Source organism: Chthonomonas sp., from assembly GCA_016788425.1.
Classification (GTDB): Bacteria; Armatimonadota; Fimbriimonadia; order Fimbriimonadales; family Fimbriimonadaceae; genus JAEURQ01.
The window spans coordinates 455991-513661 of record JAEURQ010000004.1 but is presented as its reverse complement, the minus strand read 5'-3'; the positions used below and the strand labels follow the sequence as shown (position 1 = coordinate 513661).

Sequence of the window (57671 nt, the reverse complement as noted above, 5' to 3'; positions counted from 1 at the left end):
CCTTCGCGCAGCGTCGGCTCGACCGCGTTCAGCGCGGCTTCGGTGGCGGTGCCGGCCGATGCTTCACGCCGGAACATGCTGAGGAACTTGAGCTGAGTTTCGTCTTCCTGCTGAGCGATGGTCCGAACGGCCTGCACCATGTCGGCGATGGCCAATCGGCCGCTCGGCAAGGCCCGCACCAGGAGCTCGTTGCGGAAAATCTCGCCCCAGGCGGGCGTGTCGAGGTTCGGGAACCAGCTCACAGGCTTGTTGTTCCAGTTGACCAGGAGCCCATTTTTCGGATTGAGCACCTGCACCAGTTTCGGCAACGGCGTGAGGCCCTGCCAGTCGAATATGGAGTGGCCGGGCGTTGGGAAGCGCGGGTCCACCAGGGGTGATCGGCGCGGCATCAGCCCGCAGAACGCATAGCCGATATCCTGCCGATCGGCGAGAAACAGGTTGAAACCGAGCGGGATCTTTTCGGCATGGCGCAGGGCCGCGCGCACGCCCGAGAGTCGCTGCATCGCGAGCATCTCGTCGAACCCGCGCAACTCCTGCCCGGCGTAGCTGGCGCGAAGGCTGTAGGCCGCGGGGCCGGTTGGGCTTTGTACCACCACCGGGCCGAACTTTGTGGTGAGCCGCTCCACGGTGCGGTCGGCCTCGCCTTTCACTCGGATCGTGCGCGTTTCGCGACCAAAGTCTAGCCACGCGCTGTCGGATTCGTACTTGCCATCGCGGGTGAGGTTGACAAAGATGTCCGTGGTGTCGGCCACGCCCGTCGTGAGTCCCCAGGCAAAACTCGGGGTGTTGCCGACCACCACCTGCGGCACGCCGGGCACGGTGATGCCTTGCACCCGCAGAGTCGGGCAGTCGATGCGCGCTTCGTAGACCACGCTCGGCATGGTGTGGCCCATTTGCGGGCCGCTGAGGAGCAAGTTCTCACCGGTGACCGAGCGGTTTTTGTGGGCGACAATCGCGTAGGAGCCCGTTTTATAGACCACCGCCAGGGTTTCGGCGAGCTTGGTCTGCTGCTCCAGGTTGGCGAGACGGACGCCCGGAATGAGTTCAGGCACGGTCGCCTTGGGAAGCAGCGCAAGATGACCTTCGCTGACCGCGCGACTCACTGGCTGTAGGTAGGCGGGAGCTTTGCCGAGCGGATCGTCGGCGGGGTCCACCGTCGGAATCGACTCGGGCGCGTTTTGCCAGAGCATGTCGTCGAGAATGTCCATGATGAGGCCGGCCGCCCGGTTCCCCGCTTTGAGATATTGGTAGGCGAGGTAGTTGCGAATCTCGCCGGCACCACCGCCACCGAATCGGCGGGCCATGCCCACCGCGATGCTCGCCGAATCCAGCGCCGTCCACGGTTTCGGTTTGAACCCAAACTCGGCATATCCGGCGGGCAAGGAGTCGGTCCGCTCCATCACCGCAATCGCCTGGTTGATGCCCTCGGCGTAGGAATTGAACGCGAGTCGGCCTTCGGGCGAGAGCTTTTGAATCTGCGTCTGCAGTTCCTTGTCGGTGTACGAGGTGCGTAGGGTTTCGGTGTCGCTCGCGACCGCGCTCGCCCCGCGGATCTCGGCGAGTTCGCCGCGGAAGGTGCGCCGCGAAAGCTCCATCTGCCAAAGGCGATCCTCGGCGGTGGCCCGGCCCAACGCGCGGAACGCCTCGCGCTCGCTCGGGGCCGAAATCATGGGAACGCCGTATTCGCTTCGGGTTACAAATGGGCCCGCCAAGAGGCTCGCCGCCAGCAACATTGCCGTCATGCCTCAACTATACTAAAGGAATGTCACCCTTGCTTGAATTCGCCATTCACACGGCGGTGATGGGCGGCAAATCGACCTTGCAGTTTTTCCGCAACGCCGAGATTCAGCTCAAGGCCGATCAGTCGCCGGTGACCATTGCCGACTTACAAGCCGAGGCTCTTATCCGCGACGAGATTCGCAAGTGGTATCCGGAGCACGGCATCTACGGCGAAGAAGAAGGTGCCAGCGGCGACCGCTCGCAGCAATGGCTGATTGACCCTATTGACGGCACGAAGTCGTACATGAGCGGCGTGCCGCTGTTCAGCACGTTGCTGAGTTTTGAGCAAGACGGCGATCCCGTGGTGGGCGTCGCGTACTTCCCTGCTTCCGACGAGTTGCTCTACGCGGAGCGCGGCGAGGGTGCTTACTACCAGCATCGTCCGGCTCAGGTGATGCAAGAGATTGATCCTCAGCGGTGCATGCTGTGCTGTGGCGCGCCGACGCGCTTGCGGGACCAGGGCAAGCTCGACCCGCTGCTGGATTTGGCCGACACCTACCAAGGCTTGCGCACCTGGAGCGACGCTTACGGCCACGCGATGGTGGCGAGCGGGCGCGCCCCGCTGATGGTGGACCCGCTGGTCCAGCCGTACGACATTTCCGCGATGCGATTGATTGTCGCCGAGGCGGGCGGGATGTGCACCAACTACGCGGGCGGGAAGGCCGGCCCCGAGGCGATTAGCTTTGCGCCGGGGCTGGCGGATTGGGTGGAGCGGACCTTTCGATGAGGGCGCTCGGCGTTGATTTTGGGTTCGCGCGGATTGGGCTGGCGGTCGGCGAAAGCAAGTTGGCTTTGGCCGTACGGCCCGCTCTCAAGGCGAGCGGAAAACTCGCCACCGACGCCAAAGCGATTGGCGATGTCGCCCGCCGCGAGCAAGCCACGGTGGTGGTTGTGGGGGTACCTTTGGGAGGCAAGGATGATCGGCAGGCACGCATCTGTCGCCAACTAGCCGGACACATTCGCGACCTCGCTTTTGAGGTCATCGAGGTCAACGAAGCGTTGAGCACAGTGGAAGCGCAGTCGCGATTGGCGAACACCGAGTGGACCGCGGCCCAGCGACGCAAAGCAATTGATGGCCAGTCCGCCCTGATCATTCTCGAACGGTTTTTTGATGAGCAAAGTTAAGAAAATCTTTGGCGGCATTTTGGTGCTCGGGCTGGCGTCGGTGGTTGGCGGCGGTGCCTGGGTCAGCAAAGAAATCGGCCCAACCGCACCGGGCGACAAGAAGCTGATTCGCTTTGACAGCGGCAAGTCGTTTAACGCGGCGATGGCCGAAATGCAGCGGCTCGGCGTGATCAAGAACCCGATGGCGATGAACCTGTACGCCAAAGTGAAGGGCAAGTACGAAGCGTTTCGCAGCGGCACTTTTGAGGTGCAGCCGGGCATGACCGCCGATCACTTGTTCAAGGCGTTGAACTCGCCGCTCAAGCAAATGGTGCGCATTCCCGAAGGCTGGTGGGCCGCCCGCGTGGCCGATCGCCTGGAAGCGAAAGGCGTTTGCAAAAAGGGCGAATATGTGGACCTCGTCAAGCAGCCCGAGAAGTTTCAAAAGTACGTCAGCTTTCCGCTCCCGAAGAACACGTTGGAGGGCTATCTCTACCCCGATACCTACGATTTGCCGCCGATGATCGGCGCGTTTGAGACGATCAAGATTCAACTCAAAACGTTCGATCAGCGCATCGCGAAGGAGCTTCCGAAAGGCGCGAACATCGCTCGGCTGGTGAACATCGCCAGCATGGTGGAATGCGAGACGGCGAAGGATGAGGAGCGACCGCGCGTGGCGGGTGTCATCGAAAATCGCCTCCGCAAGGGCATGCGCCTGCAGATTGACGCGACCGTGCTCTACGCGCTGCAGGTGTGGAAGAACCTTGGTCCGGGCGTGGTGAACACGGTCAAGTCGCCGTACAACACGTACTTGATTGACGGTCTGCCGCCCGGCCCGATCTGCTCGCCGAGCGCACGCAGCGTAATGGCCGCGCTCAAGCCCGAGTCGCATAACTACTTCTTTTATGTGGCGCTACCCACCCAGTTCCACCTGTTTTCGACGGATTACGGGAGCCATCTGAGTAATATCAATAAAGCGCGGGCGGCCATGCGAGCGGCTCGCGAACAGGGGTAGGGCAACTGAGAACTTTTCGCACGGGCAAATTTCAGCAGGCGGGCATCCGTGGGCCGCTGCGCAAGCTGTGCCCGAGCGAGGCGATTCATCACATCACCGACCTCTTGCCGAGTGAAATCGCCGCGAGCGGCTACAAACTGGTCTTGCTCGACGTGGACAACACCCTGGTGCCGTGGCGCGGCGAGGAGTTTTCGCCCGAAGTCTCGGCGTGGGTGGCCGACGCCAAGGCGGCCGGGTTGCAACTTTGCATCATCAGCAACACCAAGCGGCCCGAACGACTGGCGCGCCTTAGCGAGATTCTTGGCATCGAGGCGATGCGCGGCAAGTTTAAGCCAAGCCGCGAGATGTTCCTGGCGGCCATGAAGAAATTCAACTCGGAGCCCGCGCAAACGCTGATGATCGGCGACCAACTCTTTACCGACATTCTCGGCGGCAATCGCAGCGGCATCGCGACGATTTGGGTTCGACAGATGGGCGAAAGCGAGTTCGCCGGCACGCGCCACATTTCTCGACGAGCCGAGCGATTGGTCACCGGGCGGCTGTATCAAGCCCTGAAAGAGGAAGACGATGACCTGCCGATTGTGCCGCGCGAAGGGATTTTCCAGCGGCGAATCGTCCGGCAAGTGATGAAGTTCCTCATCGTCGGCGGAAGCTCGTTCGCCATCGACATGACGATAAGGTTTCTGCTGTTGCGGGTGGCGCATTGGAACGGCGAGCTGCTGGCCGAGCCCGTCGGTCGCTGGATGCTGGAGCACTTCCCCGCCGCGCTGAGCCACATCAAGGAGCCGGCCAAGGCGGCGGTGTACCCCGCGGCGGCACTGGCGGGGTGTATCGCCATTCTCAACAGCTTTTATTGGAATCGACGCTGGACGTTTGGTATCCACGGCAAGGACGAAATGCGGCAACAGGTCCGGCGTTTCTTTATTCTTTCGATCTCGGTGCTCATCATCAACGCGCTGATTTCGGGCTCGCTCAACAACGTGTTGCCGGGCCATCCGAACCGCAGCCTCTTCGTCGCGACGTTCGTCGCCACCGCCGTCGGGGCGGTGTGCAACTTCCTGGGCCAGCGGCTCTGGGCGTTTCGGAGAGCGAAGTGATCACCGGCGGAACGTACTGGCAGCAAGCCATGCCGGGCGATTTTGCCGTCGTCGGCGACCCCATTGGCCACTCGTGGTCGCCGCGCATTCACCAGGCGGCGTATCAGGCGTTGGGCTTGAACCTACGGTACGAAGCAATTCACGTGCCGCGCGAGGAGTTCAACGAGGCGATGGCGAGTCTGCAGGAACTCGGTTATCGCGGGGTGAATGTCACCCTGCCGCTTAAACTCGAAGCCTACGCCTGGGCGGAGAGCGCCGACGCCGAGTGCCGGAAGTTCGAATCGGCCAACACCATCGAACTCGCCACCCGGCGAGCCACCAACACCGACGGGCAAGGATTTTTGGATTCGCTCGGCTCGCTTAAGGTGCCGGCGCAAGGCCGCGTATTGCTGCTTGGAGCAGGCGGTACCGCGCAATCGCTAGCGCGAGTGCTTACCGAGGCGGGTTACGAACTCGCGATTTACAACCGCACCGCGAGCAAGGCGGAATCTCTGGCCGACAAGGTCGGGGCCGAGTTTTTGGCGCAGCCGAGCGTAGCAGGTTTCGACCTCATTCTCAACACCACGAGCGCGGGGCTCAGCAACGATTCCATGGATATTCCGTGGGGTCAACCCAAGCCGGGCGCGCTGGTTTACGACGTGATCTATGGCGACTTACCGAGCCCGCTGTTGCGCGAGGCGGCGTTGGCCGGATTCCGAACCGTGGATGGTCGCTATATGCTTGTGGCGCAAGCCGCCCGATCATTTGAATGGTGGTTGCAGCAACCCGCTCCGCGCGAGGCGATGATGCAGGCCGTGACATCATGAATGAGCAGTTAGAATTGGCCGCCGCCGCCATTGTGCGCGGGGAGTTGGTGGTGATGCCGACCGAAACCGTGTATGGCTTGGCCGCCGACGCCACCAGCGATGAAGCGGTGCAACGGATTTTTGCGGCGAAAGGTCGCCCCAGCGACAATCCGCTGATCGTTCATATTGCTCGCGCTGAAGATTTGCCGCTCGTCGCTCGCGACATTCCTGACGTGGCATGGGAACTCGCGCGCCGCTTTTGGCCAGGGCCGCTGACGCTGGTGTTGCCAAAAGCCATTTCCGTGAGCACCTTCACGACCGCCGGATTGGAGACGGTGGCCGTTCGGGTCCCGAACCATCCGCTCGCCCGCGAACTCTGTCTGCGCTCCGGACGGCCGCTCGCCGCGCCCAGCGCCAACGTGTTTACTCACCTTTCGCCGACCCGCATTGAGCACCTTTCGCCGGAGATTCGGGCCGCCAGCACGGTGATTCTTGATGGCGGCGCGAGCCGGGTCGGCATCGAATCCACCATTCTCAGCCTGATCGGCGATCAACCGCGCGTCCTGCGCGAGGGCCAGGTGAGCCGAGCGGCGCTTGAAGATGCGCTGGGCATTCCGGTGGCCGTGGGTCCCGTGGACGGGCCGCGCATCGCGCCGGGGCAATACTTGCGGCACTATTCGCCGGATACGCCGGTGGTGCTGGTGGACAAACTCACGCCGCAGCAGCCCGGGCTCTGCTTCGGCACTTGCCAAAACGCGAACCAGCTGATCATGAGCTACGATCCGGCCGAATACGCGTTCGAGCTTTACGACGCGCTGTTTCAACTCGACCAACGCAAGCTCGAAAGCATCGGCATTGAGATGCCGCCGGATTCGCCGGAATGGGCCGCCATCCGCGAGCGGTTGCACAAGGCCGCGGGTCGGTAACATAGGCGGCAAGATGCTTGCCACCACCGTCGCTGCCAGTTTCGCCCTCGCCGCCCCCACCACCGTCGCTGCCAGTTTCGCCCTCGCCGCCCCCGCCATCGTCCCGCGCCCGCTGAGCATTACGCCCAACGGCGAGGCGTTCACCTTCGATTCCAGCGTCGTGCTCGTCGCGGATAAGCGGGCTCGCAGCACGGCCCTCGTGCTGAAAAACGCGCTCGAACCGGCGATGGGTTGGGAGATTCCGGTCGGAAGCCGCGGCGGCAAAGTTGTGCGATTCAAATTCGCCGGAAAGGATTGGCGACTCGGCGAAGAAGGCTATCGCCTCACCACCAAATCCAAGGAGATTGTGGTGGAGGCTTCCACCGAGCGCGGTCTGTTCTACGGCGTGCAGAGCCTGAGGCAGCTCTTGCCCGCGGCGAACTTGCGCCGATCGCCGCAGACCGCGGAGTGGAGCATTCCGGGCGGCGTCATTGAGGACATGCCTCGCTTCCGATGGCGCGGCTCACACCTGGATTCGTGCCGCCACTTCATGCCGAAGAGCTTCGTGCTGAAGTACATCGACCAGCTCGCGTTTCATAAAATGAACACCTTCCATTGGCATCTCACGGATGACCAGGGTTGGCGAATCGAGATCAAGAAGTACCCGAAGCTCACGACCGTGGGCGGCTGGCGCAAGGATTCCACCGTGGTTTACAGCCCGCGCCAAATGACGGGCAAACCGCATGGCGGCTTCTACACGCAAGACGACATCCGCGAGGTGGTGGCCTACGCCAAGGCGCGCCATATCACGGTTGTCCCCGAGATCGAAATGCCGGGCCACGCCCAGGCGGCCATCGCGGCGTACCCCGAACTTGGAAACACGGGCCAGCCGATTGATGTGTGGACGAATTGGGGCGTGAGCACCAGCGTGTTCAACGTCAAGGACGGCACGATTTCGTTCCTGAAGGACGTTCTGACCGAGGTGATGGACCTGTTCCCCAGCCAGTTCATCCACGTGGGCGGCGACGAATGCCCCAAGGATGAGTGGAAGACGAGCGCCGACGTCCAAGCCCGCATGAAGCAGCTCGGCCTGAAGGACGAGCACGAGATGCAGTCGTGGTTCATTCGGCAGTTCGACAGCTTCCTGGCTAGCAAGGGGCGGCGGCTCATCGGCTGGTCCGAGATTCTGGAAGGCGGCCTTGCGCCGGGCGCGGCCCTGATGGTTTGGCTCGGCGACGACGGCGCGTTGCAAGCCGTGCGCTCGGGTCACGACGTGGTGATGGCGCAAGGCACGACCTACTACGACGCGTATCAAAGTGGGGACCGCACCACCGAGCCGCACGCGATTGGCGGCAACACCGACCTCAAGCGGGCTTACGAATACGAGCCGATTCGGCCCGGCATGACGCCCGAGCAAGAAAAGCACGTTCTCGGCGTGCAATGTCAGCTGTGGACCGAGTACATTCCCGACCCGCAAAAGCTGGAGTACATGGCGTTTCCTCGCCTGAGCGCGATGAGCGAAATCGGCTGGACGACGCGCGAACAACGCGACTATGCCGACTTTGAGATTCGCATGAAGGCGCATCGCGCCCGATTGGAGGCCATGGACATCAACTTCCGAGGTCGCGGCAACACGTATCCCTACCCGCTCGCCAGCCCCGGCAAGTAAACTAGGCAGCATGCGTTGGGCGTCTGTGGCGGTACTGGCCATCCTTGTGATGGCGGGTTGCAAAGAGGAGTCGAATGGTTATGGCGGACGACCTCGACCGAAGATTTATCAAAAGGTGGTGAGCCTCAGCCCTTCGATGAGCGAGCTCTCCTCGAAGATGGACCTGCAACTGGCGGGCCGCACGGCCGCCTGTAACTGGCCCGACACCCTGAAAGCGCTTCCGGTGGTGTGCGAAGTCAAGCCGAACTACGAGCTTTTAGCGAGCATGAAGCCCGACCTCGTGATTGTGGACGGCAGCCTGTTCTCCGACGCCGAAATCAGCAAAGTGAAGGAAGCCTCCAAGGCGGAAGTTGTGGAAATGAACGTCCACACGGTCAAGGAACTCACGGACTTTCTTGATAGTCTCGCCGGGAAAGTCGGCGGCGAACTGAGCGCCCACCGCTACATTGATCAGATTGAAACCGCGGTTCGCACCGCCAAGCTCGACGCGGGTGCCCAGCCGAAGAACGCGATTATCCTGATGGGCAACGGCGTGGGCAACTACATGATTGCCGGGCGAAGCTCGTTCACCGCCGACCTCATTCGTTCCGCCGGAGCGAACGTGCTCGGGCCGGACGACGATAAGTTTGCGCCGGCTAACCTGGAGCAAATCATCACCTGGAATCCCGACGTGATCTTTGTGCCGGGCTCGGCCGCGGCGATCATGAAGGACCCGCGCTTGGCCAGCCTGAAGGCGGTGAAAAATGGAGCGGTTGCCGGGGCGAATGCCGACCTGCTACTCCGCGCCGGTTCCCGCGTGGACGGCATGATCTCGCGCGCCACCCAATTTATTCAACAAGGCAAGTAACGCTTGCCGCTTTATCAAATCAATCCTATGAGTACTGCAGAAATCGGTGTGTTTGGCGGCTCAGGCTTTTACAGCCTGCTTGAAAATGTGGAGGAAGTGAAGGTTGATACGCCTTACGGTCCCCCCAGCGATGCGATTTTTATGGCCGAAGTGAGTGGTCGTAAGGTCGCGTTTTTGCCGCGCCACGGACGCAAGCACACGATTCCGCCGCACATGATTAACTACCGCGCGAACGTGTGGGCGATGCGCCAACTGGGCGTCAAGGCGATCATCAGTCCTTGCGCCGCGGGTTCGCTGCAAACGCACGTCGCGCCGGGCCACTTTGTGGTCTGCGACCAGTTTGTGGACCGCACCAACAGTCGCCGCGACACGTTTTTCGATGGGCCGATCGTGACCCACGTTTCGCCCGCCGAAACGTACGATCCGGTGCTGCGGCAGGTCGCGATTGATTGCGTGCGCAAGCATGGCATCACCTGTCACGATCGTGGCACGGTGGTCGTGATCCAGGGCCCGCGCTTCAGCACGAAGGCCGAAAGCAAGTGGTTTACCGATGCCGGTTGGGAAGTCATCAACATGACCCAATATCCCGAGGCGCACCTCTGCCGTGAGCTCGGCATGGCGGTGGTCAACATCGCGCTGATCACCGACTACGATGCCGGTTTGGTCGCCGACGAAGGTCCCGTGAACGCGCACTCGGTGCTCGAAGTTTTCCAAAAGAACGCCGAAAACATCCGCAAAGTCGTACTTGATATGGTGGCGGAATTCCCGCGCGACCTGGATTCGCTCGGCGCGATGGAAAGCCTCGAATTCAGTCGCGGCGACGGTCACGCCACCAGCAAGTACGATATCCGCCTCTTCCAACAATGATCACCTCGGCCGCTCTCGCTCTCTTCTTCGCCGCCCAGCAGGGCCAACTTCAGACCATGGTGGGCGGGGAGATGGTGAACGTGAGCTTGCCGACCGCGGGTTATGTGTTTCCGGGCCGGACACACGAAGACCATCGCGAAAACGCGCTCGGTCGCGTGACGGGTCCGGCATGGACCTGGAGTGACTTCTCGGGCAAACTGGCGACGACGCCGGCCGGCAAGACCACCCGCATTTTGGTGATTCTGCAAATGCGGGCCGAGATGGTGACGATGGGCACCAATGGCCGCAAGTTCCCGAACCAGGCGACCCTTGAGCGCGAGGACGTGGCCGACCTGCGCGACGGCTTGGCCCTTGCCGGTCAGATCATCCGGGTGCAGTCGGGCGGGGCGGTGACGCCGGTGTTTGACATTCACCTGGACAGCTCGGTTGCGCCGCTCGATGCCAGCGCAGAGCTTTATCCGTGGCGCATGAACCGCATGCGCTTTGACCCCGAAGATGCGCCCGCCGTGGAAGGCTACGACATGGCTTGGGTGGTGTGGCCGCGCTCGCAAGGGCCCGACCGGTTGCAGAATATTGACCTTGGCCCGCGCACCGCGACGCTTGGCTACTGGACCGGCGACCTGCCGATGTCGCCGCGCGTCTTGGCGGCTGATTTTGCCCGCGCCTGGAGCGCGTGCAACACCAAAATTGAAGCTGCCGAGCGCATGCGCAGCGGTCTTGAGGTTCCCAGCGGCGAGCACCGACACGACACCGCCGCGAAGGTGGAGAGCTTTGTTTGGAACGGCCAAGCGGAAGGTTCGTTTGGCGATAAGCTGGGCGAGATTTCGGAGGCCTCCGGCCGGCGGAACGGACGCCTTTGCTTGATGAGTCGCAGCGTCGGCGCTCCGGTCGGGCCGATGGCCATGACGCTACGGGCGAAAGCCACGGGCAACGCCGAATACTTCGTCGCCTACAGCGGGCCGGGCAACATGTTCGAGATCGTCGGCTGGATGGGGCCCGAAGCTCGCATGCCGAAGAGCGACTTGGGAATTGGCATTTTGACTTCAGCGGAAGGCACTGTGGCCATGACTCTGCCGCCGAGCAAGTTTCCGGTGAGCGAGATCATCTTGATTCCGGGCAGCGAGGGCGTGATGGGCTCGCTTCGCGAACCCGCGACGCTGACCGTCAGCGATGGCGTAGTCACGGTCCTGAACACTTACACCGGGTTCCCGGTGAGCGCCAGCGACGTGCTTACCGCACTGAATTCGACCGACCTTTCGCTGCAGTGGGAGGCTCTGGAACGGGCCAAAGGCGAACCCGAAACCGCCGACGTGCGGGCCAAAGTGCTGGAGCTGTTCCGCAGTTCAAACCGCACGTTGGCGCGGGCGGCCATGGAATGTTTGGCCACGTGGGGTTCTGTGGAATCCGTAGCCGCGCTCCGAGCCGGGCTGGACAAGGGACCCTTTGAGCACACCCAAGGCAACGCCGCGACCGGCTTGCGCTTGCTGATCGAGGCCAAGAAGCTCGATCCGCTGGTTGACCTCACCATGATTGACGACGCGGCCGCGCTGATCGCGAATCGCGATTGGCGCACGCGCAAGGCAGCGGCTCAGTTGCTCGCGCTCGTTCCCAAGGAGAACGCGAACATCGCGATGTTGCTGATGCTCGGCGACCCCGAACCCGAGGTTCGGCTAACCGCCATCGCGGGGGCGAATCTCAACATTGAGCTGGTGAATCAGCGGCTGCTCTACTACGCCGTGAACGACCCCTACGAAGCGGTGCGCACGGCGGCCTATACGCGGCTGCTCAGCTCGCCAAAGAACGAGATTCGTAAGGAAGCCGAAACATTTATGGCCGACGATAGCCCGTTTGTGGTGCAAGGCGTCCTGATGGGCACGGGGCCGGTTACCCCGGCTCTCATGCGGCAAGCGATTGTCAACCCACTGCCGGATACGCAAGCCGCGGCCCTGGAAGGCTGCTTCAAACGAAAGATCAAGGTGGAGCCAGATTGGGTGAAGCACCTGGCCAGCACCAACCACTTGCCCACCCAAATGGCGATGGCGAAACTCGTCTCAGGCGGGTTGCTGAACCTGCCGCAATCCGCGCTCCAACACCTCATGAGCAGCCCCAGCCAGGGCGTGAAAGATACGCTCGCCGGGAGTCACCGTTGAAGCTGGTGTTTGGCAGCGACCACGCCGGATTTCGCTATCGGCAAATGCTCGCCGAACACGCAAGGAACCTAGGTCATTCGGTCACCGAAGTAGGTGCGGAGGGTCTGGAGAGTTACGATTACCCCGACGCGAGCGACGCGTTGGCCCCTTATCTTTTGGAGAGCAAGGCCGACCTTGGCGTGCTCATCTGCGGGTCGGGCATCGGCGTGAGCATCCGGGCCAACCGGTACCCGCACATTCGCGCCGCACTGTGCACCACCGTTGAATTGGGCCAGTTGGCGCGTCAACACAACCACGCGAACGTGCTTTGCCTGGGCGAACGCATCATTTCCGAAGAGCTCGCGCGCGGCATTTTTGATGCATTTCTGGCGACCAAACCCGATAATGAACAACGTCATGAAAAGAGGGTGAAGAAACTTGACGCCCCTTTAGGTTGTTGAACGAAGAATGAGCAAATCCACCACCCCAAAATGGCTCCCCTACGCGGCCGTGGCCCTGTGCATCGGCGGGTTTTTGGGTGGCACCGCGTGGCGCGGTCGAGTGGACGACGTACCGAAAGTTCCGGCGAGCGGCATCTTAGCCCCGCCCGAGCAGCTCTTGGCTAGCAACGACCGCAAGCCGCCGGCCACCAAAATCGCGGCGGATGACTATTTCCTGAGCCTTGTCGCGAAGATCGACGAGCTTTACGTCGAGGAGGTGAAGAACCATCAGGACCTCGCGATTGGCGGAGCCAAAGGCATGGTCGCCAGCCTCGGCGATCCGCTCGCCATCTTCATGACCAAGAGCCAATTCGAGGCGTATCAAAGCGCGCGGCATGGCCGATTTAGCGGCGTGGGGCTGGAGCTCGAATTTAAGTGGCAAGCCAAGCGCCCGACCGACAGCCAGCGCGAGGCCGACGTCTACAGCGATATTCCGGAACTCGTGGTGACGAGCGTGGTGCCCGGCAGCGCGGCGGAGAAAGCGGGTCTCGCCATCGGCGACAAAATTGATTCGCTCGATGGCCGCTGGCTGCTGAGCACGGCACGCATCAAGTACTTCCGCGAAACCTCCGCCACTTTGCGCAAGACTCGGCCCTGGACTTCCGACGCCGAAAAGAAGCTCAAGCTTTTGGACGAGCAGATTAAGAAGGGCACCACCCTCACCAAGGTGCGCGACATTCTGATGGCGAACGGCGAAAAGCCGCTGGACCTCACGATTCAGCGCGCCGGAGCCACCAAAACCGTGAAGCTCATGGCGAAGGGTGTGACCGCCCCGCCGGTGTCGCTGCAAGACGGCAAGCCCGCGCAACTCCGATTCTTCCTCGGGGCGGCCGACGAGCTTGCCCGACTAAGCACGAAGGAGCCCCTGGAGCTTGATCTGCGGAACAGCACGATGGGCGACTTCGACGCCATGAAAGACTGCTTAAGTTTGTTCGGTGGCCAAACGACTTGGGGCAATATTGTGGACGAACGCCAACGCACGCCGCGCCCTCTCACAACGAACGGCGAAGATAAATTTGGGCCGGTCAAGCTATTGGTCGACAACACGACGGTCGGCATGGCCGTCATCTTTGCTCAGGCTCTGGTGGCGGCGGGCAAGGCCGAACTCGTGGGCACGTTACCCGCGAAGTCGCCCACCGTCTTGACCACCCAAACCTTGCCCGATGGCAGCGGATTCACGCTCCCCATCGGCACGTTCCAACCCGCCAAGGTGTCCAAATGAAGCGCTGGATTTCACTTCTCGCCGGGCTCATCCTAGCCCCCGCCACGTTCTTTATGGTCGGATTCTCCGCGCCAGAACTGCGCGACCAAAGGCTGCCCGATGGCGAAACCCTCGCCCGGGTCTTGCCGAAGGAAAAGAAGGAGGTCGCGCCGGTGGAGACCTTCCTGCAGGTGCACGACTTTATCCATCAGAACTACTACAAAAAGGTGGACGATGCCGACCTGACCTACGCCGGAATGTCCGGGGTGATGGCCTCGCTGGGCGATCCGCATACGATGTTCTTTGAACCCGAAGTCAGCGAAGCCTTTGCCGAAGAAACCCGCGGCGCGCAAAACTATGGCGGCGTCGGCGCACGGCTCATGCGGCACGATCTCGGCGTCAAAATCACCAGTGCCTTCCCCACCGGCCCGGCCTATCAGGCGGGCATTCGCGATCGCGATATCATCACCCACGTCAACGGCAAGTCCATCGCGGGCCAAGAGACGGACGCGATCATCAAACAAATTAAGGGACCCGAAGGAACGAACGTCAAATTGCGCGTTCTTCGCGGCAACGGCTCGACGCCCGAGTTCACCATCCGCCGCGCGCAGGTGTTGCAGCCCAGCGTGGATGGCACGATGATCGAGGGCAGCAACGTCGTCTACATCAGCGTGTTTGGCTTTAGCCAGGTGACCGCGCGGCAGTTCGAAGAGCAGCTCAACCGCTTTGGCGTAGAGAACGCCGAGGGCCTGATTATCGACCTGCGCGGCAACCCCGGCGGCCTGCTCGAAGCCGCCCGCGACATGCTTTCGATGTTCGCCGAAAACAAGATCGTGGTGAGCATGCGCGACCGCACCGGCAACCAGCAAGTCACCAAGACTTATCACAACTTCAAGCGAGACATTCGTTGCCCGGTGGTCATTCTCATCAACGAGGATTCGGCCAGCGCGAGCGAAATCTTTGCCGGCGCGATGAAGGATTACGGCCTCGCCACTCTGGTCGGCGCGCACTCCTACGGCAAGGCCAGCGTGCAGAATCTGATTCCGTTTAACGATGGGGCCAGCGCCAAAATCACCGTGGCGAAGTACTTCCTGCCGAACGGAGCCGACATTTCGCGCAAGCAAGATGACGATGGCCAGTGGCTTTCGGGCGGGCTCAAGCCGGATGTCGAAGTGAAAATGAGCTTCCACCCGGATACGCAGGTGGGCGATCCCAACACCGACGCTCAGCTGAAAAAGGCGCTCGAAGTCATCAAGGAGAAGCGAGCTTTCTAGCCATGCGTTGGATGGCGATTGACGGCGGAGGCACCTCCGCCAAAATTCGCATCGAAGACGCCAGCGGCCTGGTTTTTGAATCGCAAGGGGGGCCGTGCAACTGGTTCACCACGCCTCGCGAGCAGTGGATTCAGACGATTCGCGAGGCTGTTCGCGGCGAAACCGCCGACGCGGTTTACGGTTGTTTCGCGGGCGCATTGCCCGCCGATGAAGCAGTTTGCGCGGCCGCGCTAGCCCAAGCGATTGGTTTGGCACCCGAACGATGTCGAGCCGAAAGCGATTGCGCGGCGGCGTTGGCCGCGTTTCCCGAGGGCACTTTGGTCGGTGTCATCGCGGGCACGGGTAGCTCCATTTTCAGTCGCGTGGATGGGCGGCTCGTGCGCTCGGGTGGGGGCGGTCCTTTCCTCGGCGATGCGGGTAGCGCGGTGGACATCATGCGCCGCTGGATCAACGCCAACGTTGTGGTCGCCGGGCCGACCGGCAACTCCGCAACCCACGAAAAGCTTGCCGAACTCGCGGGTGGCGTGGATCGCGACGCCGTCCTTCGCTGGCTGTATCAAACTCCCAATCCCGCCGCCGCGCTCGCCCCGCTGTTCCCCACTCTCGCGGCCAACAACTCGCAAGACCCCGCGATTCAGAGCAGTTTGGGCGACCTCGCCACGCAAGTGGCGGCGCATCTTTCGCACTATCATCCCGGCCAAACTAACCCGACCGTTGGCCTCGCCGGAGGCGTGTGGGAGGCGCATCCCGACCTCCGCATCGCATTCAGTCACCACCTGATTTCGGCTACAATAGTGGAGCCGTCAATGACGCCGGTCGAAGGTGCGATGCGCCTGGCAAAAGCTACGTTTTCATGAGCACAGAAGGAAGAAACCCCCGTTCATTTGGCCTGGACAAGATGTCCGCCGAAGAGATCATGCGATTGATGAATGAGGAGGAGCAGGTCGTTCAGCGCGTGTTGCAATCCTGCGAACGCGAACTCGCCATCACCGCGGCCAAGGCCGCCGAAGCCTTTCAACGAGGTGGGCGCATCATCTATGTCGGGGCTGGCACCAGCGGACGCATCGCCGTGATGGACGCCGCCGAAATGCCGCCGACCTTTGGCATTGACGCCGGACGATTTATCGGGATTCAGGCCGGAGGCGACACCGCCGTGGGCCAAGCCGTGGAGGAGAGCGAAGATAGCGAACACGCCGCCGTGGAAGCGCTCAACGCCATCGATCTCAACAAAAACGACGTCGTGGTCGGCATCGCCGCATCGGGCAAAACGCCATTCGTGGTCGCCGCCATTCGGCATGCGCACCAAAAGGGCGTGTGGACTTGCGGCATCGCCAACAACCGCAACACGCCGGTGCTCACCGCCGCCGATTTGGGCATCCTTATGGATACCGGCCCCGAGGTCTTGACTGGTAGCACCCGCCTGAAGGCCGGCACCGCACAAAAGCTCGCCCTCAACCGCATCAGCACCGGCGCAATGGTGCTGAGCGGCAAGGTCATCGAGAACCTAATGGTGGATGTCAAGGCGAAGAACGCGAAGCTCAAAGAGCGTTGCGTGCGGATCGTGCGCGAGCTTTCGACCGCGACCGAAGATGAGGCGCACGCCGCCTTGGAGGCTCATGACTGGAACATTCGTAAGGTGCTGGAAGAACTCCGCGCCGCCGCTCCTAGCGCTTAGCTTTTTGCTTTGCGGCTGTGGCCGCCAGCCGGCGGAGCCAACCCCGCCCGCTCTGGTCCCCGCGAAATCCACGCAGTTCTTAGGCAACGGCACGATGGGGTTCCGCGTCGGCGACTTCGGTCTCGGGAACGGGTTGCCCGCGTTCTCGTTGGATAGCTACCAAAAAACCGGCGAAGAGAAGATTGTGCCGGTGCCGCACCCCCTCAACGGGAAGTTGGAGTGGGAACTCAACGGCAAGCGCATGGCCGCCAGGTTGTTGCGGCAGACGCAAACCTGGGAGGTCGGCAAGGTGATCACTAAGGGCACGGCCCAGGCGGGCGGCAAACAGTGGGAGTTCACCGCCGAGACGGCGGTGAATTCGTACCTGCAACTGACCTGGTCGCTACAGGTTTCCGGCGACGCGGTGCCCATTTACGACGGCAAGCCGCTAACCGAAGAGATCAGAATTCCCGTTGCCGGGCGAATCCGCGTTCCGCGGGCAACCTTGACCATCGAATCCACCGACAAGGACGATGAACGGTTTGTGCAGATCGCTTCCCAACGGCTGCAAACCGAGCTTCCCGAACAGCCACGGCAGTTTGCGCCGATGGGGCTGAGCAGCGAGATTTACTTTGGGCACACGTTCTGGGATGCGGATGTGTGGATGATGCCGGTGTTGGTGTGGCTTGCGCCGGATTCGGCCAACGCCCTCGCCCAATTTCGCCTGCAGCGCCTCCCGCAGGCCAAATCCAACTTTAGCGAGTGGCTCGCGGACGGCACGCCAATCGGCAAGGGCAAGCTCGATCTCAGCGGGGCGCGGGTGCACGTGCTCGGCGCGATGTTCCCCTGGGAAAGCAGCGTGAGTGGCCGCGAGACCGTGCCCGGGCCGAGTCGTTTTCAGCACCACATTTCAGGCTCCGTCATGCTTGGTCTGGAACGCGCCAAGGACTTTTTGCCGCAACTCAATATCACCGACGCGGGGCGGTCGGTGGCGAGTTTCTACCAATCGCGGGCGCAAGAGGTGCGGCCCGGCGAGCAAGGCATCTTCGGCACGATGAGCCCCGACGAGCACCACACCGGCGACAACGATCTTTACACCAACATCCTCGCCGAGCAGGTCGTGCGCAGTTACGCCGACCCCACGTGGACCGCCGCCCGCCCGCGCGATGCAACCACCTTTTTGACCTACAACGGCGACCGGCTGCGCACCTACAAGCAGGCCGCCGCCTTGTTGAGCATCTACCCGCTGCAAGACCCGGCCGCCGAAAAAGAGGCCAGCCAAATGCTGACCAGATTCGCGGGCAAGGTCATTGATAACGGCCCAGCGATGAGCCACGCCATTGACGCGACCGTGCGAGCGCGGTTCGGCGATGTCGAACAAGCCTATCGGGAGTGGCGCGATAGCTGGGTGCCCTACACGACGGACGGCGACCTCTTCCGCGAGAAAAAAGCCGCGCAGCAAGATCGCTCGATCTTCTACACGGGGATGGCGGGCTCGCTGCAAACCGTGATCTACGGGTTCGGCGGCGCTCGCATCGACGACAAGCCCAGCGGGCTCAAACTACCCAGCGGACGCTATCTGAGCTTCAAACCCCGGCTCCCGCAAGCCTGGAACAGCATCCGGCTGAGCGGGATTGTCATCGGCACCAAGACCTACGACATCGCGATTTCAAAGAGCGGGGCTCACATCAATAGTCGCGGAAACTAAAGACGGCGTCGCCGACAAACACCGAGTCGTCTTCATCCGCGCCGAGCTCGCGCAGGCGCTCGATCACGCCCATGCGCTCTAAGCGTCGGTGCAAAAATCGCACACTATCGGTGTTGTTGAGGTTGGTCATTTTCACCATGCGCAGCACACGGCGACCGATGACTTCCCAGCCGCCTTCGGGCGCGGGCACGACGTCCCAGCCCTCGTCCACTTCTTCGCGCGCGGTGGCGGGCATGAGCGTCGGCATGCTTTCGACGCTCTCCTGCGCTTCAAGGGTGCTCACCACCTCGTAGAGCATCGGGTCGAGGCCGAGCTTCGCCGCGCCCGAACCGGCGAAAACGGGGATGCCGTCGCGCTGCAAGCGATCGCGGAGTTCCTGCAGGCGATCGTTCTCCGGCGAGCCCGGGGCAATCATGTCAATTTTGTTGAGCAACACGACGCGCGGCCGCGACCACACCTCCTCGCTGTATTCCTTGAGCTCATTTTCGATGAGCTCAAAGTTGCGCACCGGATCGCTTTCGTCGATCGGGGCCATGTCCACCACGTGGATAAGCACCTTGGTGCGCTCGATGTGCCGCAAAAATTGGTGCCCCAGGCCGTGGCCGAGCCGCGCGCCCTCGATGAGGCCGGGCATGTCGGCCATGACAAACGACTTGTCGCCGAGGGAGACCACGCCCAGATTCGGCGTAATCGTCGTAAACGGGTAGTCGCCGATTTTCGGGCGGGCCGCGCTGAGCGCGCCGAGCAGGGTGCTCTTCCCCGCGTTTGGCAGGCCAATCAGGCCGACGTCGGCGAGCAGCTTGAGCTCGAGCTTTGCCGTCACGGTTTCGCCGGGTGCGCCCTTTTCGGCGAAGTTGGGTACTTGGCGCACGCTACTGACATAGTGCAGGTTGCCGCGACCGCCGCGACCGCCCTTGCAGACCACAAACTTCATGCCGTGCAAGTTAAGGTCAGCGAGCTGCTCATCCATCACGGTGTCCCATATGACGGTGCCGACCGGCACCTTGACGATGACGTCCTTGGAGCTGCGTCCGCGCTTGTTGCCGACGGCGTGCGCGCCGGGCTCGGCGCTAAACTTGCGGCGCATCGAGAAATCGTAGAGGGTTCGCATGCCGCGCTCGGCCATGAGAATCACGTTGCCGCCGCGTCCACCATCCGCGCCATTGGGACCGCCACGCGGGACATGCTTTTCGCGGTGGAAGGCCACAGCCCCCGAACCACCGTCCCCGGACACAAACTCAACGATGGCCTCATCAAAAAACATAACCCTATTATGAAGCTTTGCGCCGAACCTTAAACTAGTGAAAGCACCGGGGCCCGGTGCTCGTCCAAAATAAGGCTATGAAGCACCTCACTTTCGCTCTCGCGAGCCTCTCTTTGGCGGGTTCCGCGCTCGCCCAAACCACCGCCATGCGGGTGGCCAGCTACAACCTGGAATGGTTCGGCGAAGGCGCAACGGCGGAGCGGATCGCGAACATCAATTCGGTGCTCAGCAACCTCAAGCCGAACGTGATCGGCCTGATGGAAGTGCAAAGCAAGGCCGCCGTGGCGCAGCTGTTTCCTGCGGGTGGCGACTGGCAAGTGGGCATTCAAGATGACCCGACCGAACCGCAAGAGCTGGCAATCGCGGTGCGCAAACCGTTCAAGTTGGTGGAGTGGGAGTTGGTGTTTACTCGCCCGCTTTTCAACCCGATGTTCCCCAACCGCCGCGACGTGATTCGGGCGATTGTGGAAGCGCCGAACGGACGGCAAGTGCCCGTTTACGTGCTGCACCTCAAGTCGCGATCGGGCGGCCGCATGCAAACCGACCTGCAGCGCGAAGCTGCTGCCGGCATGTTGGCGAGCTTTCTCTACGGATTAAGCGGGACCGAAAAAGACTACATCGTGATGGGCGACTTCAACGATTCGCCCGACGATCGCTCGGTGAATATTCTCGAATCGGGCGATCTGATGTGTCCGGCGGGTGCGGGTACGCCGCAGAAAGTCTGCATCAACCTGGCCCAAGATCTCTACGCCAAGGACTACGTGACGCACGGGCTGGAGCGAGTGTTTAAGGGCGAGGACATGACGCCGATCGTGACCGGGGCTTCGGCGAGCAACGACAACGTGCGCGGCAAGGATTACAAGTTCCCCGACGACGTGCCCGTAACGCAGATTCTGTTCGACCAGATTTTGGTGTCGCCGAAGCTCGCCAAAGAAGTGCCGGGCAAGATGCAGATTTACGCGAAGGCAGATTCGATTCGCGGCAAGGGGCCGCGTGTGAAGGTGACCGACCAACCCGACGGCACTCGCTTGGTGGAGTGGCTCGAAAAAGGCACCCAAGCGAGCGACCACCAGCCGGTGTACGCCGACTTCGCGCTCGGCGTACCCCGTCCGCCAACCAAGTAGAAACGGGCACAAAACCCGCAAGAAAGAAAGTCGCGCCAAGGGCGTGGCCGATTGCTATAATCCCACTAATAGGCAGGAAACAATGGCTAGGTCATTCCTTCGCGCGCTCGCCCTGGTGTGGGGCACTTCCCTTTGGTCGCTCGCGGCCGCCGAGCAGATCATCACACGGCACGCCAACGGCCAGATCAAAGAACGATTTACGGTGATTGACAACAAGCGGGAAGGCTTGTACGAGTCGTTTCACGAGAAGGGCCAAAAGAACCGCGTGGCCCAGTACGCAAAAGACCTGATGGTCGGTAAGTGCCAGGACTTCTGGCCGAATGGCAAGCTCAAGCTCGATGTCACGTTCCAAAATGGCCAACTCACCGGGACCTACCTGGAGTATCACGAGAGCGGCAACATCTATCAGCAGGGCCCGACCTTTGGGTGTAACTTTGGCGCCAACATGGCGACCTCGCCCAAGCGCACCGGTCGCTGGACGATGTACTTTGCGAGCGGCAAAAAGAAGAGCGAGGGCGACTTCGGCAACGACCTAATGACCGGACCATGGCGCGACTACTTTGAATCGGGCCAGGTTCAGCTGGAGGCCAACGCCAAAGACGGCCAGGCCGTGGGCCTGTGGACGATGTACCACTCGAACGGTAAGATCCGACGCCAAGGTCAATCCGCGGGCAACTACCTGCACAACAACTACCTGGGTGCGCCCGTGGCCACCGGCGTTTGGACGGAGTACCACGACAACGGCAAGAAGTTTTCCGAAGGCACGTGGGTCAAGAACAATCGCGATGGGCTGCACACGGAGTGGCGCGCCGATGGCACGAAGCACTACGAAGTGATGTTCGACAACGCCAAAACCATTGGCTCGTGGACCCGCTTTGATGAAGCCGGGCTGGTGGAGTTTCAGGGCCAGGCGAGCGGCAATCGCTTGCACGAAAACACCCTCTACAGCCCCATGAAGTCGGGCGTTTGGGTGACGTTTATCAAGGGCAAGGTCACCAAGGCCGGGCTCTACGAAAAAGATGTCCTGGTGCGCGAGCTGAGCTACGGCACCGACCCCGCCACGGGCGTCACCAAAATCGCTTACACCAAACCCGACGGCACGCGCGAGGTGGTGGAAGTGGACAAGAACGGCATCCGCACACCAGCCGTGGCGAATGTCACACCGCCCGGGCCGAGCGATCAGGCGGACCTCATCGCGATGTCGGAGGACCCCGCCACCGGCACGGTCCGCACCACGCGCCGCAACCGCGACGGAACGACCTCGGAATATGCGGGACGCTCCTCCACGGACGCCGATGGCTCGACCCGCGTCGTGGAAACCGACAAGGACGGCAACCGCGTCACCACGGTTTACGGGACCGACGGCACGATGACCGTGACCCACTCGCGGCCAGGCGAAAACGAGGTGAAAACGACGACCACCAAGGATGGCGTGGTAACCACCGTCGAGCGTAAGGCCACCGGCGAAACCAAGACATCGCGCGTCACCAGCAGCGGCATGATGGTGCACCAGATTCGCGATCGCGAGGGCAACTTGCTGCGCACCGTGCGCGAGATGCCCGACGGGTGGATGGAGAAGATTGACGCCAACGGCAATACCGAGCGTCGTCTGCGAGAAAAGGACGGCCAAACCACGACGATCACCATGGATCGGTCGGGCAACACGACCACGACTGTTCGGGATAAGAACGGCGCGGTAACGGAACAATCCAGCCACGTGGTGGCCGCTGCCGAGCCCGGACGCACCTACTTTGAGCAGGTTCTCAAGGGCACCGATTGGGACGATTTGCCGGCGAGCCTGAAAAACCGCTACGCCTCGTCGGAGCGCATGGCCGAGGAAAACCGCATGCGCCAAGCCGAGCGCGAGGCCGCCGCCGCTCGCGACGAACAAGCGAAGTTGCGAGCCCAGCTCGCCAACGCGGCGATCACTGCTGAGGGCCAAAAGAAACTCGATGCAATTGAGGCCGAGAGAGTGGCCGCCGAAGCCAAGGCAAAAGCCCGCAAGGCGCGGTTTGCGCGGCAAGAAGAAATCGCCAACACCTACGCGACCGCCAAAGATCTTCAGCGGCAGTACGATGCGGCCATCGCGCGCGGCGATAAGCAAGAAGCCAAGCGCATCATGGCGCTGCAGGATGCCTTCTCCGAGAAGGCGATTGAGATTCTTGAGCCGACCCCCGAGGAGGCCGCCGAAATGCAGCGCACCGCCGACCTGCAAAGCCGCGTCGCGCGCGACGTCACGAGCCGTGCTTACGCGGCGGCCAACGCCAAAATCGCCGCGGATTCCTCGCTGCAGGACGTCAAGGAGGATGTCACCGGCGTGACCAAGTACGTGTCCATCGGCTCGCAAATGCAGCAAGAAACCAAGCGGACAACTCGCTCGGCGGCGCGCGAACGGGTGCTGGCTGAAGCCAAACTCGCCGCCATTGACGCGCAGATGGCCGACCCCAAAACCACCAACGAAGAGAAGGAGATTCTCCGCGGCCTGCGCGAATCCGCGCAGGTGCAAGTTGACGGCGCGGCGGAAATGCTCGCCGCCAACAGTCGCCTCACCGCCGCCGGTTATGTGGTGGATGGCGCGCTGGTGCTCACCGGCGGCAAGATTGTCCAGGGTGGAGCGCGAGTCGCCAGCACCGCGGTGGGCGCGGTGCGAACGACCTTGACCGGTCGCGCGGCAGCCGCCGCCGGGCGCACCACGGTGACATTGGCCGCCGACGCCGGTGGCGCGGTGAGTCGCACATCCGTGATGACCGCCGCCGAGCGAGCCGCACTGCAAGAGGGCCGCGCCGCAAGTGACATTTCGCGCTTGGTCGGCACCGATCTGGCGGGCGCCGGCGGGTCCACCGCGCCACGCATCTCTACTAACATCACGCGGGCGGAGTTGGCGCGTCTTCACACCCCGGGCCGCAATCTCACGCAAGCCGAAATCTTGGTAAAAGCCGAGATCTACCGCGTGCAGATATCCACGCGCGCGACATTGCGCCAAGCAATCACGGACGGCGCCCCGGACTCGGTCGTAAGGCCATTGCAAACGCAACTTAACGCCTTAACCAAACTTCTGAAAGAGGCGCAAGAGGCGGGTCAGCGGGCTTATCGAGGCGGATAAAAAATTGCGTGCAGGCAAGCGCATGGCTTGTTACAATCAAGCCATGCGTTGGTTTGGTTGTTTGGTAGTGGCGGCTCTCGCCCCGGTTGCGTCGGCGTCGTTTGACATGATGATTTGGTGGAACGTGAACACCAACCGAATGCAGCGATACGACCCCATCAACCGCTTGTCGCTCGGAAGTTTTGGCCCTTCAACCAGTCTCGATAACGTGACGCACAGTGGCAACCTCGCCTACACTTCTGCATTCGGGAGTAAGTGGTTTGCGTACGATTACAGCACCGGTCAGCAAGTGGCCTCAACGGTTGATGGAAGAAACATCAACACCAACCTCGTGGTCGATAGCACGGGGCGGCTCACGTACGGAGTGAGCAGTTCGGTGCTCTACTTGGACAGCATCAACGACCCCACCGCGACGACGCTCGCGACCATCTCCGGAGCAACGGTCAAAAACATCGTGGATGTGGGCAACGGGTACTTGATGGTGCAATCCCGCACGTCCACGGGCACCATTTCCCTGGCGACCGTCAACAAGACAACCGGGGTGGTCAGCACTCTCGGCACAACCTACACCACCGGCGACGTTTCGTTCGGTCAGATGGTGCTGCACCGTGATACCGACGGCTCCAACTATGTGACCATGGCGCGCCGAATCACAAGCGGCGGCGTCTTCCTGGAGACCTTTTTTGTGGGGAGTGCGGGCACGATTACGCACCAGAGCACGTTTGTGCTGCCTGATTGGTTTTCGGCCACTACCGATTCCCGCGTCAACCTCGTCTCCGCGCACAACGGGTTCTGGGCAGTCGGGCGCGACTTCTCCACACCAGCCACTACCCGACTCATCAAGTTTGATTCCGACTCGTTACCCAGTATGGAGGACAGTTTCCTCGCGCCGGAAATCGTCACCTTCGGCGCCGGAGATTGGACCATGACGTGCGTCGTCGCGCCCGAACCCGGTTCGCTGGGCGTCCTGGCGCTGGGCGGGTTCGCCTTGCTACGACGCCGCCGCCGTTAGTTGAAATGCCGGGTTCGCTGGAGACATTTTTTAAACATGACAGACGACGACAAGCAATACGAGTTTTACGAGGACGGCGAAGGGCGTGTGTACCGCGGGCTGTTCCGCGAAGAGTACGGGAGAGCGCTCACGATTGGGGCCGTCTGGAGGGGTGGGACGTGGGAAAAAATCCCCACGATGCCCGTTCAGTACGATATGACCCTTTGCGCCGATCCTGCGGCGGCCAATTAACTTTGGTCGCCTAACATTTGCACGCCGCCGTTAGTTGAAGTTCCCCTGCATCCAGCCGAGTTCGGCGGGATCGAAAGCCGTTCGTCAGAAGCAACACAAAAAAATGGCGCCCTTGCGGAGCGCCATTTTTCTTTCGCGTTAGAAGAGCCTTACTTCTCTTCCTTGAACTCGGCGTCGATCACGTCGTCGCCTTGTGCGCCAACTCCGGCGCCCACCTTCTCGCCTTCCGGAGCGTCGGCCGTGCCCTCAGCCGGAGCCTCGGTCTTGGCGTAAACGTCCTGACTCACGCGGTGGAACTCGGTTTCCAGCGCGGTCATGGTCGACTGCACGCGGTCGGTTTCATCGCTGGCCACGGCCTCGCGGAGTTCGCGAACCTTGTCTTCGATGAGCGTCTTGTCGCCATCGCTGATCTTGTCCGAGTTTTCGCGGACAAACTTTTCGCAGCGATAGGCCAGGCCGTCGGCGTCGTTCTTCAGTTGCAGAGCTTCCTGCGCCTTGCGGTCGGCGTCGGCGTTCAGCTCGGCTTCCTTCATCATGCGGTCAATCTCGTCGCGGTTGAGGTTGCCCGAACCCGTGATCGTGATCTTGTTCTGATTTCCGGTCGCCTTGTCCTGCGCGCTGACCTGCAAAATCCCGTTCGCGTCGATGTCGAAGGTCACCTCGACCTGCGGCACGCGCGCCGGTGAGGGCGGAATACCGGCCAGGTGGAACTTGCCGAGGCTCTTGTTGTCCTTGGCCAGCGGGCGCTCGCCTTGCAGCACGTGAATCTCCACTTCCGGCTGGTTGTCCACCGCCGTGGTGTAGATGCGGCTCTTCTTGGTCGGCACCGTGGTGTTACGCTCAATGACCTTGTCGAAAATGCCGCCTTGCGTTTCCACGCCGAGGCTCAGCGGAGTCACGTCGAGCAGCAGGATGTCCTTGACTTCCCCGCCGAGGACGCCAGCCTGAATCGCGGCGCCGATGGCCACCACTTCGTCCGGGTTTACCGAGCGATTCGGCTCCTTGCCGGTCAGGTCACGCACCAGTTCTTGCACCATCGGAATGCGGCTAGAACCACCCACCAGAATGACTTCCTGAATGTCGCTGGAACTCATCTTGCTGTCTTCGAGGGCCGATTGAATCGGCTTCTTGACGCGAGCCAGCAGGTCCTTGCAAAGCTCTTCGAACTTGGCGCGAGTCAGGTTCATCAGCAAGTGTTCGGGCTGACCATCCACCATGGTGATGAACGCCAGATTGATCTCGGTGCTGACCGACGAGCTCAGCTCGATCTTCGCCTTTTCGGCGGCTTCGCGGAGTCGTTGCAGAGCCTGGCGATCGCTCTTGAGGTCAACGCCCTTTTCCTTCTTAAACTCGGCGACCATCCACTCGACGATCTTTTGGTCGAAGTCGTCGCCGCCCAGGTGGCTGTCACCGGCGGTGGCCTTCACTTCGAAAACGCCTTCGCCGACGTCGAGAATCGAAACGTCGAATGTCCCGCCGCCGAGGTCGAACACCAGGATGGTTTCGTTGGCCTTCTTATCGAGGCCGTACGCCAGCGAAGCGGCCGTCGGCTCGTTAATAATGCGCTCGACCTTAAGGCCGGCGATTTCGCCCGCGTCCTTGGTGGCCTTGCGCTGCGAGTCGTTGAAGTAGGCCGGAACCGTGATGACCGCCTGTGTGACCGCTTGACCGAGGTACGCCTCGGCGTCGGCCTTCAGCTTTTGCAGAATCATCGCGCTGATTTCTTCGGGCGTGAATTCCTTGTCGACGATGGGCACAAAGGCCACGACGCCGCCCTTTTTATCTTCCTTCACCTTGTAGCTCGCGTTCGCGGCCTCGTTCGAGACCTCGCTAAACTTGTGGCCCATAAAGCGCTTGATGCTGCTGATGGTGTTTTCGGGGTTCACGACGGCCTGTCGCTTGGCGGCCACGCCGACGATGCGCTCGCCATCCTTTTTGAAGCCGACCACGCTGGGCATGGTGCGGGTTCCTTCGGCGGTGGAGATGACGGTGGGCTCACCGTTTTCCATCACCGCGACGACCGAGTTGGTCGTTCCCAAGTCAATTCCTACGATCTTTGCCATGTTGTTATTGTTAGATGTCTTGAGTCTTGTAGACTCACGTACTAAGCTTAACGTCAATTGTACCCGGGCGGTTCCAGTTCGGGTGAAAATCTTGTCGGGAGGTTGCCGGTGTTGGGGGAGCAGACAAGATCGTTGACGCCGTTCCCGGGAACTGAATCGGTACACTGATGACCGTGAAGAAAATCATGGTCATTGGCTCCGGACCGATCGTCATCGGACAAGCCGCGGAGTTTGACTATGCCGGCACTCAGGCGTGCAAAAGCCTGCGCGAGGAGGGCTACTCGGTGGTCCTCATCAACTCGAATCCGGCGACGATTATGACCGACGCCGAGACCGCCGACGCGGTCTACATCGAGCCGCTCACGGTCGAGTTTTGCGAACGAGTGATCGCCCGCGAACGGCCCGATGGACTGCTGCCCACTTTGGGCGGGCAAACCGGATTGAACCTCGCCACGCAGCTCGCGCAGATCGGCATCCTCGAAAAATATGGCGTCACGCTGCTTGGCACGCCGCTCAGCGCCATTCAAAAAGCCGAAGACCGCGAGGAGTTCCGCGCGCTCATGCGGGAAATCCGCGAGCCGGTACCCGAGAGCTGGATCATCCAGACCGACGACGACCTGCAAGCAATCCTGGGCAAAGTTCCCTACCCTTGCATCGTGCGGCCCGCCTACACGCTCGGCGGAACCGGCGGCGGCATCGCCAACACGCCCGAAGAACTGTGGCTGATTGGTCGCCAAGGACTGCAACTTTCCATGCGCAGCCAGATCATGGTGGAGCGCAGTTTGCTCGGCTGGAAAGAGGTGGAGTACGAGGTGATGCGGGACAAAAACGGCAACTGCATCACGATTTGCAACATGGAGAATTTCGACCCGATGGGCGTGCACACCGGCGATTCCATCGTGGTTGCGCCGAGCCAAACCCTGAGCGACCGCGAGTATCACATGCTGCGCACGGCCTCGCTCAAGATCATTCGTTCGCTCGGCATTCAGGGCGGTTGCAACGTGCAGCTTGCCGTGAACCCCGATAGCTTTGACTACTACGTCATCGAGGTCAATCCGCGGGTGTCGCGCTCCTCGGCGCTGGCGAGCAAGGCGACGGGTTATCCCATTGCTCGGGTGAGCGCAAAAATCGCGATCGGCAAAACCTTGGACGAGATTCCGAACCCCGTGACCGGCACCACCATGGCGTGCTTCGAACCGGCGCTCGACTACATCGTGGTGAAACTTCCCCGCTGGCCGTTTGACAAGTTTACGACCGGCGACCGCACCCTGTTTACGCAAATGAAGGCGACCGGCGAGGTGATGGCGATTGATCGCTCGTTTGAAGCCGGCTTGCTCAAGGCGATTCGCGGACTGGAGGTGCGCCAGAAAGACCTTCGCCACCAGAAGTTTGCCGAAATGGACGACGCCGGTCTGCGCGAGGCGATTCGCGTGCCGACCGACGAGCGGCTTTGGGCCATCGCCGAGGGGCTACGACGCGGATGGAGCGCGCCGGATGTGCGCGCGCTGTGCAAAGTGGACCTGTGGTTCCTCACCAAGATGCAAGGAATTTTGGCGATTGAGCGCGGGCTCACCGAACAAGCCAACGAGGAAACCGTGCTCGCCGCTCTGGAGATTGGCTACTCGCCGCTGCAGATTGTCGCGCTGTGCGAGGACGCTGACCTGGTGGATCGCGTGATCGCGAGTTCGCCGCGCCAGGCGGTGTTTAAGATGGTGGATACCTGCGCGGGCGAGTTCGAATCGCAGACCCCCTACTTCTACGCGGCGCGCGATCTTACCGACGACTCGGCCTTATTGAAAAATTAACAGACAAGCGTATACACAATGCGCTAAGATAGAAGAGATTGGAGACGAATATGAACCCCAACGAAACCCGAACCGACATGGCGGCTGGCCTCAGCCAATGGCTTGATACTCTCTGCGGCTTTTACATTAAGGACCTGCAGGCGACCCCGGACGAGCTGATTTATGCTTCGCCCGGCGGCAAGGCTCGCTCGCCGCACCACTTTACGGTCGAGGCGATGTGCACCTGCCAATGGACCACCGAGATTCTTGGTGGCAAGAACGAATCCTCGCTGATGGGTGAGGAAGCATGGGGCCGTCTTTGCGACGCCACCACGACCAAGGCTGAACTCATTGCGAACTTGGAAAGCACCTGCGCCGCATTTAAGGAAGCCCTGCTCGCGGCTCCGGCCGAGCGATTCGGGGTGATGATCATGGCTCCGTTTGGCATGGAAATGCCGGTCGCGGCCCTCGCCAATATCTTCGTCAACCACCTGTGGTACCACGACGGTCAGCTGTGCCAGATTCAGGCAATGAACGGCGACACCGATGTGCACTGGATGGCCTAAGCGCCCGACTGCTCAGCCGGGACCGACTCTGGTTCCGGCTGGGTTTCCGGCTGGGCAAAGGTGAGTTCGGGATCAGCGAGCTGCTGCTTCCATTCCGTGACTTCCTGCGGCGACATGTTGTAGAACAGAGGCCGCATGGTGAAGTTGCCGTGCATTTTGTCGTCGCGGATGAACATCCAGTCCGAGATGTCATCGCGATGAACCGAGTACGTCTCGCCGAGTTTGTACTTCTTAAGGAACGCCATGTCGTTGCCGAGCTTGCCCGTGAACACGCCATCTTTGTACGTTAAGTCAGTCAGCCAGGCGTGCTCAGAGCGGTCGGATTCCGCGTCCTCAAACATTTTCTTGACCGAAAAGTCGGTGCCGAACTCGCTCGTCAGAGCAGCAATAAAGTCGTCCACGGTCACACGGGCGTGAGCGATCGCAGCGTCCATCTCGCGCTGCATCGTCTCGCCAGAGACGGTTCCGCCGAAGGTCTCTGGCACGCGATTGCGCTGGCTGAAATAGAGGAGCGCCCCGATAATCCCGAACGCGGGAATAGCCACCTTGAGAATCGACATCGCATCCATGCGATGACGTTACTCCAATTTGCCTTCGAGATTATTCGAAACCTGGTTTTGGCGTGTAGCTGAGGTTGTAAAGCTCCATCATGTCGGCCGCCGACTTGCCACAGAGGTTGCTCAGCTTGCCGACCGCATCGGGCGTCCCGGCCAGGTCGCTCATGAGCTTCCACTTGTGCGCCAAAATGCCGACCAAATCGGCGGTGGTGTTGCGGGCGTGGCCCGCCGGATACATCACGAGACCGCTGTCGAATTGCTCGCCCTTTTGATCCGTGATGATCATGCTCGTCGGGATGCCGTCCGGATACTTCGCGTCGTATTCCGCGCCGCCGTGCTCAAACTCAATCTTGGCCATCGTCTCGCGGGTTGCGGCATCGAAAATGGCGTCGGCGTGATAGTCGTGCGGCATCAGCATCAGCGACTTCCAAAGGCCGTCGTTGTCCAAACCGCCTATCAGGTCGGCGGCGAGCACGGCGCGTTGAATCAGGCGACTCACGATAAACACCATGCTGTGGTCCGCGCTTTGGCGGGTCTTCGGGTCGCGCTTGGCGGGGTCGCCGATGATGCCGAAGGCCGGCTCGTATGCCTTGATCGTGATCTTGCTGATCGCGCCTTGCTTGGCCAAGTGCGGATTCGCCTCGACCGCCGAGATCACCGCCTGCAGAGCGCCTGCGGATTGGTGCTCGTACAGGCCGAGCTTAAAGTGCATGCCCATCACCGCAAAATCGTCGCCGCTGTGGCTGAGCACCAGGTCAAACGGAGCGTCGCCGGTGGTCTTTTCGAACTGGCGGAACATGCTCTCCGGGTTGCGGAAAATGTCCTTCGGGCCGATGAATCCGCGCATCGCGCGCTTCATGCTCATGACGGCGGCCTCGGTGCTTAGCGCCGCGCTCGCGCCTTTGGAATCGCTGAGCTGCTTGCCGGCGCGGATCGCGCGCCACGGAATGTAGTGGGCCACGCTCATGCCAATCGCCGACTCAATCTGCTCGGCGGTGGCTCCGGCCAGCGCGCCATAAACGGCGGCCGAGGCGATAGCACCGTGCACCACGTGGTCAATCTTATAGGTTTTGAGGCTAAACACCTCGGCAAGCCGACCTCGAATTTCGTCGAGGCAAACCATCATGCGCAGGGCGGTCGCGCCGTCGTGACCAAATTCCTGACAAGCCGCAACCACCACCGGATAGAAATCGTTGTGGCCGAACTCGCCCGCCGTGTGGCCGAGCGCGGGGTTGTAGCCAAAGTTTGTGCCGTTGCTATCCCACTCGCGAACCGCGGACGAGTTGGCGACGATCGCGCGCTCGCTGCGGACCCGGGCTTTGGAACCAAACACGCAAGCGCCGTTCGCGTCGGTGTATTCGAGCGACTCCTCGCGCAAAATTGTCGGCGCATTGGTTTGCAGAGCAAGCGCGCTGATGCCGCAGAGCACGCTATCAGTGTGGAATTGCTCGGTGCGAGTGAGCACCGCCGCGCTGGGGCCGGAGCCGAGCTTCCCGGCCAGAAAATCGAGGGCGAACTGAGCGATGCCGAGAGCTTGGTTGGAATCGCGGGTCAGAGTGACGGCGGACATGCCCTCAATTATGAACGACCGGCGAGGAACTTCCTCATCGCCCCAAGGGTGGCTTCGCCAACATGGTGCTCCATGCCTTCGGCGTCCACCTCGGCGGCGGGCGGCGGCACCCCGAGGGCCCGCAAAAACTCGACGACGACATCGTGCCGGGCTTTGCATTTGAGGGCGAGGCTTTCTCCGGTCGGCGTAAGGTGCACGCCTTTGCGCGGGGGCAACGTCACGAGGCCCTCGCGTTCGAGCCGCACCAACACCTTGGCCGCCGTGGCGTTGCTCACCGACATCCGCGCTGCGATGTCGGTAATGCGCGCCAACCCGAACTCCGCCCGGAGCTCAAACACAAGCTCGGCGTAATCCTCGGCGGTCTCTTGGCTGTGATCGTTGCGCGTGCGAACGAAGCGGTTTTCGGCCACAGCCAGAGTATAACGCCTTACGGTCGGGCCATCGGTCGGCCGCCCATAAACATGCCCGCGGGGAACATGTTCTTGGCTTCTTCCTTGGCCTTGTTGGCCAGCTTGCGGAACTCGACCGGCAGGTCGCCCGCCGAAACCGGCTTGGCCTTCGGATCCATCACCGTGTCTTGGAGCGTGTACTGCGCGAAAACGCCGGGACGGACTTCAAACGTGAGGCGATACACCGTTTGGCGACCCACGAAGACGCGCGACATGTCGGGCATAAACGCGGAGACCTCGGGTTGATCCTTCATCTGCTCCATCATGCCCTCGCTCATGCCGAACATTTCTGCATCGAGCGCGCCGTAGCGAAGGTCGGGGCCGTTGTTATGCGCCGGAACGATCACCGTCTTCGGCTCGCCAACCATCGTGATTCTCGTCGCGTCGGGCACCCCGCTCGGGTTGACCTCGGTCGGCTCCTGGAGCCAAGCGCTGGCCGGCGAGAAGCTCGACATCATGCGGGTCATAAAGTTCTTGCTGTTCTCCTTGTCCCACTCGGTGCCGGTGCGGTATTCGGCTTCCGTCCCCATAAGCAGGGTGTTGGCGACTTCGCGGGCCTTCATTCCGGCGACCCCGAATGTGATGCCGCTTTGGCGGAGTTGCTGGCGCGCGCCCCCGAGCTCGCCATAGAACTTGACGGCGTCCCAGTTGCTGAGTCCGGGCATTTGCATTGTGCTGAGGAACGGCGCGACCTTGCCATATTTTTGCGTAATAAAGCCAGTGCTCAGGTCACCGCCGCCTTGAGCGTAGTCGGCGATGTCATCCAAGCTCGGGATCCATTTTTCGTTCGCCACCCGAATGATTTTGGTGAGCGCGTAGCGGTCAATAATCCGGACTGTGCTCGGCTCATCGGGCGTAATCGTCAGCCAGCCATCCTTGGTGGTCACCGCGTAATCGTCGTCCAAACTCTTGAGGAACGATTCTTCAGTTTCCGTCTCCTCGGCGCTGCGCATGAACGAGAACAAGTTGGACTTGGGGTCTTGCAGCGAGGCGATGATGTTCAGCTTTTTAGTCTTGGCGATTTGCGCCAAAGCCTCGCCTTCGCGATACGAAAGCGGGTCGAACTGGGCCGGGTTGCGAAGTTGCTCGGCCAGCTTCGGCGACACCTCGGCCATCATCGAGGTCGGAGCTTCCATACGGAACGAGCCGGCTTCCATAAACTCTTGGGCGAGGGTCGAAAACTCTAGCTTCTTCCCTTCGACCGGCTTCGGCGGCTTCGGGCCTCCAAAGTTAACCGTTCGCGTTCCGTTGCCGTCGTCGGTCGTGGTTGTCTCCTCCATGCCGTTCGCAATGAAGCTGAAGTCGGGTTGAGCCTCGACCGTATTGACCGCGAGAACTTTGCCGCTGGCATTGAAAAACTTGAGCGTCACCGAGAGGCTGCCTCCCATGAACGGCATTCCGCCCGAGGTGGTGGCCACGAGCAATGCCTTGGCCGCGCCTTCGATTTTGCGCGGCTTGCGAGCTTCAGCCTGCTCCCGCATCATGTCCCGGAGGAAACTTGGCATTTCGCTCATGCCGTCTTCAACTGGTGCGGGGCCGCCTTGCTTGACGTTGCTGGCCTCCGCGTTGGCGACGGCCACATACTCTTGCAGCAACGACTGAATGCGCGGATTCACCGCGAACTGCACGCGGTTGGGGCTCGTCGCAAAGACGGCGCGTTCGCCTTCCTTTAGACCGGCGATTGTGTTGGGCGGCAACTGAGCCGCAATCTCCTTGAGAATGTCGCCCGTGGTGCGTGGTTGCTGAGCACCCTTTTCCTCCTTGGTCATGCTGATCCCTACCGACATGGTAGCCATGCCACCCATTGCGGCCGACATCATTCCCGGGCCAAGTTTGGTGAGCGACTTTTGGATTTCGGCGACCTTTTTGGCAAAGGCGATTCCGGCCAACCGACGACGCTCCACGTCGTCGGGCGCAAGGTATTCAATGTCGCCTTCCTTCGTCCATTTGGCGGCAAAGGCTTCGGCCAACTTCTTTTTGGCGGTCGCGGCGTCAACGTCATCCACATGGACCACGGCAATGGTGCGTCCGAGAGCGCCGCTCACCTTGAGCTTTTCGCCCGACGCTTCCGCGAGTTGAGCGACAACTTCGCCCACCGGTCGCGCATTGAAATGCAGGCTAACTTTGGCGTCTTGAGCCCACAGGGGAGCCACGGCCACGAGAGAGGCGAGAACGGCGTAACGTCGCATACCCATGAATACGGATGAGGCGGCTCGAAAAGTTGCGGGTCCTACGAGCCCGGGCGCAACATGTCGGGCACGATTCGCGCGATGTCGCGCGGGCGATAGATTTGCCCCTGCCCAAACTCGGCTTCGAACTTGCTGCCGAGTCGCTCGCACACAAGGTGCTGCATCTCGTCCAGTTCCGGCCCGATGAGAATGGACTGATGGCGACCGCCAAAGGCGGCTCGGCTGATGAACCCAAGCAGCTGCGCGGCGTGCAGCCACTGCTCGGTGGCCACCACGTAGTGCGCGAGCACCGCCATAAAATTGTCGCGAAGGTTCTGGCCCGATTCGTTGGTCTCCATCACCTCGCTGAGCAACAACCGGGCACGATCGAGCTCGCCCATGCCAATCCAAGCGCGGGCCAGATAGACCTTGTTGTCAGTCATGCCGTAGTAGTCGTGATTCTTCTCTTGCAGGGCGAGCGAGGCAATGAGCTGATTTTTGGCCTGCGGGAACTTGCCCAGCCGCAGGTCGAGCAACGAAATGGCGTCGAGCGCGGCGGCTTCGTACGACTCTGCGCCGGCTTCTTGGCTGAGGATCAACGAACGCATGAACGACTCGCGGGCCGCATCATCATCGCCGAGGCTCAAGTGGACGTGCCCCAGCCGTTGCTGAGCAAACGCTTGGAAGACCAAGTGATTGTTCTCGACGGCCAGCGCCAGGGCGTCTTCGAGCCAAGCGCGCTCTTCCTCGTAACCTCGGCTCTCGTGCAGATACGCGGCCACGCCAAACATGCACCGCAGGCGGTTGACCGAATCGTCGGAACTTTGATAGTGCGTCCACGCCGCGTCGTATTGCGCTTTGGCGCGCCATGCGTCGCCGGTCAGGCGATGGAGTCCACCCAACAGCAGGTGGAGCCGCGCCACCTGGACGTCGCCCAGATTGCTGCCCGCGGCGTGGTACTTCAGTATCTCGGTCAGCACCTCAATTCCCTCACTTGGAGCAGCCACGTGACGCCAATAGAGGCCCAAGCAGTTGGCGAGTTTCGCAACATCTACCCACTGCTGGCGCTCGGCTAAATGGTTGAGCGTTTGGCGAATGATCGAGTGGTTTTCGCTGATCCGGCGCACGGCATCGAAGAACTGATCGGAGTAAGTTTCGGCGTCGGCGATCTGGGCAAACTCCTCGCAGAAGCTCACCAAGTGTTGCTGCGCGCTGGCCCGCTCTAGCTCGCTAGACTGGCTAAGAATTGCACTCCTAAAAACAGGCGGCACCGCGTAGCGCGACGCGCTGGTGCTATCGAGTTGGCTATTGAGCCAACCGGCCCGTTCCAATTCGCCAATCTCGTCCAGCGTGAGTTCCTCGCAGAGCCCGCGCAACGTGTCGAGACCCACCGGGGAGCCGAGCACGCTCAGGCGAAGCAGCGCTAGCCGCTCGGCCGCGGGAAGTTGCTCGAACACCTCTTGCAAATGGTTGTCGTAAAGCTCGGCCGGACGCTCGTTCAGCAAATTCGAAATTTGGGTGGGAGTGAGCAACCGGGCTCGGGCCGCGACGGCCTCCATGTGGGCCGGAATGCCGCCTACCTGATGCGCGATCTGATCGATCACGCGCCAATCGGGTTCGGAGAACGTGTACTCGGGGCGCTGAAGCTGATAGCGCCGAGCAAAGAGCATGGCGGCCTCGCTCGGTTGACCGTTCACGGATTCCAGGGACAGCGGCCCAAGTTCCATCTCCACCTTTTCGCCCGCATATTGCTTGGTCGTCGAGATGAGTAAGACCGTGAGGCCGGGGATGAAATAGAGCAACTGCCGCACGGCGTCCTCGCGGCCCAGCACGTGCTCGGCATGGTCGAGAATCATGAAGAACGGGCGCGTGGGGTTGAGCCGGACAACGAGGTCGTCGAACTCGCGGGCATCGCTGCTCGCACCGCGCGTCAGCGCGCGCACGGCCTCGCGGCGGAGGTCATCGCGGGTCTCTGCGTTTTCGCAGGTGACGTAGCAAACCCGGCCCTCAAACTTGTTAGCCACGCGAGCCGCGGCCGCCACCGCCACCCGCGTCTTACCGATTCCCGGCAGCCCAAAAAGGTGGACGCACCGAACGCCGGGCGTCGAAACGTGAGCGACAACCTCATCGAGCGCGGCCTCGCGGCCCAAAACAGGATCGGTGAAGGAAGGCAGCGCCGGCTGAAACGCCACAAACGGATCGGCCCGACCGACGGCGGCCATGCGCTCGGCGTGGGTAATCAGCTCCAGGGTTTCGGCGCGATGCGAGGCTTCGGGCGGCAACACGCTAAACATGTGCGCGTAGGCTTGGCGGGCCGCGGCGGGCTGTCCAAGCTTCACGTACGAGCGAATGAGCACGGCGTGTGCCTGCTCGAGCAGCGGATCGAGGCGCAAGGCACGCTGCGCGAGGTTCGCCGCTTCCTCGGCGTCGCCATCGCCTTCGGCTTGCACCATTTTTTGCGTGAGTTCGCTGGTGTAGGCAGTAGCCAGTTCAATGCGCTTGGGCACCACCCACGTGTCGCGCATGCCCTCTAGGTACGGCCCTCGGTAAAGACTGCCGTTGCGGGCGGCCTCAAACTCGGCGAGGTCGGTCTCGATCTGGTCGTTTTCCAGCCAAAGGGTTTTGCTGTCCGAACCGAGGACGCCGCTCGGCAGGATTCGGCGCAAGGTGCTCACGGCTTGGTTCAAACGGTTGCGGCCTGAAAGCGGATCCGCCTCCGGCCACAGGATCGAAACCAGCGATTCGCGGGTGACTTTGCCGCCCTCTTGGGCGAGATAGGCCAGCAGGCCAGCCGTTTTTTGTGTGGGGAAATGGTCAATAACAGCCTCGCCCACGCAAACGCGTAGGCGGCCTAGCAATTCGATACGGCACTTCCGGTGTGCCATCAGATCAACCATTTCGACACTGATATTAACGCTTCTGTTGACTTTCTGCACGGTAAAGCTCAAAAAAGCCTTCCGACTGGTTAAGGACGCGCTTACCCGAGATATTGGCTATAATCGCGAAATGTCTCAAGACATTCGGCGCATCGTCGCGACGGACTGCGGTTCTACAACGACCAAGGCCATCCTGATTGAAATGAACGGCAACGGCGAATATCGCCTCGTTGCCCGGGGCGAAGCGCCCACGACGGTTGAAAAACCATTCGAAGACGTGACGGTCGGCGTGCTCAACGCCATGACCGAACTGGAAGAATTGACCGAAACCGAAATGCCGGAAGGCTACGAGGTCGGTCGTCGCCAGCTCATCAACGGTGACCAGGTGTGGCGCATCTATAAGGATGGCAAGGCCGAGCAAACTCGCAAGTCGCCGCTCGAAGGGGCCGACATGTACGTTTCCACCTCGTCTGCGGGCGGCGGTCTGCAGATGATGGTTGCCGGCGTCGTCAAGGCCATGAGCGTTGAAAGCGCCGCGCGCGCCGCACTCGGTGCGGGCGCGATCCTCATGGATTCGCTCGCCGTTGACGATGGCCGCAAGGATTATCAAAAGGTCGAGCGCCTGCGTCAACTGCGCCCGGACATTATTCTCATGTCGGGCGGCACCGATGGCGGCACCAAGAGCCACCTTATTGAAATGGCCGAAGTCATTCGCCGCGCCGACCCCAAGCCCCGCTTCGGCGATATGAAGCTGCCCGTCATCTACGCGGGGAACAACGAAGCTTCCGAGCCGGTGACCGAAGTTCTTGGCGAGACCATTGCGATGCACGCCGTGCCGAACCTGCGGCCGACGCTGGATACCGAAAACCTCGACCCGGCCCGCGACGAGATTCACGAATTGTTCCTGGAGCACGTCATGCAGCAAGCGCCCGGTTACAGCAAGCTGCTGGAGTGGGCGAGCGAGGAAGTCATGGCCACGCCAAACGCGGTGGGCAAACTTTTGAAGGAATATGCGGTTCAGGAAAACCTGAACGTTCTCGGCGTTGACATCGGTGGCGCGACCACCGACGTGTTCTCGGTGTTCCGCGACCCCAGCGGCGAGCCGATTTACAACCGCACGGTTTCGGCCAACCTCGGCATGAGCTACTCGGTGTGTAACGTGCTCAAGGAAGCCGGAATCGAAAACATCGCTCGCTGGCTGCCGTTCGAAATCGACCCGGCTGAAGTGCGCAACCGCCTTCGCAACAAGATGATTCGTCCGACGACGATTCCGCACTCGTACGAAGATTTGCTGATTGAGCAAGCCGTGGCCCGCGAGGCGCTGCGCCTGGCGTTTTACCACCACAAGTCGTTGGCGCGAACCCTCACCGGGGTGCAGCAACAGCGCGACGTCGGCCAGATGTTCGACCAAGCCGCGAGCGGCGAAACCCTCATCAAGATGATGAAGCTGGACATGATCATCGGTTCGGGCGGCGTGCTTTCGCACGCTCCGGAGCGCGCTCAATCGGCGCTGATGATGATGGACGCCTACGAACCGGAGGGCGTGACTATGCTCACGGTGGACTCGATCTTCATGATGCCGCACCTGGGCGTGCTCAGCGAGCACCTCTATGTGGCCGCCAAGCAGGTGTTTGAGTACGACTGCATTATCAAGTGCGGTCACTGCATCAGCCCCGTTGGCGAACTCAAGGGCGTCAGCGGCGTGGCGGTAACAGTGTCGGGCGAACTCGACGCGAAGGTCGAAGTCGGCAAGATTTTGGTATTGCCGCTCGGTCGCGGCGAAACCAAGAACATCACGATTACGCCGCACAAGAATCTGGATGTCGGCGCTGGCAAGGGCAAGCCGCGCACGATGATGGTGGAAGGCGGCACCGTCGGCCTGATGATCGACACCCGCGGTCGTCCGCTCAACCTGCTCTCGGGCACGGCGCAAGTCGCTCGCAATCGCGAGTATCTCGCCGCCATGGGCCTGCCGTTGCCGCACTAAGGCAACTTGACAAACAACGAAATGCGAGGGCGAATCATCGCCCTCGCATCGTTTTGTGCGGAACATGTTTGTACCGAATAATATGTCCGTGAAGTTTCATCATTTTCTAGCAATATTTCCTGCGCTACGGTTGTAGATAGTGGTGAGGCCCCGCGGGGCCGGATTGAAAACCAGATGAAAAAATTGATCGCTCTCACTCTCTCTCTCGTCGTTATTGGTTCGGCACTTCCCGTTTTTGCGAAGCAAGAGTGCGAAGCCAAGGCGTCCATGGCCGCGCCGATGGAATCCAAGGACATCGTGGACACCGCCGTCGAAGCGGGCTCGTTTAAGACCTTGGTCAAGCTGGTCAAGGCCGCCGGTCTGGTGGATGTGCTCAAGGGCGATGGCCCCTTCACCGTGTTCGCTCCGACCGACGCCGCCTTCGCCAAGGTGCCGAAGCACATTCTGGATAAGCTCGGCAAGGACAAGAACTTGCTGAAGCAAGTGCTGACCTACCACGTGGTGGCGGGCAACGTGATGGCCAAGGACGTGGTCAAGTTGAAGAGCGCCAACACGGTCCAAGGCAAGGCGGTGGCGATTGCCGTGAAGCACGGCAACGTGTTCCTCAACAAGAACACCAAGGTGGTGAAGACGGACATCACGACCTCGAACGGCACGATCCACGTCATCGACTCGGTGCTGCTGCCGCCTGGCCTGTTGAAGTAAGACAACTTCGTCTACTCTCTCCCCTAAAGCCCCGCTTCGGCGGGGCAATTTTTGCTTACGGAACCTGGGCTTACCACGTGGTCAAGACCAGGTGCTGATGCCGCCGATGAAGTAACGACTTCGGTCCTTCTCACTCAGCCCCGCCATTGGCGGGGCCTTTTTTCGCCACAATGGAAGGCATATGTCCCGCCGCTGGCTTGCCGTCCTCATCTTTGCCGTTGCGTTGCTGCTACGGCTCTTCGGATTGGGCTGGGGTTTGCCGAATAGCCAGCGCGTCGAAAGCCTGCATCCCGACGAGCCGATTGTGCTGATGGTGAGCAAGCAAGTGAATCCGCTGGGCGGCGATTTTGAGCCAGGATTCTACAATTACGGCACGCTTTACCTATCGCTTTCGCGGCTGATTAGCACGGGCGGCGAGTTCGCGCCAGGCACCGACGCGTATCGCGATGACCTCATGCGCGGCCGTCTCATCAACGTGGTGGCGGGGTCGGGAATCGCCCTGCTGGTGTTCCTGATTCTCGCGAAACGGACAAGCAAGGTGGGGGCGGTGATCGGCGGGCTGGCGGTGGCGTTTGCGCCGGGGCTTGTCGTCCACTCGCGGTTCATGACGGTGGACGTGTTTGCAACTTTCTTGGTGGTTCTTGCCCTTTACTTGGCCGATCGTATCGGCGAGGAGAACACCAAACCCATGCTCATGGTGAGTCTGGCCGGGCTGGCGAGCGGCCTCGCCGGAGGCACAAAGTACAACTTTATCATCGTTCTGTTGGCCGTTTTTGTGGCCATCGGGGTTAGCGGGTTGGCGAATCGGCTGCGGCTCGGGTTGGCCGCGTTTGGCGCATGCATCGCGGGCTTCCTCATCGGCACGCCCGGCGTGCTGCTGAATCCCTCGCAGTTCCGCAAAGACCTGATGTACGAAATCAACCACGTCGCCGAAGGGCACGGCCTCGTGTTCGCGGGGCGACCGATTGGGTTTATCTCGCATCTCGGCAATTTGTTGGAGGCGTTCGGGGGTCTCTCGCTCATCATCAGCGTGGCCGCGTGCGGCTTCATCGCGTGGCGGATGCGTCGGGATGAAACCTTGCGCTGGATGTTGCCGGGCCTCGTGTTCGCGGCGGTTTACTATTTGCTGATTGGCCGCGCCCAGGTCGCCTTTTTGCGGTACGTCTTCCCCATCATCCCTGTGCTGGCCCTCGGCTTGGGCTGGCTCGTGGCGGAGTGCGAGCGCGTCCGCTCGGCGCAAGCGCGGCTGCTTATCGGGTTCGCAATGTTTAGCATCGGCGGCTTTGGCGGAGGCGGTCTCGCCGCCTCGGTGAAGTTCTCGGCGTGGATGGCCGGCGAAGATGTGCGCGACCAGGCCGGCGCTTGGCTCAAAGAGCGCACCAAAGGCGAAACCGTGGGCCTGGTCAGCGATCCCTGGTTTTATTCGCCCACGCTCTACCCGGAGATCCAAGCGAGCCGGCCGCTGTTTATGCGCGGCGGCGAGCAGTGGATGCTCGGCGCAAAGGATCCCGCCGTGACTCGCGGCACCACCGCCTGGGCCGAGCGCTACGATTGGGACCCATCGGTGATCGAGACCAAGCCCAAGTACATCGTGTTTTCCAGCTTCGAGCAGTACGATCTGGGCAGGTTGGAGCAGCAAAAGGTGGATGGATTCCAGCTCCAGCAGGATCGCTACCAGGCGTTTGCCAAGCAGTTGGAGCAAGGCTACAAGCTCGTCCAAACTTTTGGGTTCGGCGGAACGACAACCCACGACATGATGTACGTGCGACCCGTCCTCTTTGTGTATGAGCGAAAATAGCGTCGCTCCGGGAATGGAAAACGACGTCGAGGATTTTCTCGACGAGATGCAGCACGACCGCGGCGCGAGCCCGCACACCGTGGCGGCCTACCGCAACGACCTGGTTCAGGCGCTGGCCTTTTTCGACGCGCGCGGCATGGCGCGCTGGGACGAAATCTCCGCGCCGCTGTTGCTGGATTATCAGGCATCGCTGGGCGAACTCGCCATCGCCACGCGGCAGCGACGGCTGAGCGCGGTGCGCTCGCTGGTGAAGTCGCTCAAGCGACAAGGGCGGCTGGGCGACTTTAGCTTCCCCGATTTGCCCTCCGCGCGCAAGGCGAAGATCGCGCCGCAGGCACTCAGCATCGAGGACCTCGCGCGCATTATGGCGGTTCCTGACCTGACCACCGCCGATGGAGTGCGCGACCGTACGCTGATGGAGCTAATCTACGGCGGCGGACTGCGGGTCAGCGAGGCGGTCGGCCTGCGACTGGCCGACATTAGCCGCGAAAACTTGGCGATCCATGTGGTGGGCAAGCGCGGCAAGCACCGCTGGGTGCCCGTGCCAGGCGTGACCATGGACTGGATTGACCACTACGTCCGAGGGGCGCGCGGCACCCTAGAACGCTCACCGAGCGAGCTGCTAATCCTTTCGAATCGGGGGCTCGCGATGCGTCGCACGACGGTGTATTTGATGCTGCAGGCGGCGAGCAAACTGGCCGGGCTACCGAATGTCCATCCGCACCAGCTGCGCCACACGTACGCGGTGCACTTGCTCAAGGGTGGCGCGGACCTGCGCGCCTTGCAGGAGCTTTTGGGCCACGCGAGTATCGCCACGACCCAGGTCTACACTCAGTTGGACAATGCGGAGGTGGCCGCGCGCTATCGCCGCGCCCACCCCCGCAAGTAGCCGATTAGCCCTGAACCCAACCCCAGCGACGGAGCAGGAAGCTCAGATAGATCATGTGGCGGTCGCGCGTGTCCATGTCGCCGCCCATTCCATGGGCGCCGGTCGGGTCGAGCGAAAGCTCCACAAGCGGCCCCTTGCCCGCTTGCAACAGTCGGCGATAGACCTTGACCGTGTCTTGGAACAGCACGTTCGTGTCCTCGATGCCGTGGAGCAGCATCAGCGGGCTCTTGAGGTTTTTCGCCATGTTCGTCAGCGAGAACTTGTCCAGATAGTTGCCGTCGGCATTGGGGGTGTTGCCAATGACGCCGCCCGTGTACCACGTGTTGTAGTTTTGCCACTCGGTTGGCCCCGCTCCGGCAATGCCGAGCGTAAACACGTCGGGCGCGTTATACATGGCGTGCTGAGTTTGGTAGCCGCCAAAGCTCCATCCGGTCAACCCCACGCGTGTGGAGTCCACGTTGTACTTCGACTGCATGAACTTAACGCAATCTACGAGGTCCTCGGTTTGAGCGGTGCCGGGATTCTCGAAGTTGGCGCGGCCATGTTCGGCGCTGTAGCCGGTGGTGCCGCGCGGGTCAATCGCGCAGGTGATGTAGCCCAGGTTCGCCGCCAGATATTGATTGAACATGAACTCGCTGCTCCCGAAGTTGCCATCCGAAACGGTGTTCGAATCGCCCAGCGGGCCGCCGTACACGTAAATGAACAGCGGGCGCTTGACCGGGGTGCGCTCCATGGCCGGAGGCAGGAACATAAACCCGCTGATCTCCTGACCGTGCCGATTTTTGAACTTAAACAACTCGGGTTTCAGCACCAAGTTCTTGCTGAATTCTTCCTTCTTGTTGCTGGCGGTGATCGGCACTTGCTGGCCGTCGCCGAGGTAGTTCAGCTCTCGCATGCTTGTCCACGATTGGAACATGCCGGCCGCTTTGTCCGATTTTCGGCTGATGATGGGCGGGCTGAACTCGCCATCTTGCTTGCTCAGGCGCGTCCATTTTCCGTCGGCTAACTCTATGCGATAGATATCGCGGCGGGCGAGACTCTCTTTGCTGGACTGTACGATGATTGCCTTTTTGTCGGCGCTCAGGGTGAGCGGCTGCGTCTCGAAGTTGCCCGTCGTCAGCGCGCGCTCCGCGCCGCGGACGCGCTCCAGCACGTGGACTTGTCGCCAGCCGCTCTTGTCGAGCATCACGATAATGTCCTTGCCGTCGCCGCTGTAGAACGGCTGCGAGTACATCGGCGTTTGGTGCTCACCGTTGCTGGTTCCTTCGTAAACCACGCGCACTTTCTTGCGCTTGAGGTCGGCTTCGCGAACCTTGAATTCCTTTTTGTCGCGCTTAAACGTGGCGAACACGAAGTTCGCGCCATCCGGCGACCACGGGTTCTGCGCGAGCGAAACGTACTCCCACTCTTCCCCGCCGCCCCACTTGTAGATTTCGTACGGCTTAATCTCGTCGTCCACCCGGCTCAGCCCTTCGTCGGTGATGTCAAAGAGATAGAACACGGTTTCGCTGTTGAACTTGTCATCGCTCACCGAGCGGGTCGTTTTGCGGGCTTGGGCAAAGCGGTCGCGATAGACAATCCAGTCCACTTGGCGATCCGGCGCGAGGTCGCGGTCGGTGGTCACCAACGCCTGCGTACCGTCGGGCGAGATCGAGAAGCCGGTCATCGTCGCGCCGGCGGGCACCGGCGGATTGATTTGCGTTTCGCCGATGCGGCCAAACTTGATGCGGAACACGTCGTTGCCCCGCATGAAGATAAAGCCCGAATCGTCCGGCAAATACTCCACGCGCATCTCCATGCCGCGGGTCTGCGTGATACGGGTTGGCATGTCTGCGCCGAGCTTCCAGCGCCAAATGTCGCCCTTAAAGACCATCAAGAACTCGTTGGTCTTGTTGGCCCAAGCAACTTGGCTGATGCCCGCGTAGCTGGGGTCGGGCTTGGTTTTCTTTTCCTGCTCTTCTTTGAACTTCTGTCGTTCGGCGCGCCACTCGGCATCGCTCAGGGTCGCCCACTTGGCCAGCCGCTCATCGTCCTTTTTGTAGAAATCAATCGCGAGCTTGGCGTCGCGATCGAACTTGGCCATCATCTCGATGCTGGTCAACCGCTTGCTGGTTTTGGTCACCGTGTCGAAGAGCCAGAGGTCGTTGCCCCGCACATCGTACGGATTCCAAAGGTACGCCAGGTAGCGGTCGTCGGCGCTAAATCCGTTGGGCGAGCCCATTTTGCCGAAGTAGCTTCGGCGAGGATACATGTTGTCGAATTTGAGGGCGCCTTCCCTCTTCCACATCTGCTCCAGTTCGTTTGGAACCGGTTGGGCGAATGACCCGGCCGCGAGCAGCGCGAGGGCGAGACAAGTGAGAGTTCGCATCAACGCAAGATTACGTTATCTGGCCGCGCAGTTGCACCCGGAACTAATCCTTTACACGGAGTCGCGCTTCGAACGCGATGATCGCTGCCGACACGTGCACGTTCAGCGAGCGCCCCTTGCCCGCCATCGGGATGAAGACGCTGGCCGCGCACTTCTTCATGACGGTGCCGTAAATGCCCTTGCCCTCGTTGCCCAGCACCAGGCAGGTTTTCGCTGGATAGTCGAACGTGCGATAGTTTTCGGCTTCGGTCGCGATCTCGACCGCGACTAGGGTCCAGCCTTCTTCGATGAGCTGGTTTGCCGCCTCTTCGTGGCTTTCAAAGTAGCGCCAGGGAAGCCGGCGATGCTGACCCAGGCTCGTCACGCCGATCTGCGGATGCGGTGGGTAGGGCGTGCGTCCAGTCATGATCAGCTCGTCCGCGCCACAGGCGTCGGCGACCCGAAACAGGCCGCCCACGTTGTAGGCGTCCTCCCAATCCTGGAGCAAAAAGCAAAGTTGCACACCGCTCTCGCTGCCCTCCATCGCTGACTTGTGGAGTTTGCGGACCTCGACCTTGCGCCGAATCGTTTTCACGGCCTTATTGTCCCTCACCAAACCTCTAGCAAATTCTGAGCATTTGCGCCGAGAACCCTACAGAAGAGACCCGTCAGGCCAATAACCGAACTGATGGCCCTGAGTAGGCACGAAATTTTGGGAGGATTCAGCAATGTCAGACATTCTTAGTCAAGCGGAAATCGAAGCGTTGTTGTCCTCGTTGTCGGATGACAGTCCGGCTCCCGACGCGGGCAATGGCCCGGCGGCGAACCTCGCTTCCTCGCTTTTGGACCAAGGCGGAAACCGCCTCGCCAAAAACGGGGTCAACTCGTTTGGTGGCGCCAACCGTAAGCTGGCCCCGATTTCGTACGAACTGTACGACTTCCGACGGTCGGACAAGTTCAGCAAAGACCAGCTGAAGACGCTGCAAATTCTGCACGAAACCTTCGCTCGTCTGGCCGCGACTTCTCTCTCGGGTTACTTGCGCACGGCGGTCAGCATCGAACTGGTTTCGCTGGAGCAGATTCCCTACGAAGAATATTCGCGCAGCATCAACCAATCCGTTTTCACGATTCTCTCCATGCCTCCGCTCACCGGCCAAGCCGTGCTCGAAGTGGAGTTCAACCTCGTGTTCAGCATGATTGACAAGCTGCTCGGCGGCCCCGGCAAGGGCATCAATCGCCGCGTGCTCACGGACATTGAAAAGCCGCTGGTGCGGCAGATGATCGAAAAGCTGTTCGTCGGTTTGAAGAACGCCTGGGAAGGGGTGGTCATTGTCAACCCCGGCATTGAAGCGATGGAAACGTCGAGTCAGTTTGTGCAAATCTGCCCGCCCAACGACGTCGTCGTCACCATCTTGTTCGAGGTGAAGATCGGCAAATCGCGCGGCGCGATGAGCATCTGTATTCCCTACTTGCTGCTCAAGCCGATTACGACCAAGCTCAGCGCCCAGAAGTGGTTTGTCAACACGAGCCGCAAGCAGTCGTCGGCGGCCCGCCGCATTCTCACCACGCAGGTGCAGCGCTCGCAGGTGCCTTGCCGCATCGAACTTGGCAAAACCAAGCTCAGCATGCAGGATTTTGTGAACCTTAGAATTGGCGACACGCTGGTGCTCAACCGGCGATCGGAAGACCAATTGCCCTTTATCATCGGCGACGTTCCCAAGTTTGAAGGTCGCCCCAACATGCACAACAACCACATCATTTTCTCGATTCTCAATACCGTTGAACCCGATTAACCATGGCAAACATCACGCACGAACTCGTCGATAAGCTGAGCACGATTCAGCAGCAGATTTGGCAAACCGTCGGCCTTAAGGTCAGCGAGGCGTCCGACCTTTTGGTTGGCTTCAACTCGCCCCTGACCCTGACCACGGCGACCTCGGACGTGTTTGCCGAGCTCAGTAGCCCGCACTTGATCATCCAATTCAGCATGGCGGACAACCCGAATCACCCGTCGGTGCTGCTGATGGATGGCGACTCGTTCGCCGCCTTTGCCGCCTACCTCAAGGGCGAAAAGGTGTTCGACGTTGACGAGAACCTGATCTCCGACGTCCGCCCCGGCCTGGAAGCGATGGTGCAAGGCATCTGTCTGGCCATCGGCTCCATGAAGAACGAGCCGGTCGTGGCGACTGGTCTTGCGATTCGCTACCAAATTTTCAACGCCCCGCCCAACATGCAAAAAGCGCAGGAACTGGTCCGCGTCAACGTGGCCATCTCCGGCGACGAGCTCAGCGGTACCGCCGTTTGGCTGGTGGACGTGGAAACCGCGCACAACATTTTGGGCCTGGAATACCAGGACGAAGAAGAAGCCGAAACCACGCAGATTGGCTCGGCGTCGGCCATTTCCAACGGTCGCGACGACATGTCCAGCCTTGAGCTGCTGCTCGATATTCCGCTGGAAATCAGCGTGGAACTCGGTCGCATCAAGATGCTCGTGAAGGACGTGCTCGACCTCGGTACCGGCTCGATTGTAGAAATTGACAAGGCGGCCGGCGAGCCGATGGACATTTTGGTGAACGGTCGCCTTGTGGCCCGCGGCGAAGTCGTCGTCATTGAGGACAACTTCGGCGTGCGGATTACCGAAATTCTGACTCCGCAAGAGCGGCTGATGAAGCTCAACGAGGTGGCTTAACCCGATGCGCGGCGGCATCCTGGTTTTCGGTCTTCTCGTGGCGGAACTCGCATCGGCGCAGTCGGTGCTCGATTCGGCGCGCGGCGAACTGGGCGGTAAGACGTCCACGACTTCGGGCGGCGTGCCCGTCATTCAAACCATCTTTGCGGTGCTGATCGTCATCGGCCTGCTGAAGCTTGTCTTGCCGCGGCTGATGCCGCACTTGGCCAAATCAAAAATTCAAACGAGCCTGGGCAGCACGATCGCGGTGGAAGAAACCGCGACCCTTCCCGGCGGTCAACTCATGGTCGTCAAGGTGCGGGGCCGATCGCTGCTGATTGGGCAAACCACGGCCAACATGACCCTGATTGCCGACCTCACGGCCGAAGAAGCGACGGCGATGCAAGAGCCCGCCTTTTTTGAACTCGTGGACAAAGCGCCCGGCACCATGCCGACTCACGCGGTGATCCCCGAGAACGCAAACGTTCCGACCCCGGCTGAGCAAAAGCGCGCCGCCGACAAGTTGGATCGCCTGAATCGCCTGATTGGACGATGAAAAAAGTTGTCGCGCTCCTCGGGAGCATGATCGCCAGCTCAGCTCGGCGAAGGCTGTTGTTCACGATCCTGATTTTGGGCGTGCTCGCCGCGGGATCGGCGCAAACTGCGCTGCCGCTTCCGAACGTGCAGATTACGCCGGGTGGCAAAACCGAGGTCAGCAGCTCGCTGCAGATCCTCGCGCTGCTCACGGTGCTCAGTTTGGCGCCCGCGCTGATGATGCTCACGACCGCGTTTACGCGCATCGTCATCATTCTCAGCATGACGCGCACCGCGATTGGCGCGCAGAACATCCCGCCCACGCAGGTGCTGGTGGGGCTGAGTTTGTTCCTGACCTTTTACGTGATGGGGCCGACGTTCACCAAGGTGAATGACGCCGCGCTGCAGCCGTATCTCAAAAAGACCGTGACCGCCGAAGTTGCGCTCGAACGAGCGCAAAAGCCGCTACGCGAGTTCATGCTCAAGAACACCTACAAGAGCGACCTCAAGATGTTCCTGGACATGCGCAAGGAGAAGGCGACCGCCACCGATGTGAGCATGACTTCGCTCATCCCGGCGTTTGTCATTAGCGAGCTCAAAACGGCGTTCCTCATTGGGTTTTACATCTTCATTCCGTTCATCATCATCGACCTGATCGTCGCGAGCATCCTCATGAGCATGGGGATGATGATGATGCCGCCCGCCGTGGTTTCGTTACCGGCAAAGCTGCTCGTCTTCATCCTCGCCGACGGGTGGTCGGTCATCGTCCGCGCGATTCTGTCGGGGTACATCTAATGCAGGACACCGGCCCCATTCTCGAAATCGTTCGGCAAGGCATGAACACCGCCCTGCTGGTGAGCCTGCCGATTTTATCGGTGGCGCTGTTTGTGGGCCTCCTGGTCAGTGTGTTTCAGGCGGTCACCCAGATTCAGGAAATGACCCTGACCTACGTGCCGAAGCTCGTGGGCGCGGGCCTCATCATCGCGCTATTCGGCAGCTGGATGCTCAACGTGCTGGTTTCGTTTATGCGGGTGTGCTTTGAGCACGCCGCCATGGTGGTGCGCTAGTGCTGACGGCGGAGGTCTTCTGGGCGTTCTTCTGCGGTTTCATCCGCACGGGCGCGATGATGCTGGCCTCGCCGATTTTCGCCGGAGTGGTTCCGGTGCAGGTGCGCGTGTGGCTCAGCGGCGTAGTGGCACTGGCGATTGTCCCGCTGATTCAGCCTTATGTCGGGGTGCCGCCCGGCGAGCCGATCGTGATGGTGCTCAGCGTGTTCCGCGAGGCAGGGATGGGGTTTCTCATCGGGTTTGCCATGCAAGCGCTGTTTCAGGCGTTCCAGATGGCGGGTTCGATTCTCGACATTCAGCTTGGTTTGAGTGGCGCGCAGGTGTTTGACCCGGTCGCGGGCGCGCCGGTAACGGTCATGGCGCAGATCAAATTTTGGTGCGCCATCGTGATTTTGTTCTCGCTGAACGGGCACCACCTCATCTTCCCCGCTCTCGTGCAGAGCTACCAAATGCCGCCGATTGAAATGGCGAATCTCGGCGCGATGAGCGGCACGTTCGTAAAGTTTCTCGGCCAGCTCGCGGTTCTCGCGGTGCAGATCGCCGCGCCGGTGGCGGCGGTCGCGTTTATCGTGGACGCGGCGGCGGGTTTGGTCAACAAATCGGTGCCGCAGTTTCAGGTGTTCGCCGTCATCACCCCGGCCAAAGTTGGCCTGGGTTTGGTCGCCGCCATGGCCGCGTTGCCGATCCTCACCACCAGCGTTACCGCGGGAGTGAACCTGACCTTCACCACCTTGGAGACCCTGTTTAGCAAGTAACCATGGGCGGTAACGACGGACAAGAAAGGACAGAGGAGGCGACGCCCAAGCGCAAAGAGGACGCGCGCAAAAAGGGCACGGTCGCCAAAAGCACCGACCTCAACGGTTCGATTCTGCTGCTGATTCTGGTGGCCGTTTTGCCGGGCGCGATGGGCGGACTCTACCGCGGCATTGTGCAAGGCTTTGAGTTGCTCGCGACCACCAAGTTTTCGACCAAGCCCGAGGTCATCATTCGTTTCGGCGCGCAAGTCGCGTTGCCGATTTTCGCCGGAGTCGGGCTGCTGTTCGCGGCGATGATGGTCGGCGGGGTGGTGACCAACGGCGCGCAAGTCGGCTTTAAGGCCACGCCCGAATTGCTCAAGCCGGACCTGCAAAAAATGAACCCGCTCAACGGATTCAAGCGGATGTTCTCGGCGAAGGCGACCTTTGAAGGGTTCAAGGCTGTGGCCAAGGCGACGCTGTTCGGGTTCATCGCCTACCGCGTGATCCAGAACAACTGGCTGGCCATTATCGGCCTCGCCGGGGTGGGGCCGGGCGAGGCGCTGGGCCGAGTCGGCAGCGTGTTGCTCACCGTCGCCCAGCAGGTCGCCATCGCGTGGCTGATCCTCGCCGTGATTGACTACATGTTCCAGCGCAAGCAGGTGGACAAGCAGATTAAGATGACCAAGGACGAACTCAAGCGGGAAATGAAGGAGCAGGAAGGTTCGCCCGAAGCCAAGGGCGAGCGCATGCGCCGGGCCCGCAAGCTCAGCCAAAGTCGCGGCCTCAAAATGGTCGCCGAAGCCGATGTCATCGTCACGAACCCGACCCACTTTTCGGTCGCGATTAAGTACGACCGCAGCGACATGCACGCGCCGATGATCGTGGCCAAGGGTGTGGACCACCTCGCGTTTAAGATCCGAGAATTGGCGAAGAAAAACAACGTGCCGATCGTGGAGAATCCGCCGCTCGCGCGGGCCCTTTACAAGCAGTGCGAGGTCGGGGACTTTGTGCCGCGGGAGCTCTTCGCGACGGTCGCCGAAGTGCTAGCATACGTCTATAAAACCCTTAAAAACATCCGCTAAGTGGCTCCGGGAGCACGGCACTTGGGCCTTGTTGACCTTGGTGGCGATGGTGGTGGTGTTCGTCGCGACGCGGTCGTCGCGGATGCCGCCGGTGGTCCCTTGGACCGGCACCCAGGTGTCGGTAGCGGCGTGGAACATTGACCCCAAACACGTCGGCGGGCGGCTCGACACTTTGGTTCCGGCAATCCAATTGATCAACGCCGATGTGTTGCTGTTGGTCGAGTTCACCCCGGACCGAGATCTCCCTAAACTGCTGGCGGCGTTGCGAGCGGCAGGCAACCCTTACGATGGCAACATCATTGAGCGGCGCGGGAAGCAGAATTTGGTGTATCTCGTCCGGCCGGGCATTAAGATCACGAATCAACGGGCGTACAAGCCGATCATGCTTGGCAATGACGATCTCCGCCCGGCGATGATCGCGACGGTGCAGGCGGGAGAGTTCGACTTCAACGTTGTGGGCGTGCATTTGAAGTCGAAGCGAAAAGGCAATCCGGAGCAGCAAACAGAGAAGATTCGCGAAGATCAGATACGGCTGCTGGTGCCCGAGTTGCGGCGACTGCAGGCAGGCAAAGAGAAGGACCTGCTGCTGATCGGCGACTTCAATATGCTTCGCGATGAGAACCAGGACCAGTTCGCCATGCTGGCAGCGGCGAACTTGGAGTTATTGCATTTCTGGGTTCCTGCTTCCACTTTTAGTTATGTCCCGACCGGGGGACAAGGCGGCATTTTGGACGGCTACGCGATTTCAAAGTCCAGCCGTGAAGAGCTTGTTGCGAATTCGTTTCAGGTGGTTCAGTTGCCTAATCTGATTGGAATCCCGAACGCGCTGTATCGCGAAAAATACAGCGACCACCTCCCGCTCAAGGCGATTTTCCGCACCGACGTGGACAACGATCCATGAGCGATTCGTTCTTCCCCAGTTGGCAGACGATGGTCACGCGGGCGATTGCTCAGCCCGCGTGGATGGGGCCGGACGCGCCCGACCACGACGTCGTCATCAGCTCTCGAGTGCGGCTCGCGCGAAACCTCCAGGGCCACCGTTTTCCGCACCATTGTGGCGATGGCGAGCTTCGCGAAGTGCTCCTGAAAGTGCAGCAAGCCGTGGCCAAAAGCGGCCTCGCGACCGAGTGGGTCACCCACATGAGCACGGTCGAGCAAAACTACATGGTCGCCTGCCGACTGATTAGCAAGGACTTTCGCGTGAACGAGCCCGGACGCGCGCTGGTGCTCGACGAAGACCGCCTGACCAGCACCCTGGTGAACGAGGAGGACCACCTGCGCATTCAATCGCTGAGCGCCGGCCGAAGCCTGGGCTTGGCCCAACGAGCGGCGACTTACTTTTGCGAGCGGCTGGGGCGCACCCTGGACTTCGCCGCGACGCCCGAACTCGGCCACCTCACCGCGAGCCCGGCCAACTCGGGCGAGGCGATTCGTCGCTCGGTGCTGGTGCATCTGGTGGCGCTCGCTCACCGCAACGAGTTGAAGCCATGGGTGGATCATATCGTGAGCAACGGACTGATTCTGCGCGGATTGTACGGCGAGGCCACGCGCGCCACGGGCGCCCTGTTTCAACTCAGCTCCATTCGCGGCGACAGCGACCGCCTGGAAGTCCTGCTCGACGATCTGCTGAAAGCCGAGCGGCAGGCTCGGGCCAAGGTCAAGCGCGCCAACCTGGCCGAGCTCGTGGAGCAAGCCACCACCTTCGCCACCACCACTCGCTCGCTGAGTCACGCCGATGCTATGCGTGTTCTCAGTTGGGTTCGATGGGGCGCAACACGCGAGCTGGCGTCCATGCCTTCGGCGCGCGCCGTGGATGAGCGCGTGGCCACGCTCGAAGCTGCGCCCACCGACACTCGGGCCGGACGCTGGCGAGCCGACATGGTGCGCCAGTTCCTAGGACTCTGAATCCGGTTCGGCAAATCTTCGTATACTTGAACGAAATGCGCTATGTGCTCGGCGGGGTTCAAATGGTCTGGAGCGACCGCTCGCTTCGGCGCTACCTGATCGCCCCTTTCTTGTGGACGATCGTTGTTTTTCTCGCGGTCATGATTCCGCTGCGATTGTGGTTGCCCGGATTTTTGGGTCAACAATGGGAGCGCACGGGGTGGTCCCAACCGCCAATGTGGGTGTGGTGGATCGTGGTCACCCTCATCTTCCTGTTCATCAGCAGCACCATTTTCTTTATGATCAACGGCATTCTCAGCGGGCTGCTGTGGGAGAACCTGAGCCGCGAGGTAGAGGAGCGCCTGTACGGCACCGCGCCGCAACACAAGACGTCCCTAGCCCGAGGAATTGCCGATGCCGTCGCCCGGATTCCGAGCACGGTCGGGTGGTCGCTGCTCGGCATCGTGCTCGGGTTCACGCCGTTTGGACTCGGCGCGGCCTACCCAAACGGGCGCATGTGCATCAACGATTTCACGTCCCCGGCGTACTCGCGTCGCCAACTCTACTTCCCTGCGCAAAAGGTCCGCGCGAACACCTTGCGCAGCGCCGGGAGCTACGCCTGGACGTGCGGCCTGATCAGCCTCTTCCCGATTGTTAACCTCATTTGTTTGCCCGGAATGATTGCGGGGGCCACGATGATGGTGCGCACGGAGGATCCCACTTGCGTCTAACTGAGCTCGTGAAATCGGGCGGTTGCGCCAGCAAACTGGGTCAAGCGCAGTTGGCCGAGGTCTTGCGGCACCTGCCGCGAACACCCGATCCGCGGTTGCTGGTGGGGTTTGACACGAGCGACGACGCGGGCGCCATTCTCCTGCCCGATGGTCGAGTGATGATCCAAACGACGGACTTTTTCACGCCGATTGTGGACGACGCCTACGACTTTGGTCGCATTGCGGCCACCAACGCGCTCAGCGATAGCTACGCCATGGGCGCGACCCCGCTCACGGCCCTGAACATTGCGTTGTTCGATCCGGCAATTGTGCCGCCCGAAGTGTGGGCCGAGGTCTCGCGCGGGGCGTTTGACCAATGCACCAAAGCGGGTGTGATCGTGATGGGCGGGCACACCGTGGTGGACGCCGAACCCAAGTTTGGCCTCGCCGTGACCGGATTTTGCGACTCGCCGCAGCAGTTGTTCCGCAACGATGCGGCGGCCATTGGCGACGACATCTACTTGACCAAGCCGTTGGGCACGGGAATGATTACGACCGCCGCCAAGCGCGGCGCGTGCCCGCCCGAGGTGTTGGCGCGAGGCGTGGACGTGATGACGACCCTAAACGCCGACGCCATGCACGCGGCTCACGCCGCCGGGGTGCGCTGCGCGACCGACATCACCGGCTTCGGGTTGGCAGGGCACTTGCTGAACGTCGCGCGGGCGAGCGAGGTTTGCATCGAACTCGACGGGGCTAGCTTGCCCGAGATCGAAGGTTGCCAAGACTTGCACGGCTATTGCCCCGCGGGTGCGGGCCGCAATCAGGCTCACGCGGCGACTTTGATGAAGGGCGAGATCGAGAACCCGCTGCTCTACGATCCGCAGACGAGCGGCGGGCTCGCGCTGTTTTCCCGGCAACCGATCCACGGCGCAATAAAAATTGGCCGGGTCACAGGACCCGGCGCAACACTTGTGGTTGGGTAAAACCCGCTTACTTTTTCTCGGAGAACACGAGGCCGTCGGAATTGATGCAGAACCGCAGGCCGGTGGGCTCGGGGCCATCCGGGAACACGTGGCCCAGGTGACCATCGCAACGAGCGCACAGCACTTCGTAGCGCGTCATACCGTAGCTACGGTCGGTCCGCATCCAGACATTATCCTTGTCGAACGGCTGGAAGAACGAGGGCCAACCGGTGCCGCTATCAAACTTGGCGTCACTCTTGAAAAGAGGAAGTTGACAGCCGGCGCAGTTGTACTGACCCGTCTTTTTGTTGTCGTGGAAGATGCCGCAGAACGCAGGCTCGGTGCCGTGCGAGCGGAGGATTTTGAACTGCTCGGGAGTCAGGATTTTCTTCCATTCGGCGTCGGTCTTCACGACCTTATCTTTGCGTTTGGGGCTTTCTTCGGCGATATACAATTTGGCTTCCTTGTCGTAGTGACCTTTGGTATTGGACTTCGTTTGAGTGGCGGGCGAGGCGGTGCTGCCCTGCTGGATGGCGGCCACGCCAATGGCCAGGGCGGCTAAACTGAGTCCGGCGATCACCAACTTCATATTCTCTGATACGCCACAAACACCATGAATGTCACCGTTGACTTGCGAAGCGACACCGTTACTCTGCCGACCGCCGAAATGTTGGCCGCAATGGCGAGCGCGCCGCTGGGCGACGACGTGCTGGGCCACGACCCCACAGTATTTGAGCTGGAGCAAGAATGCGCGGCGATGACCGGGCATGAGGCGGGGCTTTTCTGCCCGAGCGGGACGATGACGAATCAGGTGGCGCTCGCCACGTGGTGTCGGCCCGGCGACTCGGCGCTTTTTGAGGAAGAAGCGCACATGGTTTATTACGAAGCCGGCGCGCCGGCGGTGCTCGCGGGAGTCATGCCGATTACCTTGCCCAGCAATCGCGGCGTGATGTCGCTTCACGAGTTGGAGCGCAGGTTTATGTCGGGAAACCTGCACACACCGGGCACGACCCTGCTTTGTATTGAGAACACGCACAACCGCACCGGCGGGGCCGTGATTTCGGTGGAACAGACCCGGCAGTATCAAGAATTCGCCCAGTCCAAAGGCATCAAGTTGCACTTAGACGGCGCGCGCGTGTTCAACGCGGCCACCGCGCTCGGCGTGGATGTTCGCGAACTCACAGCGCCTTGCGACTCGGTGTCGATCTGCCTTTCGAAGGGGCTGGGCGCGCCCGTGGGTAGCGTCCTTTGCGGGCCGTCCGAGTTCATTGAGCGCGCGAAGTTTGTCCGCAAGCGCTTTGGCGGAGGGATGCGCCAGGCCGGAGTCTTGGCCGCCGCCGGACTGGTGGGCCTGCGCGTGCAAAGCAAGCTGTTGGGCGAAGATCATCGCCGAGCGCGCGACCTCAACGCCAGGTTGCAAGGGATACCCGGCACAAGAGTTGACCCCGATGAGACGGTGACCAACTTTGTGTTTGTCCACACCGAGCGGCCTGCCGCCGAATGGTCGCGTGCGCTCAAAGAGCGCGGCGTGCTCTGCATGCCGGCTGCGCCGCACCGCATTCGGCTTGTGTTGCATCACCAAATTTCGGACGAAATGTTGGACATGTGCGCCGCCGCGTTCCGCGCCGTGTCGCTTTAGAAATCAGGCGATCCGAACGGCAGCGGCTGCTGCTTTCCGCGCTCGCAGAGCACGCCGTGACGCGTGTAGTCCCACATTTCAGTGACCATTTCGCGGGCAATAATCTCCAGGTTTTCGACGTCAGCTTGGTTATAGTCGAGCAGAGTCTGCAGTGCGTTCTTACGACCCATGCGATGCTCGCGCCAGAGGCGCACGGCGTCGAGCCCGCTTAAACCCAAGATATGGTCGGGCCGCTTGATGCCGTACATGCCTTCGATTTTCTTGAGCCCGCCCCGGATCCCCAACGCCCGCGCCGGGTGAATGAGGTCGAGGTGCAGGTGGTCCCACACCACGCTGCGGAACATCTTCATGAGAATTGGCAAGTCGAATCCGCTGCCGAAAAAGCTGACCACCATGCTGTAGTTGGTGATGTCGCTCCGGAAATTCTCGATGTTGTCGTTGGCGACGTAAGCGCGGAACTCGCCGTCCCAAATGCCGATCACTGTGACGGCTTGGCCGGTGCGACCACCATCGGTTTCGATGTCGAGGTACGCGCACTTGTCCTTGAAAACATCCCACGTGCGCCAGTGGTCGGTCGTCCGCAAGAGGTCGCCAAAGAACTGGTGATTCCGAGCGGCCACCGCATCCTGCGACTTTTTGAGGATCGACTTGACGCTCGCCTTCGGCGCGCTTCCGGTACGGAAATCGCTGGGATTATCGAGGAAAGTCTGCCAATTCTCGCAGCCCTGCTCCCAAAGGCTGCGCTCGGTGTCGCGCCCAATGCCAGGAACGTGCAGGAAGGTTTGTTCGAGCACTAGCCGTCTGTCTTAACGCGCTTCTTCGGGGTGACGCCCTTTGCGCTGGGAGGCGGCTTGTACGGGAGCGGAACGTCAATCGTGCCCATGCTCGGGAAGTAGAAAAGGTCCTTCGGATCCTTGAACCAGTACTCGCCTGTGTTCATGTCCTTATCGAATTCGCCGCGCATCCGGATGACGCCGTTGCCGAACCACACACCTTGCATGTCTTGGCCAAACCACTGCACCGCGCGCCAGGAGCCGCTGAGAATGATGCGTCCCTTGCCGAAGTACACCGTGCGACCATCGCGGTCGAACTCCTTGCGGAGATTGCCTTGCACCACCAGCGGGTCGCCTTTGTAACCCGAAACCAGCATCGAGCCGGAGAACGAAATGTCAGCGCGACCTTGGCCGTTGATCAGCTTAAAGGTGCCGATCTTGGTGTGCATGTGCAGGATATCGAAGTCCTTTTTGCCGGCAAACTTGCCCATTTGCACGGCGCTCGCCGGTTGGGCATTGGCCAGCGCGGCCATCGCCGCCAGACCCAAAGCACTTGTCAATCTCATGAGTTCAGATTACCTTCTTATG

At 61.2% G+C, this 57671-nt stretch carries 52 protein-coding genes (2 of these 52 cut by a window edge); 38 read left to right on the top strand and 14 right to left on the bottom strand.

Annotated features, from left to right (window positions below):
• Positions 1-1742, bottom strand: partial view of a penicillin acylase family protein gene (locus JNJ45_12275; GenBank protein MBL8049447.1) — the 5' portion only. It extends 448 nt beyond the left edge of the window; 1742 of the gene's 2190 nt are visible here — the first part of the coding sequence; it begins with the start codon at positions 1740-1742; the stop codon falls past the left edge of the window.
• A gap of 20 nt (positions 1743-1762) precedes the next feature.
• Between JNJ45_12275 and JNJ45_12270 the strand changes: the two genes are divergently transcribed.
• The 16 genes from JNJ45_12270 to JNJ45_12195 all read left to right on the top strand — a co-directional run bounded on the left by JNJ45_12270 (position 1763) and on the right by JNJ45_12195 (position 18534).
• Positions 1763-2506 carry a hypothetical protein gene (locus JNJ45_12270; protein ID MBL8049446.1) on the top strand — a complete coding sequence of 248 codons (744 nt, stop codon included), beginning with the start codon at positions 1763-1765 and terminating at the stop codon, positions 2504-2506.
• A complete protein-coding gene (gene ruvX, locus JNJ45_12265) occupies positions 2503-2904 on the top strand; it encodes a Holliday junction resolvase RuvX (protein ID MBL8049445.1) in 402 nt (133 codons plus the stop codon). The genes JNJ45_12270 and ruvX overlap by 4 nt, the downstream gene beginning before the upstream one ends.
• Entirely contained in the window at positions 2891-3898 is a 1008-nt protein-coding gene (gene mltG / locus JNJ45_12260; GenBank protein ID MBL8049444.1) for an endolytic transglycosylase MltG, read from the top strand. Before ruvX ends, mltG begins: the two co-directional genes overlap by 14 nt.
• A 104-nt stretch (positions 3899-4002) precedes the next feature.
• A complete protein-coding gene (locus JNJ45_12255; protein ID MBL8049443.1) occupies positions 4003-4995 on the top strand; it encodes a YqeG family HAD IIIA-type phosphatase in 993 nt (330 codons plus the stop codon).
• Positions 4992-5801 carry a shikimate dehydrogenase gene (gene aroE / locus JNJ45_12250; protein ID MBL8049442.1) on the top strand — a complete coding sequence of 270 codons (810 nt, stop codon included), beginning with the start codon at positions 4992-4994 and terminating at the stop codon, positions 5799-5801. Before JNJ45_12255 ends, aroE begins: the two co-directional genes overlap by 4 nt.
• Complete coding sequence (locus JNJ45_12245; GenBank protein ID MBL8049441.1) at positions 5798-6706, top strand: threonylcarbamoyl-AMP synthase; 909 nt, start codon at positions 5798-5800, stop codon at positions 6704-6706. The genes aroE and JNJ45_12245 overlap by 4 nt, the downstream gene beginning before the upstream one ends.
• A 13-nt stretch (positions 6707-6719) precedes the next feature.
• Positions 6720-8354 carry a beta-N-acetylhexosaminidase gene (locus tag JNJ45_12240; GenBank protein MBL8049440.1) on the top strand — a complete coding sequence of 545 codons (1635 nt, stop codon included), beginning with the start codon at positions 6720-6722 and terminating at the stop codon, positions 8352-8354.
• 10 nt (positions 8355-8364) lie between these two features.
• Positions 8365-9201: an ABC transporter substrate-binding protein gene (locus JNJ45_12235; protein MBL8049439.1), complete on the top strand. Its 837-nt coding sequence runs from the start codon at positions 8365-8367 to the stop codon at positions 9199-9201.
• A gap of 27 nt (positions 9202-9228) precedes the next feature.
• A complete protein-coding gene (locus tag JNJ45_12230; protein ID MBL8049438.1) occupies positions 9229-10068 on the top strand; it encodes an S-methyl-5'-thioadenosine phosphorylase in 840 nt (279 codons plus the stop codon).
• Positions 10065-12218 carry a HEAT repeat domain-containing protein gene (locus JNJ45_12225; protein MBL8049437.1) on the top strand — a complete coding sequence of 718 codons (2154 nt, stop codon included), beginning with the start codon at positions 10065-10067 and terminating at the stop codon, positions 12216-12218. The genes JNJ45_12230 and JNJ45_12225 overlap by 4 nt, the downstream gene beginning before the upstream one ends.
• The gene (locus tag JNJ45_12220; GenBank protein MBL8049436.1) at positions 12215-12658 is read left to right on the top strand and encodes an RpiB/LacA/LacB family sugar-phosphate isomerase; all 444 of its coding nucleotides are present in this window, start codon (positions 12215-12217) and stop codon (positions 12656-12658) included. Before JNJ45_12225 ends, JNJ45_12220 begins: the two co-directional genes overlap by 4 nt.
• Before the next feature lie 7 nt (positions 12659-12665).
• The gene (locus tag JNJ45_12215) at positions 12666-13919 is read left to right on the top strand and encodes a PDZ domain-containing protein (GenBank protein MBL8049435.1); all 1254 of its coding nucleotides are present in this window, start codon (positions 12666-12668) and stop codon (positions 13917-13919) included.
• Positions 13916-15172, top strand: a complete 1257-nt coding sequence (locus tag JNJ45_12210; protein MBL8049434.1) for a S41 family peptidase — start codon at positions 13916-13918, stop codon at positions 15170-15172. Before JNJ45_12215 ends, JNJ45_12210 begins: the two co-directional genes overlap by 4 nt.
• Positions 15173-15174: 2 nt before the next feature.
• Positions 15175-16029, top strand: a complete 855-nt coding sequence (locus JNJ45_12205) for a hypothetical protein (protein MBL8049433.1) — start codon at positions 15175-15177, stop codon at positions 16027-16029.
• Positions 16026-16847 (top strand): N-acetylmuramic acid 6-phosphate etherase, encoded by an 822-nt coding sequence (gene murQ / locus JNJ45_12200; protein MBL8049432.1) that lies wholly within the window; start codon positions 16026-16028, stop codon positions 16845-16847. The genes JNJ45_12205 and murQ overlap by 4 nt, the downstream gene beginning before the upstream one ends.
• Entirely contained in the window at positions 16789-18534 is a 1746-nt protein-coding gene (locus JNJ45_12195; GenBank protein ID MBL8049431.1) for a hypothetical protein, read from the top strand. Before murQ ends, JNJ45_12195 begins: the two co-directional genes overlap by 59 nt.
• On the opposite strand, the gene obgE is transcribed toward JNJ45_12195, so the two are convergent.
• Positions 18515-19798, bottom strand: coding sequence for a GTPase ObgE (gene obgE / locus JNJ45_12190; GenBank protein ID MBL8049430.1), 1284 nt, complete (start codon positions 19796-19798; stop codon positions 18515-18517). The genes JNJ45_12195 and obgE overlap by 20 nt on opposite strands.
• Positions 19799-19875: 77 nt before the next feature.
• On the opposite strand from obgE, the gene JNJ45_12185 reads away from it, so the two are divergent.
• The 4 genes from JNJ45_12185 (at position 19876) to JNJ45_12170 (ending at position 25268) form a co-directional block, all read left to right on the top strand.
• On the top strand, positions 19876-20922 hold the full coding sequence (locus tag JNJ45_12185; protein ID MBL8049429.1) for an endonuclease/exonuclease/phosphatase family protein: 1047 nt from the start codon (positions 19876-19878) through the stop codon (positions 20920-20922).
• 82 nt (positions 20923-21004) lie between these two features.
• A complete protein-coding gene (locus JNJ45_12180) occupies positions 21005-24025 on the top strand; it encodes a toxin-antitoxin system YwqK family antitoxin (protein ID MBL8049428.1) in 3021 nt (1006 codons plus the stop codon).
• Positions 24026-24068: 43 nt separating this feature from the next.
• Complete coding sequence (locus JNJ45_12175; GenBank protein MBL8049427.1) at positions 24069-25037, top strand: PEP-CTERM sorting domain-containing protein; 969 nt, start codon at positions 24069-24071, stop codon at positions 25035-25037.
• 36 nt (positions 25038-25073) lie between these two features.
• Positions 25074-25268: a hypothetical protein gene (locus JNJ45_12170; protein ID MBL8049426.1), complete on the top strand. Its 195-nt coding sequence runs from the start codon at positions 25074-25076 to the stop codon at positions 25266-25268.
• Between the two features lie 149 nt (positions 25269-25417).
• Here the strand turns inward: JNJ45_12170 and dnaK are convergent, their stop codons facing one another.
• Positions 25418-27331, bottom strand: a complete 1914-nt coding sequence (gene dnaK, locus JNJ45_12165) for a molecular chaperone DnaK (protein MBL8049425.1) — start codon at positions 27329-27331, stop codon at positions 25418-25420.
• Between the two features lie 167 nt (positions 27332-27498).
• On the opposite strand from dnaK, the gene carB reads away from it, so the two are divergent.
• Both carB and JNJ45_12155 read left to right on the top strand, forming a co-directional pair.
• Positions 27499-29136, top strand: coding sequence for a carbamoyl-phosphate synthase large subunit (gene carB, locus JNJ45_12160; GenBank protein ID MBL8049424.1), 1638 nt, complete (start codon positions 27499-27501; stop codon positions 29134-29136).
• 50 nt (positions 29137-29186) lie between these two features.
• Entirely contained in the window at positions 29187-29681 is a 495-nt protein-coding gene (locus JNJ45_12155; protein ID MBL8049423.1) for a hypothetical protein, read from the top strand.
• On the opposite strand, the gene JNJ45_12150 is transcribed toward JNJ45_12155, so the two are convergent.
• From JNJ45_12150 to JNJ45_12130, 5 genes are read right to left on the bottom strand one after another with little or no spacing between them, the layout of a single operon-like run.
• On the bottom strand, positions 29678-30250 hold the full coding sequence (locus JNJ45_12150; GenBank protein ID MBL8049422.1) for a DUF2314 domain-containing protein: 573 nt from the start codon (positions 30248-30250) through the stop codon (positions 29678-29680). The genes JNJ45_12155 and JNJ45_12150 overlap by 4 nt on opposite strands.
• Before the next feature lie 31 nt (positions 30251-30281).
• Entirely contained in the window at positions 30282-31808 is a 1527-nt protein-coding gene (locus tag JNJ45_12145; protein ID MBL8049421.1) for an MmgE/PrpD family protein, read from the bottom strand.
• Between the two features lie 8 nt (positions 31809-31816).
• Positions 31817-32218 (bottom strand): manganese-binding transcriptional regulator MntR, encoded by a 402-nt coding sequence (mntR, locus tag JNJ45_12140; GenBank protein MBL8049420.1) that lies wholly within the window; start codon positions 32216-32218, stop codon positions 31817-31819.
• Between the two features lie 17 nt (positions 32219-32235).
• Positions 32236-34446 (bottom strand): hypothetical protein, encoded by a 2211-nt coding sequence (locus JNJ45_12135; protein ID MBL8049419.1) that lies wholly within the window; start codon positions 34444-34446, stop codon positions 32236-32238.
• Positions 34447-34487: 41 nt separating this feature from the next.
• Positions 34488-37310: a hypothetical protein gene (locus JNJ45_12130; GenBank protein MBL8049418.1), complete on the bottom strand. Its 2823-nt coding sequence runs from the start codon at positions 37308-37310 to the stop codon at positions 34488-34490.
• A gap of 121 nt (positions 37311-37431) precedes the next feature.
• Between JNJ45_12130 and JNJ45_12125 the strand changes: the two genes are divergently transcribed.
• From JNJ45_12125 to JNJ45_12110, 4 genes are all read left to right on the top strand, one after another.
• Complete coding sequence (locus JNJ45_12125) at positions 37432-39288, top strand: glutamate mutase L (GenBank protein ID MBL8049417.1); 1857 nt, start codon at positions 37432-37434, stop codon at positions 39286-39288.
• 267 nt (positions 39289-39555) lie between these two features.
• On the top strand, positions 39556-39993 hold the full coding sequence (locus JNJ45_12120; GenBank protein MBL8049416.1) for a fasciclin domain-containing protein: 438 nt from the start codon (positions 39556-39558) through the stop codon (positions 39991-39993).
• A gap of 181 nt (positions 39994-40174) precedes the next feature.
• On the top strand, positions 40175-41791 hold the full coding sequence (locus tag JNJ45_12115) for a phospholipid carrier-dependent glycosyltransferase (GenBank protein ID MBL8049415.1): 1617 nt from the start codon (positions 40175-40177) through the stop codon (positions 41789-41791).
• Positions 41778-42680, top strand: a complete 903-nt coding sequence (locus JNJ45_12110; GenBank protein MBL8049414.1) for a tyrosine-type recombinase/integrase — start codon at positions 41778-41780, stop codon at positions 42678-42680. Before JNJ45_12115 ends, JNJ45_12110 begins: the two co-directional genes overlap by 14 nt.
• Positions 42681-42684: 4 nt before the next feature.
• Here the strand turns inward: JNJ45_12110 and JNJ45_12105 are convergent, their stop codons facing one another.
• Positions 42685-45048 carry a S9 family peptidase gene (locus tag JNJ45_12105; protein MBL8049413.1) on the bottom strand — a complete coding sequence of 788 codons (2364 nt, stop codon included), beginning with the start codon at positions 45046-45048 and terminating at the stop codon, positions 42685-42687.
• Between the two features lie 43 nt (positions 45049-45091).
• A complete protein-coding gene (locus tag JNJ45_12100; protein MBL8049412.1) occupies positions 45092-45622 on the bottom strand; it encodes a hypothetical protein in 531 nt (176 codons plus the stop codon).
• Positions 45623-45755: 133 nt separating this feature from the next.
• Here JNJ45_12100 and fliM point away from each other — a divergent pair, with 133 nt between their 5' ends.
• From fliM to selD, 11 genes are read left to right on the top strand one after another with little or no spacing between them, the layout of a single operon-like run.
• Entirely contained in the window at positions 45756-46820 is a 1065-nt protein-coding gene (fliM, locus tag JNJ45_12095; protein MBL8049411.1) for a flagellar motor switch protein FliM, read from the top strand.
• Between the two features lie 2 nt (positions 46821-46822).
• Entirely contained in the window at positions 46823-47716 is an 894-nt protein-coding gene (fliN, locus tag JNJ45_12090; GenBank protein MBL8049410.1) for a flagellar motor switch protein FliN, read from the top strand.
• Positions 47717-47720: 4 nt separating this feature from the next.
• Positions 47721-48251, top strand: coding sequence for a flagellar biosynthetic protein FliO (locus JNJ45_12085; GenBank protein ID MBL8049409.1), 531 nt, complete (start codon positions 47721-47723; stop codon positions 48249-48251).
• A complete protein-coding gene (gene fliP / locus JNJ45_12080) occupies positions 48248-49024 on the top strand; it encodes a flagellar type III secretion system pore protein FliP (GenBank protein MBL8049408.1) in 777 nt (258 codons plus the stop codon). Before JNJ45_12085 ends, fliP begins: the two co-directional genes overlap by 4 nt.
• Positions 49024-49296, top strand: coding sequence for a flagellar biosynthesis protein FliQ (gene fliQ / locus JNJ45_12075; GenBank protein MBL8049407.1), 273 nt, complete (start codon positions 49024-49026; stop codon positions 49294-49296). The genes fliP and fliQ overlap by 1 nt, the downstream gene beginning before the upstream one ends.
• The gene (locus JNJ45_12070; GenBank protein ID MBL8049406.1) at positions 49296-50051 is read left to right on the top strand and encodes a flagellar biosynthetic protein FliR; all 756 of its coding nucleotides are present in this window, start codon (positions 49296-49298) and stop codon (positions 50049-50051) included. Before fliQ ends, JNJ45_12070 begins: the two co-directional genes overlap by 1 nt.
• 2 nt (positions 50052-50053) lie before the next feature.
• The gene (gene flhB / locus JNJ45_12065) at positions 50054-51115 is read left to right on the top strand and encodes a flagellar biosynthesis protein FlhB (protein MBL8049405.1); all 1062 of its coding nucleotides are present in this window, start codon (positions 50054-50056) and stop codon (positions 51113-51115) included.
• Between the two features lie 31 nt (positions 51116-51146).
• Complete coding sequence (locus JNJ45_12060; protein ID MBL8049404.1) at positions 51147-52016, top strand: endonuclease/exonuclease/phosphatase family protein; 870 nt, start codon at positions 51147-51149, stop codon at positions 52014-52016.
• Positions 52013-53020, top strand: a complete 1008-nt coding sequence (locus JNJ45_12055) for a hypothetical protein (GenBank protein ID MBL8049403.1) — start codon at positions 52013-52015, stop codon at positions 53018-53020. Before JNJ45_12060 ends, JNJ45_12055 begins: the two co-directional genes overlap by 4 nt.
• A 35-nt stretch (positions 53021-53055) precedes the next feature.
• Positions 53056-53730 carry an EI24 domain-containing protein gene (locus tag JNJ45_12050; GenBank protein ID MBL8049402.1) on the top strand — a complete coding sequence of 225 codons (675 nt, stop codon included), beginning with the start codon at positions 53056-53058 and terminating at the stop codon, positions 53728-53730.
• An 8-nt stretch (positions 53731-53738) separates the two neighbouring features.
• Positions 53739-54692 (top strand): selenide, water dikinase SelD, encoded by a 954-nt coding sequence (selD, locus tag JNJ45_12045; protein ID MBL8049401.1) that lies wholly within the window; start codon positions 53739-53741, stop codon positions 54690-54692.
• Between the two features lie 7 nt (positions 54693-54699).
• Here selD and msrB read toward each other — a convergent pair whose 3' ends face one another.
• Entirely contained in the window at positions 54700-55260 is a 561-nt protein-coding gene (gene msrB, locus JNJ45_12040; GenBank protein ID MBL8049400.1) for a peptide-methionine (R)-S-oxide reductase MsrB, read from the bottom strand.
• 24 nt (positions 55261-55284) lie between these two features.
• On the opposite strand from msrB, the gene JNJ45_12035 reads away from it, so the two are divergent.
• On the top strand, positions 55285-56310 hold the full coding sequence (locus JNJ45_12035; GenBank protein ID MBL8049399.1) for an aminotransferase class I/II-fold pyridoxal phosphate-dependent enzyme: 1026 nt from the start codon (positions 55285-55287) through the stop codon (positions 56308-56310).
• Here the strand turns inward: JNJ45_12035 and JNJ45_12030 are convergent.
• The 3 genes in view from JNJ45_12030 to JNJ45_12020 are tightly spaced (at most 17 nt apart) and all read right to left on the bottom strand, a layout consistent with a single transcriptional unit that may run on beyond the window.
• Positions 56307-57104 carry a ribonuclease H-like domain-containing protein gene (locus JNJ45_12030; protein ID MBL8049398.1) on the bottom strand — a complete coding sequence of 266 codons (798 nt, stop codon included), beginning with the start codon at positions 57102-57104 and terminating at the stop codon, positions 56307-56309. The genes JNJ45_12035 and JNJ45_12030 overlap by 4 nt on opposite strands.
• Positions 57104-57649, bottom strand: coding sequence for a hypothetical protein (locus JNJ45_12025; protein ID MBL8049397.1), 546 nt, complete (start codon positions 57647-57649; stop codon positions 57104-57106). The genes JNJ45_12030 and JNJ45_12025 overlap by 1 nt, the downstream gene beginning before the upstream one ends.
• A gap of 17 nt (positions 57650-57666) precedes the next feature.
• Positions 57667-57671: the 3' portion of a CofH family radical SAM protein gene (locus JNJ45_12020; GenBank protein ID MBL8049396.1), read on the bottom strand. 1153 nt of this gene lie beyond the right edge of the window; only the last 5 of its 1158 coding nucleotides appear in the window; its start codon lies off the right edge, out of view; its stop codon occupies positions 57667-57669.

Bases quoted from the DNA above. Each gene is read 5' to 3' on its own strand.
- dnaK (MBL8049425.1), bottom strand. From the start codon at position 27,331: ATGGCAAAGATCGTAGGAATTGACTTGGGAACGACCAACTCGGTCGTC.
- JNJ45_12180 (MBL8049428.1), top strand. From the start codon at position 21,005: ATGGCTAGGTCATTCCTTCGCGCGCTCGCCCTGGTGTGGGGCACTTCC.
- JNJ45_12035 (MBL8049399.1), top strand. From the start codon at position 55,285: ATGAATGTCACCGTTGACTTGCGAAGCGACACCGTTACTCTGCCGACC.
- JNJ45_12270 (MBL8049446.1), top strand. From the start codon at position 1,763: ATGTCACCCTTGCTTGAATTCGCCATTCACACGGCGGTGATGGGCGGC.
- fliP (MBL8049408.1), top strand. From the start codon at position 48,248: ATGAAAAAAGTTGTCGCGCTCCTCGGGAGCATGATCGCCAGCTCAGCT.
- JNJ45_12170 (MBL8049426.1), top strand. From the start codon at position 25,074: ATGACAGACGACGACAAGCAATACGAGTTTTACGAGGACGGCGAAGGG.
- JNJ45_12210 (MBL8049434.1), top strand. From the start codon at position 13,916: ATGAAGCGCTGGATTTCACTTCTCGCCGGGCTCATCCTAGCCCCCGCC.
- obgE (MBL8049430.1), bottom strand. From the start codon at position 19,798: ATGTTTTTTGATGAGGCCATCGTTGAGTTTGTGTCCGGGGACGGTGGT.
- JNJ45_12215 (MBL8049435.1), top strand. From the start codon at position 12,666: ATGAGCAAATCCACCACCCCAAAATGGCTCCCCTACGCGGCCGTGGCC.
- JNJ45_12130 (MBL8049418.1), bottom strand. From the start codon at position 37,310: ATGGCACACCGGAAGTGCCGTATCGAATTGCTAGGCCGCCTACGCGTT.
- carB (MBL8049424.1), top strand. From the start codon at position 27,499: ATGACCGTGAAGAAAATCATGGTCATTGGCTCCGGACCGATCGTCATC.
- JNJ45_12025 (MBL8049397.1), bottom strand. From the start codon at position 57,649: ATGAGATTGACAAGTGCTTTGGGTCTGGCGGCGATGGCCGCGCTGGCC.
- msrB (MBL8049400.1), bottom strand. From the start codon at position 55,260: ATGAAGTTGGTGATCGCCGGACTCAGTTTAGCCGCCCTGGCCATTGGC.
- JNJ45_12085 (MBL8049409.1), top strand. From the start codon at position 47,721: ATGCGCGGCGGCATCCTGGTTTTCGGTCTTCTCGTGGCGGAACTCGCA.
- JNJ45_12055 (MBL8049403.1), top strand. From the start codon at position 52,013: ATGAGCGATTCGTTCTTCCCCAGTTGGCAGACGATGGTCACGCGGGCG.
- JNJ45_12115 (MBL8049415.1), top strand. From the start codon at position 40,175: ATGTCCCGCCGCTGGCTTGCCGTCCTCATCTTTGCCGTTGCGTTGCTG.
- JNJ45_12150 (MBL8049422.1), bottom strand. From the start codon at position 30,250: ATGGATGCGATGTCGATTCTCAAGGTGGCTATTCCCGCGTTCGGGATT.
- JNJ45_12155 (MBL8049423.1), top strand. From the start codon at position 29,187: ATGAACCCCAACGAAACCCGAACCGACATGGCGGCTGGCCTCAGCCAA.
- JNJ45_12205 (MBL8049433.1), top strand. From the start codon at position 15,175: ATGCGTTGGATGGCGATTGACGGCGGAGGCACCTCCGCCAAAATTCGC.
- murQ (MBL8049432.1), top strand. From the start codon at position 16,026: ATGAGCACAGAAGGAAGAAACCCCCGTTCATTTGGCCTGGACAAGATG.
- JNJ45_12105 (MBL8049413.1), bottom strand. From the start codon at position 45,048: ATGCGAACTCTCACTTGTCTCGCCCTCGCGCTGCTCGCGGCCGGGTCA.
- JNJ45_12120 (MBL8049416.1), top strand. From the start codon at position 39,556: ATGGCCGCGCCGATGGAATCCAAGGACATCGTGGACACCGCCGTCGAA.
- JNJ45_12240 (MBL8049440.1), top strand. From the start codon at position 6,720: ATGCTTGCCACCACCGTCGCTGCCAGTTTCGCCCTCGCCGCCCCCACC.
- flhB (MBL8049405.1), top strand. From the start codon at position 50,054: ATGGGCGGTAACGACGGACAAGAAAGGACAGAGGAGGCGACGCCCAAG.
- fliQ (MBL8049407.1), top strand. From the start codon at position 49,024: ATGCAGGACACCGGCCCCATTCTCGAAATCGTTCGGCAAGGCATGAAC.
- JNJ45_12185 (MBL8049429.1), top strand. From the start codon at position 19,876: ATGAAGCACCTCACTTTCGCTCTCGCGAGCCTCTCTTTGGCGGGTTCC.
- fliN (MBL8049410.1), top strand. From the start codon at position 46,823: ATGGCAAACATCACGCACGAACTCGTCGATAAGCTGAGCACGATTCAG.
- fliM (MBL8049411.1), top strand. From the start codon at position 45,756: ATGTCAGACATTCTTAGTCAAGCGGAAATCGAAGCGTTGTTGTCCTCG.
- JNJ45_12050 (MBL8049402.1), top strand. From the start codon at position 53,056: ATGCGCTATGTGCTCGGCGGGGTTCAAATGGTCTGGAGCGACCGCTCG.
- JNJ45_12195 (MBL8049431.1), top strand. From the start codon at position 16,789: ATGACTGGAACATTCGTAAGGTGCTGGAAGAACTCCGCGCCGCCGCTC.
- JNJ45_12230 (MBL8049438.1), top strand. From the start codon at position 9,229: ATGAGTACTGCAGAAATCGGTGTGTTTGGCGGCTCAGGCTTTTACAGC.
- JNJ45_12145 (MBL8049421.1), bottom strand. From the start codon at position 31,808: ATGTCCGCCGTCACTCTGACCCGCGATTCCAACCAAGCTCTCGGCATC.
- JNJ45_12245 (MBL8049441.1), top strand. From the start codon at position 5,798: ATGAATGAGCAGTTAGAATTGGCCGCCGCCGCCATTGTGCGCGGGGAG.
- JNJ45_12110 (MBL8049414.1), top strand. From the start codon at position 41,778: ATGAGCGAAAATAGCGTCGCTCCGGGAATGGAAAACGACGTCGAGGAT.
- JNJ45_12235 (MBL8049439.1), top strand. From the start codon at position 8,365: ATGCGTTGGGCGTCTGTGGCGGTACTGGCCATCCTTGTGATGGCGGGT.
- mltG (MBL8049444.1), top strand. From the start codon at position 2,891: ATGAGCAAAGTTAAGAAAATCTTTGGCGGCATTTTGGTGCTCGGGCTG.
- JNJ45_12125 (MBL8049417.1), top strand. From the start codon at position 37,432: ATGTCTCAAGACATTCGGCGCATCGTCGCGACGGACTGCGGTTCTACA.
- JNJ45_12175 (MBL8049427.1), top strand. From the start codon at position 24,069: ATGCGTTGGTTTGGTTGTTTGGTAGTGGCGGCTCTCGCCCCGGTTGCG.
- ruvX (MBL8049445.1), top strand. From the start codon at position 2,503: ATGAGGGCGCTCGGCGTTGATTTTGGGTTCGCGCGGATTGGGCTGGCG.
- JNJ45_12225 (MBL8049437.1), top strand. From the start codon at position 10,065: ATGATCACCTCGGCCGCTCTCGCTCTCTTCTTCGCCGCCCAGCAGGGC.
- JNJ45_12135 (MBL8049419.1), bottom strand. From the start codon at position 34,446: ATGCGACGTTACGCCGTTCTCGCCTCTCTCGTGGCCGTGGCTCCCCTG.